Genomic DNA, 57671 nt, shown 5'->3' with positions numbered 1-57671 from the left:
ACAAGGCGGCCGATAACGGCCGCCTGACCAGCATCAGTCCAGGTGTTCAACCCGAATACGGGTCACATCGCCAACCGTGCTGTCCAGTGCCTGAATAGCGGCAATGGCACCGTTCATGGTTTTTTCCACGATACGATGCGTCAGCAAAATGATCTGCGCCAGCTCTTCACCTTCTTTTGGCTCTTTCTGGATGATGGCTTCAATATTGATGCCGCGCTCACTCAGAATCGTCGCGACTGACGCCAGCACACCGGTTTTATCCTGTACCTGGATCCGCAGGTAGTAGGAAGTTTCAACTTCCTCAATCGGCAAAACCTGCTCGTTTTCAATCTCGTTATAAGCCAGGTGATTGACACGGGCAGCCGCATCCGCTTCCAACGTGCGGGCCAGATCAATAATATCCGCTACGACGGCAGACGCGGTTGGGCCAGCACCGGCACCGGCACCAACGTACAGGGTATCGCCAACGGCATTGCCGTTGACCATCACGGCGTTTAATACGCCATCAACCTTGGCAATTGGCCGGGCTTCCGGAATCAGGGTCGGATGCACACGTAAATCGATGCCTTTTTCTGTCTGGCGGCTGACGCCCAGATGTTTGATGCGATACCCCAGTTCTTCGGCATACTCGACGTCATCCTGAGTAATTTTGCTGATGCCTTCGGTATAGCAGCGCGCAAATTGCAGCGGAATACCGTAGGCAATCGACGCCAGAATCGTCAGTTTGTGGGCAGCATCGATACCCTCAACATCAAACGTCGGATCGGCTTCAGCGTAACCCAGCTGCTGGGCTTCTTGCAGTACGTCGTTAAAATCTCGGCCCTTGTCGCGCATCTCGGTCAGGATAAAGTTACCCGTACCGTTGATAATACCGGCCAGCCAGTTGATACGGTTGGCAGCCAGTCCTTCCCGCAGCGCCTTGATGATAGGAATACCACCGGCCACACCGGCTTCGTACATGACCGATACGCCTTTCGCTTCCGCCAGGGCAAAAATCTCTTCACCGTGTTCCGCAATCAGCGCCTTGTTAGCCGTCACTACGTGCTTGCCGTGCTCAATCGCTGTCATCACCAGCTCACGTGCCACCTCGTAGCCACCAATCAGTTCCACCACCACATCGATATCAGGGTTTTTAGCCACTTCAAAAATATCGCTGGTCATAGGGATATTGCGGGTGTCGCAATCCGAATTGGGACGACGCGTTCCGATTTGCGCCACAATAATCTCGCGACCTGCCCGGCGTGCAATATTTTTCGCATTGGTGGTCAGTACATTAAACGTACCACCACCGACTGTACCTAAACCGCAGATACCTACTTTTACCGGCTTCAAGGTCTTCTCCTCTCTTCTGGATTAAATCGAACGTTGCAGCGCTGTGCGTCGTTCTTACGTTGTTTGATGCTGACTGCAATAACGGCTTCACACTAACGGCTTTTACCGTCATGCCGCCACAGTCGCCGTCATGCGTACTTGCACGCCTGAGTATGCAGTGCTGCCCAGTGCGCTGTTCCGTTGCCCGGCTCAGTCACCCCGATAGTGACCATCCTTGCGCAGCATATTCTTGATGCCACGTAATGCCTGACGCGTGCGTTGATCGTTTTCAATCAGCGCCAGTCGTACATGATCATCGCCGTACTCACCAAAACCGATGCCGGGAGATACCGCGACCCTGGCTTCCAGCAATAACTTTTTACTGAACTCCAGCGACCCCATAGAGCGATACGGTTCAGGAATACGTGCCCAGACAAACATCGTGGCCTTCGGGATCTCGACCTGCCAGCCCATGTCATTCAGACCCTTGCACAACACATCGCGACGATGCTTGTACATCTCGCAGATCTCCCCGACCACCGACTGATCGCCTTCCAGTGCCGCAATCGCCGCCACCTGAATGGGGGTGAATGTACCATAATCGAGGTAGGACTTGATCCTGCCAAGCGCATGAATCAGGTCTTTATTACCGCAGCAAAAACCCACTCGCCAGCCCGGCATGTTGTAGCTTTTTGACAACGAGAAAAACTCCACCGCCACTTCTCTGGCGCCTTCTACCTGCAGAATGGACGGCGGCTGATAACCATCAAACGCAATGTCGGCATAAGCCAGATCCTGCACTACCCAGATTTCATGCTCACGAGCCATATCTACCACTCGTTCGAAGAAATCCAGTTCGACACACTGACCGGTTGGATTACCGGGAAAATTAAGCACCAGCATTTTTGGCTTCGGCCAACTGGTTTTGATCGCTTTTTCCAGCTCGGCAAAAAAATCCACATCCGGCGTCAGTGGCACATGGCGAATATCGGCACCGGCCAACACAAAACCGTAAGGATGAATCGGATACGCCGGATTCGGCACCAGTACCGCATCGCCAGGGCCCAGCGTCGCCAGCGCCAAATGCGCCAAACCTTCCTTCGACCCAATGGTGGTAATCACTTCCGTATCCGGATTCAGATCAACGTCGTAACGCTTTTTATACCAGTTCGCCATCGCCCTGCGCAGGCGTGGGATCCCTTTTGATTGGCTGTAACGATGCGTGCCTTCTTTCTGCACTGTCTCGATCAGCTTGTCGACAATGTGTTGCGGTGTGTCTTGATCGGGATTCCCCATCGACAGATCCACAACATCTTCACCACGGGCTCGCGCCGCCATTTTCAACTCACCGATCACGTTGAAAACATAGGGGGGCAAACGCTCAATGCGCGGAAAATGCTTGTTCATGGAGGACTCTTTCGTCAATGGCTGAAAAGCCCAACAGGCTACTGGATGGCGGCAGTTTGATCAATGGAATCACTGGCTCCTGCATGATAGCCAAACCAGCATGGTTAACTGCCGACCTGTCAAAAAAACAAATCACGAATCAGCTTAGTACGCCAGCAATTGACGCTAAACCCGACGACACGTTGTCCATGTCGAAACCCGTTAGGGTGAGATATGCCGACAATGCCAAGCCCGCCAAAATTCAATAGCAACTCGTTTCTGAACCAGAAAATCACCTGACGTGACATCAAATTAGCTGCTGCGCAATTGGACAATTGAAACGGAGAATCTGGACACGCTAATTGCAAGTGGGCCAAAGTTTCAATTGAGAAGACCCTTCTGAGCGATTACACTTCGCCCCAAGGACATACTATTCAAGGAATTGATATGAGACACTCTGCGTTGTTCGCCCCTGCCTGCTTCGGCATTCTGTTATTTGGCTCTGCCGTTTCCTCTCTCGCAGCAAACTACCAAGGGCACGCAGTACACGACTCCAGGGTGATTATTGTTTGGGAAGACACCACAAAACAAAGACAGCTCAACGTCAATCAGTACGGTGCATTCTCTAGTATAAAGAAGCATGGTTATCTGAAAAATATTGAATTGGTAGATACCCATTACTCAACGTCGATAGCGCAGAACCTGAAAATACTCTCTGCCATTCCTGGCGTAAAAGCGGTGTATCCCGATTACGAAATACATGCGCTGACGCAATCAGACACTCCTACTGACACCCCATCACTGTCTACCGCGCCAAACGATCCAGACTACTCCCTACTGTGGGGATTAAATGATCCTGATGATTTCGATATTAATGCTGAAGAAGCGTGGGCTTATTCAACTGGCAGCAGCCAAGTATATGTTGGTGTAATTGACTCCGGCGTTGACTATACACATGAAGACTTGGCCGCCAATGTCTGGACCAATCCAGATGAAATAGCAGGTAACGGTATTGATGATGATGCCAATGGCTGGGTAGACGACGTTCACGGCATTGATACTTCCGCTAACGATAGCGACCCCATGGATGAAGGTGGCCATGGAACTCACGTAGCCGGAACTATTGCTGGCGTGGGTAATAATGGCATTGGCATCACTGGCGTCAATTGGACCAGCCAAATCATTCCGTGCCGCTTTCTTGATGCAAATGGTGAAGGCTACGCCTCAGGGGCGATTGAATGCCTCGATTATATGGCCAGTTTGAAAATCGATAAGGGCCTGAATTTGGTCGCTACCAACAACAGTTGGGGTGGTGGCGGTTACTCCGCGTTAATGGAAGAGGTTATTTCCGTTCATAACTCTCTTGGTATTTTATTCGTGGCGGCATCCGGTAATGAAGGCACTAATATCGACTCGCAGCCTAGTTATCCAGCATCGTATGATATCGCCAATATTATTTCCGTGGCTGCAATAGACCACAATGGTAATTTTGCTTATTTCTCAAATTATGGCAATAGCGTTGATATCGCGGCTCCAGGGGTCGAAATTTACAGCTCGGTGCCGGGTAACAACTATGAGTCTTACTCTGGTACGTCAATGGCTGCACCGCATGTAACAGGTGCTTTAGCATTGCTCAAAGCTGCGCACCCAGATGTATCTTCAAACGGATTAAAATCACTACTCCTAACAAACGCCTCTGACAAAGATTTATACGACGGTGAAACACGCTATGGTCGACTTCAGTTATTTAACCCGGAAGGTGACGGTGCAATCAACTGTGGAGATACTACAACGATTACCCGAGTCGCCCCCTCTTCCAGCTCAGTATCGATCATTTACCAAGATACACTGGCCGTTCACTTCGCCAGCTTAAATTGCGGCGAACCCTCAGATACGGTCACATTAAACTACCAGGATACTTCCATCGAACTGATGGACAACGGGATCGGTAGCGATAACATTGCAAATGACGGCATATTTTCTGGTGAAATTGAAGCCAGCTGGATTGGCACGATTAATATTGACGTTGTCGGAGCCTCAGACCAGTCCTTCTCGATCACGAGCACCCGATTCCCAAGCATTACCGAAGTAAACTATCAGTTTGAATCTATCGACAACCCAACCGAACTGAATTTAGGCGACGATGACCTTGAAACTATCGAGCTGGACTTCTCAATTACAACACCATTTGGCACAACCAATACCATAACCGTGAGTAGCAACGGTCTTCTCTTTGGTGATTCGGGAGCCAGCTCCGTCTACACCAACACATTATTGCCTTCGCTCGGTGTAAACCATGTCTTCGCCCCTTTCTGGGATGACCTTTACAACTCATCCGGTAGCTATACATGGGAAGTCAAGGGAACAACGCCAAATCGCAAACTGGTGATCAACTATACCAACATTCATTTTTATTACGGTAACGAGCCAGTGTCTTTTCAGGTGGTATTTAATGAATCCACCCCAATTGTTTATTATAACTATGCCAACATAATTACTTCCGATAGTCATTCTGGCGGCTCAACGGCGACCGTTGGTGTTGAAGACAGTGGCTATGGCGTCACCTATAGCTATAATACCTACGCCCTCCATGACAACATGAGTTTGCTCATCGGTGACCTAGAACAAATAGACCTCCCCGTCATTGATTCTCTTACCTACTCCGGTATTCCTCGTGTCGGCTACCCTGTATCTCTGGTCGCAACGCTTTCAGACAACTCTTCAGAAGAGACACGCATGCGAATTAATGTTGGAGATGGCAACGGCTTCCAACCCTACCGCTCTGGTTCAGTAACGACAGTAGTCTATTCCACGGCAGGCGTTTACACCGTCATTGCAGAAGCATCGACAGAGACGGCTTCCCAATCATCCAGTTTGAATATTTCAATCCTCTCAATTTCAGACACTGAGCAAGCCTTAATAGATAGAGCGCAAAGCGATTTATTGACAACCATTCAGAACTCACCGGGAAACTTTGACTTAGTCAGCACTGCAACCGCACAAAGCATGGCCAACAACGCAGCATCTGCACGAGAGGAAGCCATTATTGCCAACCCTTCTGCTGTCGGACTTGTCTCACAACAGGCAGCGGATGCTGCATCACAACAAGCCGCAGCATTGGCAGAGCAAGCAACTTTAGCCGCACTGGCAGACAACCCCAATGAGTTTGGCATGATGACGCTAGAAAATGCCGCCAACCAAACACAGCTAGCACAACAGGCCATCCTTGATGCCCCACAAGATTGGGGACTATCCGTTATTGCTACCACACCGGATGACATATCAACGCTTTCAACCGGCACATTCTTAGTCGGCGCATCTACCGATATTGAAGACCTGACGGCGTTTTTCAGTGACGTGCGCTTCGTTTGGGTGTTCGAAGACGGGCTCTTCAAGGGTTGGTCGCCAGACAACACGCTGCGCAGTCAGCTAGAAAACTCTGGATACACACTCATTAGCCGTATTCGCTCCGGTCAAGGATTCTGGGTGACAAAAGGATGAAAACACCAACACAGATATTACTCGTCCTTGCGGTTGCCCTCAGTGGATGCAGTAAGTCAGACGACAACAAATCAACGACTCTGAAGGGTGTGGTCAGCAAAGGGCTGGTTGCACACGCACAGGTTGATATCTATCAAATAGAAAATAAAACCCTACAAAATACGCCGTTTATCAGTACGCAAACAGATGAGACAGCGACCTTCCATATCACATTGAAAGATGTACCTCAGGTCGTCTACATCACTGTCACGGGCATGAAAGACGCCAGTACTTTGGCGCAGTGCGATTTACTTGAGTGTGGCACAGCTACCCGCTCGGAGTTGGATAGCAACAATAATGGCGTCACCGACTTCGGTGAATGGCAATCCGTGCCGGAGGAATTTCAGCTAACCGCGTGGATAGGTAATTGGAATGGCAATGATCCCATCAGTGTTAACCCCTTTACCCATGCGTTAGCACGCACTTTCAGCACTCCACCGTCTGCGGAAGAGCTAGAAGCCGCCTACGTCTCGCTGCAAGAACGATTTTCACTATCACAACGTGCCGACCTCATTACCGTTGTTGATGTAACAGGCACAGAGCTGGATACCCAGCAACTACAAGACCAACTGATGTCCGCCAGCCTTCTAGCGGTATACAGCAATTCCAGCTCAATGACAGAGGCTTTAGCAGCCATAACGGCAAGCGATCAATCAATATTGGAACAAAGCGAAACGGAGCTAACCCAACTGGCACTGACGCTTGCTTCGTCTATTGACAGAGACCCATACACCGACATCACCAATGAACTTCAAGCACTGAACGCACAAGCAGCAGTAGACGAAAACCGCTTGTCTTACAAAGACATCCCGGTATTGCCGCCCCTGCTATAGAACATAATGATTGACGCTCAATCCCCAAGGTCTGTTGCCGTTTCACATGGATAATCAAAGAACAGCACAGGCCAGAGCAACCACACAGTCATAATTCCTCCGCAGCTTATCGCACCGAATGGCTACAGCCAGGGACTGCTTCAAGCGAGCAAAAACATTTCCGGCCAAATGTCGATTCCAGTACAGTGCGCGATAAAAGTTCGCATTGCCTTTGATTGAGTTGCCGGGATGCAGTCATTAACTTCTTGGCTGCCGATTATCTCAAAATCCACTGACTCAGGCTTGGATTGACACACAGGGGTGTATTGCCAACACGTCGAAACCAGCCTGACAGACACAAAAAAGCCGCTCGTAAGCGACTGATTTGTATAGGAATTCTTGGTAGGACTACCCAGATTCGAACTGGGGACCTCTACCATGTCAAGGTAGCGCTCTAACCAACTGAGCTATAGTCCTAAAGAGGCGCGTATATTACTTCTGGTTTTCCCACTACGCAACCCCTCATCGTGCTTTTTCGTAGAAGGTTGATGATTCTGATAAAACCACTGACCCTCTATCACCTGCTAGTTAGCCAGTAAATGGGCGTCAGCTGTTGGCTATCATCTGCGCTTTCATTTCGTGGAGCTGGTCGCGAAGTTTGGCGGCGGTTTCAAAATTCAGGTCACGAGCGGCTTTGAACATGCTGTCTTCCACTTCTGCGACTTTTTTCACCAGTTGAGTGGCAGAGAGTCGGCTCCAGTCGTCTTGTCCGTAGCCTGCCTTGTCTTCTGCGACCTTGCGATTGCGGCTGTTGTGACGGCTTTTTTTGCCCGGTGCCGGCGTCGCTTCGAGGATGTCTTCAACCGATTTGAATACACCTTTGGGGGTGATGCCGTGTTCTTCGTTGTATGCGACTTGTTTTTCCCGGCGGCGGTCGGTTTCTTCCATGGCTTTGCGCATGGAGTCGGTCACCCGGTCGGCGTAGAGTATCGCCCGGCCGTTGAGGTTACGTGCGGCCCGACCGATGGTCTGGATCAACGAGCGTTCGGAACGCAGGAAGCCTTCCTTGTCGGCGTCAAAGATGGCCACCAGCGATACTTCCGGTATATCCAGCCCTTCCCGCAGCAGGTTGATACCTACCAGCACGTCAAATTCGCCCAGCCGCAGGTCGCGGATGATTTCTACCCGTTCGACGGTGTCGATGTCGGAGTGCAGATAGCGGACGCGGACACCTTGTTCAAACAGGAAGTCAGTCAGGTCTTCGGCCATGCGTTTGGTGAGTACGGTTATCAGTATCCGTTCGCCCTTGTCCACTCGCAGGCGCAGTTCATGCAATACATCGTCCACCTGACCGGTGGCTGGCCGTATTTCTATGATCGGGTCAACCAGTCCGGTGGGCCGTACCACCTGTTCGACAACGGCGTCCTGGTGTTCTTTTTCGTAGTTGCCTGGCGTGGCGGAGACAAAGATGCATTGCGGCACAATGGCTTCCCATTCTTCGAATTGCATCGGCCGGTTGTCGAGTGCCGATGGCAGCCGGAAACCAAACTGCACCAGGGTTTCCTTACGCGAGCGGTCACCCCGATACATACCGCCGATTTGAGGAATGGTGACGTGGCTTTCATCAACAAATATCAGCGCATCTTTGGGGATGTAGTCAAACAGCGTTGGCGGCGGAGCACCTTGTTCCCGACCCGAGAGGTAACGGGAGTAGTTTTCGATGCCGGAGCAATAGCCCAGTTCCTGCATCATTTCGATATCGTAGCGGGTACGCTGCTCCAGTCGCTGGGCTTCTACCAACAGGTTTTCGTTGCGGTAGTATTCGAGCCGTTCATCCAGTTCAACCTTGATTCCGTCGATGGCATCAATGATGCGCTGCCGTGGCGTGACATAGTGGGTTTTGGGGTAGATGGTGACACGCGCCAGACGGTTATGCACCACACCGGTCAGAGGGTCGAAGGTGCTGAGCTGTTCTACTTCGTCATCAAACAGCTCGATACGCACGGCTTCATCGTCACTTTCCGCCGGGAAGACGTCTATCACTTCACCGCGCACTCGGTAGGTGCCGCGATGGAAGTCCATGTCGTTGCGGGTGTATTGCAGTTCGGCCAAACGGCGCAGAATGGTACGCTGGTCAATATGATCACCACGCACCAGGTGTAGCATCATTTTGAGGTAGGAATCCGGGTCGCCAAGGCCGTAAATTGCGGACACTGTGGCAACAATAATCGCATCGCGGCGTTCCATCAGTGCCTTGGTGGCCGACAGCCGCATCTGCTCAATGTGTTCGTTAACCGAGGCGTCCTTGTCAATAAAAGTATCCGATGAGGGCACATAGGCTTCTGGCTGATAGTAGTCATAGTATGAGACGAAATACTCCACCGCGTTGTCGGGGAAAAAGTCTTTGAATTCGCCATACAGTTGCGCCGCCAGGGTCTTGTTGTGGGCCATAATAATGGTGGGGCGCTGACATTGGGCAATCACATTGGCCATGGTGTAGGTCTTGCCGGAACCCGTCACGCCGAGCAACGTTTGCTTGAGCAATCCGGCGTCGACACCGGCAACCAGTTGCCGAATCGCTTCGGGTTGATCCCCGGCAGGTGAATATTTGGATTTGAGCTCAAACGTCTTGCTCATAGGGATTCCAGTATGTCGGTAGATTTAGTAACATTTCGCGGTTTGACGTTAATTCCGGGCAATTCATTATTTTGCAACACTGTTCCGGTTATCACTTTTATATAACGCCTGTTTTGAGGATACACATTTTGGATCTGCAACTGTCTGATCGCGTTCAACAGATCAAGCCCTCTCCTACGCTGGCAGTCACCAATCGTGCTGCGGTTTTGCGTGCGGAAGGTAAGGACATTATCGGCCTTGGTGCCGGCGAACCGGATTTCGACACTCCTGAGCACATCAAGAAAGCGGCCATCAATGCCATCAACGCTGGCTTCACCAAATACACCGCCGTGGATGGAACGCCCAGTCTCAAGCAGGCCATTATCAGCAAGTTTAAAAATGACAACAACCTGGAGTATGAGGCAAACCAGATTCTGGTGTCTTGTGGCGGCAAGCAGAGCTTTTTCAATCTGAGCCTGGCATTGCTGAATCCGGGTGACGAAGTGGTTATTCCGGCACCTTACTGGGTGTCTTACCCCGATATGGTCAAGATCGCGGAAGGCACTCCGGTGATCGTTGAAACAACCATGGACAACCAGTTCAAAATGACGGCGGAACAACTGGATGCTGCCATTACACCCAAAACACGCCTGGTGGTCTTGAACAGCCCATCCAACCCTTCCGGCAAGGCATACAGCCTGGATGAGCTGAAAGTGCTTGGTGCTGTATTAAACAAGTACCCTGACGTGCTGATCGCTACCGACGACATGTACGAGCTGATCCTGTGGGCCGATTTTGGCTTCCACAATATTGTTAACGCCTGCCCTGAACTGTATGAGCGCACCATCGTATTAAATGGTGTCTCCAAGGCCTTCAGTATGACCGGCTGGCGTATCGGTTATGCCGCAGGCCCGGCCAAGCTGATTGGTGCGATGAAAAAGATCCAGTCACAAAGCACATCCAACCCGACATCCATTTCCCAGGTCGCCGCCGAAGCCGCCTTGAATGGCGGCAATGAATGTGTCAAACCCATGGTTGCCGCCTTCAGGGAGCGCCATGATTATCTGGTTGCTGCACTTAACGCACTGCCAGGGGTTGAATGCATCGAAGGGGACGGCGCATTTTACGCTTTCCCGAGCTTCCTGGAAGCGATGGCGACCATGGGTATCAGCGATGACATCGAGTTCGCAGAAAAAATGCTGATTGAGGCGGGTGTTGCCATGGTGCCTGGTTCAGCGTTTGGCTCTCCGGGTTTTATGCGTCTGTCGTTCGCAACCAGCCTGGAAACCTTGAAAGATGCTATTGCACGTCTGGACAAGGCGCTGAGCAGCTGATCCAGCCCCGCATCCTTCTTTCCAGATTTTCTCGTTCCCACGCATGGCGTGGGAACTGGATAAATCCAGGGTAATTCTGCATTACTGATACAGGATTACCAGTCCATCTCTTCTTTGACAAAAGGGATGGTCAGCTTGCGCTGATGGGTCAGTGAGGCGTGATCAAGGTGATCCAGTATCTCCGCCAACCCTGCCATTGGCTCAGGTCCCCGCGAGACGATAAAACGCGCAACATCTTCTGCCAGTAGAATACCCCGCTGACGTGCCCGCAGCACCAGCGCCAAAGCACGTTCTTCCGGCTGCAGCGATTCCAGGTGATACACCACCCCCCAGCACAAACGCGAGCCAAGATCCGGCAATGCCACTGCCAGCTGCTGTGGCGGGCAACGGGCAGAAATCAGTAAATGACCGTCATTTTCCCGCACCCGATTAAACAGATGAAACAGCGCCAGCTCCCAGTCGTCATTACCGAGCACCGCATCGATATCGTCCAGCACCACCAGCGGCAGCTGTTCCAGCGATTCCAACACGTCCGGACTGTAGTTAACCAGTTCTTTTAAGGGCAGGTATACGCTGTGGTGACCGAGGCCGTCGGCGTAATGGCAAGCCGCCTGCAACAAGTGGCTGAGGCCGCAACCGGCATCACCCCAGATGAACAGAAACGGATCGCCTGACAATGTCCACTGACGCTGTACCGCCTGAATCACTTCTTCATTCGGACCAGCGTAGAAATTGGCAATGCGTGCATCATCCCGCACATAGACAGACAAGGTCAGCTGAGGATGCGGAGTGACCATTAACGCCCCTTCCAACGCAGCGTATCTGGTAGATCGCTGTCACCGATTCGTCCGTCAAAACGGATATTGGTCAGTACTTGCGGCCAACTGGCATTCAGCGTCAGCCCCAGATCCAGACTGTCACCACGCACCGCCAGTACATCGACATGTTCAACCCCGGAAACCGAGGCTAACAGACGCAGCACTGACTGGTAGTCGTCATAGCGAGTGACATGCTGAATCGTCAGTGCTTGCTGTTCCGATGACATACTCGTGGTCGAGGTGACCACGCCATAGCGGCCAGAAAAATATCCACCAACCGCTTCTGCCAGTGCCGTCACAACAGCCTGCTCGGAGGTTCCCTGAACATCCAGAGGCAGACTGTCATGGCGGTACTCAAGATAGCCATCGGCACGCCAGCCGTCAGCAAATGGCATAATCCGGGCAGCTACCACGGTATCCGTGTCGTAGCGCACAGAGGCCGCACGAATATCATCCCGAAACAGACCGAACAGGCGTTCGGCTGGTAATGCCAGTCGATCCTCAAGATCCAGCATCGGCCAGACCGACGGAATGCCATGCTGCACAAACGTTTGGCGCAACGCTTCATACTGATCAACACCGTCGTCATCCGCACCAATCACTGCACGACGGCCACTGCGGGAAACACCTAACCAGAAGGTGACATCCGGGCGATTACTGCCCCAGACCGGCAAGCCATGACGGGCCAGTAAATCATTCACCTGCCCGGCAGCAAACATGGCCTGCAGAATCAATACACCGTCATTTGGCCGTGATATATAACGAAAACTTGCCAGATACTGGCTTGCCGACTTGCCCGCCAGACCACTCAGCTCTGCTGTTGGCCGCCCTGAAACCTTGGTGAGCACTTGCAGCAATGCTGCTGGCACCGCCGCCTGTCGCGTCGCTGGCGTTCGATCAGACACCTCTATTGAAGCCTGATACAAGTCAGTTACCACACCCGCCGAAACAACGGGAGTCGTAAACAACAGACAATACATCAATCGCAGAAAGACTGAGCGCACGCGTGAAAATTCCTTTGTCATTCTGGTTTACGGCGTACAACCACCACCGCGAACATAAGTTCTGACCCCATCCATCAACGACTAAAACCGTTGACCGACACGGCCACCGGGCCAATACGTCAGGCGGCGGCTATTGTGCCACGCACAGCGCAAGCACCCAAGAGAACTCAGTATCAGGAATGGTGATCTTGGCGCTGCCATCACTACAAACCTGGCTTTCCCTGTGATTCAACCTAAATTAACCGGCCATACGGCGCTATTTCTTTGTCGCGGCAGGTGAAGTGAAGGCCACAAATCGCTAGAATACCCCGCTTCTTTGCAGCCACCCTGTGAATCCGAATGACCGAATCAAAATCCCTAAGCTATAAAGACGCTGGTGTTGACATCAATGCCGGAAACGCACTGGTAGAACGCATCAAGGACGTTGCCAAACGCACTCGCCGCCCGGAAGTAATGGCCGGCCTCGGTGGTTTTGGTGCCCTGTTCGAACTGCCACAAGGTTACCATCAACCCGTGCTGGTATCGGGTACCGATGGCGTGGGCACCAAGCTGCGTCTGGCTATGGATCTGGGCAAGCACGACACTATTGGTATCGATCTGGTCGCCATGTGTGTTAACGACCTGGTGGTCTCTGGTGCTGAGCCTTTGTTTTTCCTCGACTATTACGCCACAGGTCATCTGAATGTTGATGTTGCCGCAGCCGTTGTCAGCGGTATTGGCGCAGGCTGTGAACAGGCTGGTGCTGCGCTGGTTGGCGGTGAAACCGCTGAAATGCCAGGCATGTATGAAGGCGAAGACTACGATCTAGCCGGTTTTTGTGTTGGTATCGTTGAAAAAGCCGACATCATTGACGGCTCCAGAGTCCAGGCCGGTGATTCCCTCATTGCACTGGCATCCAGCGGCCCTCATTCCAATGGCTATTCTCTGGTTCGCAAGATCCTGGAAGTAGCCAACGCCGACCTGCAGCAAGACCTCGACGGTGTACCGCTGGCAGAGGCGCTGATGGCCCCCACCCGTATTTACGTCAAATCCGCATTACAGCTGATTAATGCCACCGAAGTGCATGCCCTGTCGCACATCACCGGCGGTGGTTTTCAGGAGAATATTCCGCGCGTTCTGCCCGATAATTGCAAGGCCGTTATCAACACCAACAGCTGGCGCTGGCCAGCTGTGTTCGAATGGCTGCAACAGGCTGGCAACGTCGCAACGGCAGAAATGTTCCGCACCTTCAATTGTGGTGTGGGCATGATCATCGCTCTGCCGGAACACAAGGCTGATCAGGCGATTGCCCTGCTGAACGCCGAAGGCGAACAGGCCTGGATCATTGGTGAAATCGTTGAAAAAACCAGCGACGAAGCCGCCGTCGAATTCATCGGTAACCGCACCGTATGATGACAGACTCGGCACTTGACCAACCCCGTATTGTGATACTGATTTCAGGTACGGGTAGCAACATGATGGCCATTGCTGATGCGGTACAAAGCGGCGACATTGATGCCATGGTCGCAGGTGTCGTATCTAATCGTCCAGATGCAGCGGGCATGCAACACGCCCGCGACCGGGAGATCCCAGCCATATTGGTTGATCACCAGCAATTCAGCAGTCGCGAAGAGTTTGATGCCAATCTGATGCGGGCGATTGATGACCTTGCCCCCGATCTGATTGTACTGGCTGGCTTTATGCGTATCCTGACATCGGACTTTGTACGGCATTATCGCGGCCGCATGATCAATATCCACCCCTCCCTGTTGCCTTTGTATCAGGGATTAAACACCCATCAACGCGCCATCGATGCCGGTGATAGCGAGCATGGAGTATCGGTACATTTTGTCACCGAAGAGCTGGATGGTGGCCCGGTGATTGCCCAGGCAGTCGTGACCATAGACACTGGCGAAACCGCTGCCAGCTTGCAACACAAGGTGCAGATACAGGAGCACATCCTGTATCCCATCATCGTCAAGTGGTGCACCCAGGGACGACTGGCCATGACCGACCAAGGCGTAACACTCGATAGTAAACTTCTTCCGCCATCCGGACTCAGACTGACAGCTCAGCCATAAATCACCATCACAGCGAGGATGATCTGTGAGACGTATAAGATATCTGGCCTGCACCCTGATACTGTCACCCTTATTGGCTTTTGCCAGTAACGGTGACACTCAAACCTTTGCCCTGAGTGATACCAAGTCACAGCTGGCGAACGACGACCCGCTGGAGAGACAGGGAGAGGCAACACAAAATACTCTGCAGCCTTTCAAGGCCAAGTACACAAGCCGCTATGACTGGGGATTTTTCAGCTTCAACATTGCGGCAGAACGCACTCTGGAGCAACGCGAAGACGGATCCTGGCAAATGACGTTTGATGCTGAAGCATCAGCAGCGTCCATCCAGGAGCAATCGGTTTTTGCATTGCACAACGGTATCATCCAGCCACAAAGCTACCATTACAAAGGCTCGGGCCTGATACAGGAAGACGATCAGGACTATCGCTTCGATGCGACCCAGCAACAGATCAGCGCCCCCTTGCAAGCGCGCGAATTTAACGATTTATGGCAAGATAACCTGCAAGACAAGCTGACTTATATGCTGCAAATCAGCCTCGACCTCGCCAATGGCCAAAACGAGCTGAACTACCAGGTATTCGAGAAAAACCGAGTACGCAGCTATGAATTTGTTATCGTTGCCGAAGAACCGTTAAAAACCCGTATCGGCGTACTGGATACGATCAAAATCAAGCAGTTACGCGACGACCGCAGGGAAATTTATGCCTGGCTGGCGAAAGACAAGGATTACCTGCTGGTAAAACTGGTGGATCGCAAAAAAGGCAAAATCCAATATCAGATTGACCTGGTCAGTACCAACCTGTAACTGACCCCAACCAGAGAACTGCCATGCGATTAAGTGATGCCGACATTGAACAGCGCCTGAGCGAGGGCAGCATTACTATCGAGCCAGCCCCCGGCCTGGATGCCATTGCTGGCATCAGTGTCGACCTTCGCCTCGACCACCGCTTCCGGGTATTCAGCAACAACTCCGCCACCCATCTGGATCTTTCCGGCGAACGGGCGCAACTGGAGCGCGATATCGATCGTATCATGAGCAAAGAAATCGAGATTGCTCATGATCAGTCGCTCTATATCCACCCTGGCGAACTGGTACTCGGCGCCACCATGGAATCCGTCACCATTCCGGATGATCTGGTTGGCTGGCTGGATGGCCGCAGCTCACTGGCTCGCCTCGGTCTGGTGGTACACCTGACCGCCGGACGGATTGACCCCGGCTGGGATGGCCAGATCGTGCTGGAATTTTATAACAACGGCAAACTGCCACTGGCGCTAAGACCCGCCATGATTATTTGCGCACTGTCGTTTGAAACTCTCAGCAGCCCGGCCAAACGTCCGTACAACAAGCGAGAGAACGCCAAATACAAGGGCCAGAAAGGTGCGGTATTCAGCCGTATTGCCAAGGATTAACTGATTCTTGCAGAGGGTCGTCCATTCTTGCTGGCGACCTCGCTGCCCAAGCTAAGACATTGAATTAACTCTTATTTTATTTAAATTGAAGCTATTGACACAAAAAACCAGCTCCGTATAATGCGCCCCACTTGCTGATGTTCCCCGATAGCTCAGTTGGTAGAGCAGTAGACTGTTAATCTATTGGTCGCTGGTTCAAGTCCAGCTCGGGGAGCCAACAAGTAATCTCTCTTCCGCATTCACCAAATCCGATATACACCTACTATTTCTACAGCAGCAAAACCCTCCATCCAGGCGCAAATAAACCAGCCATTGGCGCTGATTTAGCCACTCTGTATTTCCAGAATTACTCCAACGTCAGAATCGATCCAACGTCAGAATGATTCCTGCAACAGCGACTTCATGGCATTAGGGGACATCCATATGGCGCAGGCAACTGATTTCATCAGGCAAGACTATCGAGAATCCGCTGGCAACTAGCGGCCGGATCTTCTGACTGGGTAATCGGGCGGCCAACCACCATGTAGTCAACTCCCGCAGCAACAGCCTGTTCTGGCGTCATCACCCGCTTCTGATCCTGATTATCACTCCAGGAAGGACGAATGCCAGGTGTCACCGTCTTGAAGTCGTCACCGCAATGTTGACGAATAACGGCCAGCTCATTCGCCGAACACACCACCCCATCCAGACCAGACGACTGTGCCAACGTCGCCAGCCGTACGACGTGCTCTTCCGGCGTCACACTCAGACCCAGTTCAACCAAGTCGACACTGTCCATTGAGGTCAGTACCGTTACTCCGATCAGAAAGGGTCGACTGGCACGCTTGTCCAGTTCGTTACGGGCCGCTTCCATCATACGACGCCCGCCACTGGCATGGACGTTGACCATCCAGACACCCAGATCCGCAGCAGCCGCGACAGACTTGGCACAGGTATTGGGAATATCGTGAAATTTCAGATCCAGAAAAACCTCAAATCCCAGCTGCTGCAGCTGTTCAATCACCAGCGGCCCCGCCGAGGTAAACAGCTCCTTGCCGACTTTGACCCGACAGCGTGCAGGATCCAACAGCTTGGCCATCGCCAACGCCGCGTCGACAGAGGAATAATCCAGCGCAACAACAATAGGCGATACAACACTAGATGAAACAACAGCAGATAAAACAGGAGTAGAGGTAACAGTGGTCATAGGTCTTCAATAGCAACAGAGGGGTGACTAAAAGGGGTGATCGCTTTGAGGCTGGCCCAGTTTTTACAACTTGGGCAGCGCCAGTGAAACTCCCGCGCCTTGAAACCGCATTGGCTGCACACAAAGCTCGGATCGTCAGTATCAATACGACGCAGAATAGCATACACCCCATGGGCCTGCGACTCACTCAAACGGCGCTTGTGGCGCAGCAGCAGTCCCAGCATGGCAACATAGCCGGTATACGAGGGGTATTTTTCAAGATCCTGAATAAACCCGGCAATTGCGGTTTCAGCACCTTCAATATCAGCCAGGGTTTCGGCTCGCGCCACCAATGCAGGTACGTAATTCAGCCCTTCACCATGACGCTGCAGATGAGCCAGCAAACCATGAGGATCCCCCAGTTGGTGGAATGACCGAACCATTGGATCAAGAATCGCAATAATAGAGCCCGGATCATGATCCAGCGCCTTGAGGTAACAACGCACAGCTTCACTGGGTTCGTCCTGCTCAAACGCCATATTCCCCAACACCACAAACGCACGAGCACAGCGGCCATCAGACTTGAGTGCGGTACGACAGAGCTGGCGGGTTTCAATATAATTGCCGCTAGCTGCCGCACGCTCAGCCAATTCACAGGCAGCATGCGCCACACGACGCTGTAACAGGGCAGAGTTGGGTAGTTTGCGCGCTCGGTTCAAATCCAGCACCTGCTGCCATGCGCCTTCTTCTTCCAGTAATTCCAGCAATACCTTGGCGGACTTTTCCTGAATGCGACCACGGGCATCAAGCAATTCCAGCAAGAGCCGTTCGGCCCGATCATGCAGACCTGCCATGGCAAAGTCCATTGCCAGCTCCAACTCCAGTTCTTGCAGCAAGACTCCTTTTAAGTCCGTTCTGGCAAACAAGGTCTGGTGTAAATGAATGGCGCGTTCCACTTCACCTTTTTCACGCAAACTACAGCCTAACCGGAGAAATAGCTCAATCGAGTCATCATCCAAAGTTTGGGCATTCACAAGGCGTTTGAGAGTAATATCGGTGTTTTGCGCAAGGATAAAATCGATACTGGGAATCCAGTCAGCGGGAGTATTTTTTGGGCGCACCTTGCCTGAACGGTAACCCAGTACCCAGCCAAGGCCTGTACCCACCAGTACCAGTACAAAAACAATTGCGGATTCCATCATGATGCAGGCCTATGGCAATCTGCCTGATCGTTCCTGTGCCTCATCGAGCGCTTTTTGCAACCGACGGATATGACGTTTCTTTGATAATACCGACATCACGCCCGCCAGCAGACCAATAATACAACCGAGCGTCAGAATCAGACCAAACCACAGAGCAACCGGCAGGTTGACAGGATCACCCACCAGAAAAAACACATCCAGTGGCTCGCTATTACGAGTCGCAAATGTCAGACAATAGAGAAATATAAGCAGGAAAGAGATCAGGCTTATGCCGATCCTGATTTTTTGCAGCATGATATTACCTGGCCGCGACGGCCTTAGTGTTCGCTGTCGATACTGTCGTTAACCTGATCACGCAAGTCTTTGCCCGGTTTAAAATGCGGCACAAACTTGCCCTGTAGCTCTACCGTTTCACCAGTTTTGGGATTACGCCCAACCCTTGGTGCACGATAATGCAACGAAAAACTGCCAAATCCGCGAATTTCAATCCGCTCCCCCGACGACAAGGTCAAAGACATGTAATCAAGCATCGTTTTCACCGCCAGCTCGACATCTTTGGCAGATAATTGCGGCTGACGACTGACGATACGCTCTATCAGTTCAGACTTCGTCACAGCGTTTTCCTCCATGAGGTGACTGCATGACAATAACTCTTGTCAAATCATGCAGTTAGCTGACGACAAATGCAACCGTTCGATGTTTGTTTATGTACTCAAAAACAGCAAAGCCATTTCCTGTCTGATGTTACCTGAAATATTCAATCAATCTCTATAAAAAACACAGGGACTCCCTCCCTGGCTGTCCAGGAGGGAATCGCGGAATCCGGCGCATTTGACGCGGTGGACAACACGAACAATGCCAGTTCGTACGACGCCGGTGTATTTGACGCAACGAACACGGACAATCCCTCCCCCTGCGACGACGAATTTGGTACGAAGGGACGCCCTCCGTGGCTGTCCGAAATAATGGCGATTATCGAAACAGAGGATAACAAGACATAAAAAAACCCGCCGAAGCGGGTTTTTTTAAATCAGACCAGCTTAGTCTTTCTGATTAAGCTGTTCTTTGATCAGATCACCAATGGTGGTCGGTCCAGCTGACACTTCAGCATCAGACTTGGTACGTTGCTCTTTCAGAGCCTGACGATCTTCTGCACTGTCCTTGGCTTTGATAGACATGCTCAAAGCACGGTTCTTACGATCAACCATGGTGATAACACCCTGTACTTCATCGCCTTCTTTCAGTACAGCGCGGGCATCATCTACCTTGTCACGGCTGATTTCAGACGCTTTCAGAGCCGCTTCAACACCAGCGGCCAGCTCAACCACTGCCGACTTGGCATCGACTGAAATAACCTTACCAGTTACGATAGCGCCTTTGTCATTAACCGCAACAAACTCGGAGAACGGGTCGCTTTCCAGCTGCTTCACACCCAGAGAGATACGTTCGCGCTCTGGATCGATAGACAGGATCACGGTTTCCAGTTCATCGCCTTTCTTGTAGTTACGCACGGCTTCTTCGCCAGTGTCATTCCAAGAAATATCAGACAGGTGAACCAGACCGTCAATACCACCGTCCAGACCGATGAAGATACCGAAGTCAGTGATTGACTTGATCTTACCGGAGATCTTGTCGCCCTTGTTACACTTGGTACCGAACTCTTCCCATGGGTTCATGGTGCACTGCTTGATACCCAGAGAGATACGACGACGTTCTTCGTCGATATCCAGCACCATCACGTCGATCTCGTCGCCAACTTGAACCACCTTGGACGGGTGAATATTCTTGTTGGTCCAATCCATTTCGGATACGTGTACCAGACCTTCAACACCTTCTTCCAGCTCAGCAAAACAGCCGTAGTCAGTCAGGTTGGTGACGCGCGCTTTAACGCGAGCGCTTTCTGGGTAACGATCGTTGATGTTGACCCATGGATCATCACCCAGTTGCTTCAGACCCAGAGAAACGCGGTTGCGCTCACGGTCGAATTTCAGCACTTTAACGTCGATCTCGTCACCAACAGCAACGATTTCACTTGGATGCTTGATACGCTTCCAGGCCATATCGGTGATGTGCAGCAGGCCGTCAACACCGCCCAGATCTACGAACGCGCCGTAGTCGGTCAGGTTCTTGACGATACCCTTAACAGATTGACCTTCTTGCAGGTTGGCCAGCAGTTCTTCACGTTCCTGGCTGTTAGCAGCTTCCAGAACGGCACGACGGGAAACCACGACGTTGTTACGCTTGGCGTCCAGCTTGATAACCTTGAATTCCAGCTCTTTACCTTCCAGGTGGGCAGTGTCACGTACAGGACGGACATCAACCAGGGAGCCTGGCAGGAAGGCACGGATGTTCTTCAGGTCAACAGTGAAACCACCTTTAACCTTACCGTTGATGATACCGGTAACCATTTCTTCAGCTTCAAAGGCTTTTTCAAGCTCTTTCCAGCTTTCAGCACGCTTGGCTTTTTCACGAGACAGTTTGGTTTCACCAAAGCCGTCTTCAACCGCTTCCAGGGAAACCTGGGTCTCGTCGCCAATGGCAACTTCCAGCTCACCTTTTTCGTTCAGGAACTGGCTGCGTGGAATTACGGCTTCGGATTTCAGACCAGAGTTCACTGTTACCCAGTCGCTGTCGATGTCGACGACGGTACCAGTGACGATAGAACCGGGCTGCATGTCCAGTTCTTTCAAGGATTCTTCAAATAACTCAGCAAAACTTTCGGTCATGAATTAACACCTATCTATAAAAGCGTATATTCCGATGAAATGGTTGACGGAATAGCGACGCGTTCCAAATGGCCAGACACTTGGGTCAAATCAAACAAAAACCCTGGTACGCTTCTGATTCCTTAGAGCAGGGGGCTGGCAAACGTACCGGATTTCATCTCAGACCAGTCCTGCTTTGCGAACAAGATCTGCCACGTGTTCGCACACCTGGTCGATCGTCAGCTCAGTACTGTCAATGGTTATAGCGTCATCGGCAGGCTTCAGTGGCGCAACAGCCCGGTTGCTGTCGCGGTCATCGCGAGCTCGGATGTCTTCGATAAGGGCGGGTAAACTAGCATTAAATCCCTTGTCAAGCAACTGTTCATATCGCCGCCGACCCCGTTCCTCAGCACTGGCGGTCAGGAACACTTTGACCTCGGCATTGGGGAACACCACTGTGCCCATATCACGACCGTCAGCGATCAGACCGGGGGTCAACCGGAAATCACGCTGACGTTGCAGCAGTGCAGCACGTACAGCCGGTAAAGCAGCCACTTGCGAGGCCAAACTGCCCACTTTCTCGGTACGAATAGTATCGGTGACATTCTCACCTTCCAGCATCACCTGTACGCCGGTGGCAAGTGGTTCAAAGTGTACATCCAGCGCGGCGGCCACAGCCGCAACCGCTGCGTCGTCATCCAGCGCAATCTGCTTGCGACTGGCCGCCAACCCGGTGATACGATAAAGCGCACCGCTATCCAGCAAATGCCAGCCCAACTGCTCGGCCAGGCGAGCACACACAGTGCCCTTGCCAGCGCCGGATGGGCCATCAATAGTGATCACCACCGCCATCGTATCAGTCACCCCGCGCCTCTCCCTGTTCTTCCAGTTGCAGACCGGCGTTATTGGCCAGTTCAACATAGCCGGGGAAAGACGTCGCCACATTGGCACAGTCGTGAATGATAATCGCGGCTTCGGCACGCAACGATGCCATCGAGAAGCTCATCGCAATACGGTGGTCGCCGTGGCTTTCGATAACACCGCCACCAAAGCAGCCGTTTGCGCCAAAACCGGGGATAATGGCACCGTCCTGCGTACCTTTGGCAGCCACACCCAATACGTTCAGGCCATCTACCATGGATTGAATACGGTCACTTTCTTTCACTCGCAGTTCTTCTGCTCCGGTCAACACCGTTTCACCTTCAGCGCAGGCAGCGGCAATAAAGATCGCCGGGAATTCATCAATCGCCAGTGGCACCTGATCTTCAGGAATATGAATCCCCTTGAGCTGCGCGGAGCGCACGCGAATATCCGCCACCGGTTCGCCACCGACTTCACGTTCATTCATAACCTCGATATTGCCACCCATGGCGCGCAGGATATTGATCACGCCGATGCGAGTCGGGTTAATACCAACATGCTGCAAGGTAATATCGGAACCTGACGCAATGCTGGCTCCCACCATGTAGAAAGCGGTAGACGAAATATCAGCAGGCACATCGATACTGGTCGCGGTTAATTCACCACCGGACTGAATCGTCACGGTACTGCCATTCACCTGCACGTCATAACCAAAACCTTTCAGCATTCGTTCGGTATGATCACGAGTGGGTGCCGGTTCAGTCACCGAGGTTTGACCTTCAGCATACAGCCCGGCCAGCAGCACACAGCTTTTTACCTGGGCACTGGCCATCGGCAAATGGTAGTGAATGCCTTTCAGCGCATGGCCACCCTTGATTTTTAACGGTGGTCGACCACCGTCTTCGGTATCAACGATGGCTCCCATCAACCGCAGTGGATCGGCAACGCGCCCCATTGGGCGTTTGCTCAGGGATTCATCGCCACTCATTTCAACATCAAACTGTTGACCCGCCAATAAGCCAGACAACAGTCGAATAGAGGTTCCCGAATTGCCCACATACAAGGCATTGGCGGGTGCTTTCAACCCCTGCAGACCCACACCATGAATGGTCACACGACCACGGTGCGGCCCTTCGATCACCACGCCCATATCCCGGAAAGCCTGCAATGTTGCCAGGCTGTCTTCACCTTCCAGAAAGCCGGTGACTTCCGTCACACCATTAGCCAGCGAGCCCAGCATGATGGAGCGATGCGAAATAGATTTGTCGCCAGGCACGCGGAATGTGCCGGACAGGCTTTGGGCGGGTTGTACCAGGTAAGAAAGTGAGCTGGTTTTCATAGGTTCCACAAAGGCCCTGCGGGCAAGTATGTTTGAAAAATGATCACGGGCGGCCTTGGCACGGGTCAGTACCCCCATCAGGGTCGTGGTATCGTTTTCAACGATGGCCTCGCGCAGCTGCTGAAGATCCTTGTTAAACAGATCCAGGGTTGCCAACAGGTGATCGCGATTGGCGGTAAAAATGTCGCGCCACATCTCCGGGCTGCTGGCGGCAATCCGGGTGAAGTCGCGAAAGCCCCCCGCAGCATAGTTAAAAATTTCCTTGTTTTCATGGCTGTTGGCCAGCGTATCCACCAGTGAATAAGCCAACAAATGAGGCAGATGACTGGTCGCCGCCAACACCTCATCGTGGTGATTCACCGTCATCGACTCCACCTCAGCGCCTACCGCCAGCCAGGCTTGCGTTACCAGCTGCAGCGCCTGCGGATCCGTATAAGTCTCGGGGGTGATAATAACCTTGTGACGGCAATAAAGATGTTCATCTGTCGCCGCTACACCGCTACGCTCAGAACCGGCAATCGGGTGACCCAGCACAAAACGGCCAAAGGTTTCACCAAATACCGCTTTGACATCAGCAGACACCGAACCTTTGACCGAACCGACATCGGTAATCACTGCGTGGACAGACAGCGCTGGCGCGAGAGCCTCCAGTACCGGTCGTATCGACAAAATCGGTACCGAAACAATCACCAGATCGGCATTTTCAACAGCAGCGGCAGGAGAGGCCGCGTAGCGGTCAATAATGCCGGACTGACACGCCAGCTCCATCGAATCGAGGTTGCGGTCAAATCCAATCACCTCGCCAACACCACCACGAACACGCAGTCCTTTGACCCAGGAGCAACCGATCAGCCCCAGGCCAATCACCGCAACCCGATTTACAAAGAATCCGTTCTCTGTGGTCAAGCCAACACCTTCGCCAAGGCATCAATAAAGGTCTGGTTTTCCGCAGCCGTCCCTACCGATACGCGGATATACCCCGGCATATCGTAGTTGGCGACCGGCCGAATAATCACCCCCAGCTGTAACAACTGCTGGTTCACCTCCCTATCATCACTGCCATCTGGCAGTTTGAACGTGACAAAGTTGGCAACCGACGGGATATAGCTCAACCCCAGTTGTTCAAAGGCAGCCACCAGTTGCACCATACCCTGACGATTAGCGGCAATACTTTTGGCCAGATACGCGTCGTCACGCAAGGCCGCTGTCGCCGCTGCCAACGCAAATGAATCGACGTTGAACGGAGGTCTCACACGATTCATCAGATCCGCCACAACCGGGCTGGAAACGCCATAGCCAACCCGTAATGATGCCAAGCCATAGGCCTTGGAAAAGGTACGCGCCACCAGCAGGTTCGGATACTGGCTCAGGTAATCCAGGCCGCAAGGGTAGTCCTCGACTTCGGCATATTCAAAATACGCCTCGTCCAGCAACACCAGCACCTGCTCCGGCACTGCCGCCAGAAAAGCTTCCAGTTCCCCACGAGTACTATAAGTCCCGGTCGGATTGTTCGGGTTGGTCACAAAGACAATGCGGGTGCGGTCGTTGATCGCGGCTGCCATGGCATCCAGATCATGGCCAAAATTTCGCGCTGGCACTTCAATCACTTCACCACCAACGGCGCGAGTGACCAGACCATAAATGGAGAATGCGTGCTGGGATACCACCACGTTATCGCCCTGATTAACGAAGACCCGCACGGCAAAATCAAGAATGTCGCTGGAGCCATTACCCAGCGTCAGTTGACTGGCGCTAACGCCCAGCCGCTCACACAGTGCAGCCTTGAGTTCAAAACCGGCACCATCCGGGTAACGGGTCAGCTCCACCAGCTGCTGCTGGATGGCATCAATAATGGCAGGACTTGGACCCAGCGGGTTCTCGTTACTGGCCAGTTTGACAATATCCGCCTCATTCAGACCCAGCTCACGCGCCAGTTCATCAATCGGCTTGCCAGGCTGATAAGGTTTCAAACCGCGCACTCCGGCAACGGCCAACTGCTGAAAATCTACACTCATGATTTGATCTCATTCCATAGGCCAAGCAAGGGAACCGCCCGACCTGACGCCTAATAGGCTGCTAACACGTTGTTTATCCAACCCAACGAATCGGTTGATCCACTGGCCATTGTTGCAAAACCGCTCTACAGAACCGCTTTCGGATAGGAACCCAGCCATTTGTAATCCGCTGCGACCAGCTGCAACTGCGCCAACACAGGGCGGATACTCTCGTCGTCACAGTGGCCTTCAAAATCAATAAAAAAGGCATAATTCCAGGTGCCGGTGCGCGCTGGCCGGGTTTCGATACGGGTCAGACTGATACCGGCCTGATGGAATGGCTCCAGTACCTGGTACAAGGCACCCGGCTGGTTACGACTGGAGACCATGATCGAGGTCTTGTCTTCACCACTGGAAAGCGTCGCTTGACGCCCGACAATCAGGAAGCGCGTGGTATTGTCGGGACGATCTTCGATATTGGCGTTACAGACAACCAACTGGTAAAGATCCGCCGCCACTTCTCCTGCAATAGCCGCACTGCCCGGCTCAAGACTGGCCCGGCGTGCGGCCTCCGCATTGGAACTGAGGGCAATCCGCTCAATCCCCGGATAATGCTGATCGAGCCAACGGCGACATTGTCCCAGCGACTGGGCATGGGAATATATCCGCTCAATCGGCTGCTCGGGATCCTTGCGCATCAAATGATGATGGATGCGTAAGGTCACTTCACCGCAGACCTGCAAGCTGGAATCAAAAAAACTGTCGAGGGTATGAGTCACTACGCCCTCTGTGGAATTTTCTACCGGTACAACGCCAAAATTAGCGGCTCCACTTTCCACTTCGCGGAACACATCGGCAATCGATACCTGACTGTGACAGCACACGGCATGGCCAAAATGCTTGACTGCTGCCTGCTGGGTAAAGGTGCCTTCCGGGCCGAGAAAAGCAACATTGAGCGGCTCTTCCAGTGCCAGGCACTGGGACATGATTTCACGAAACAGCCGCGCCATGCTTTCGTTGGGCAAAGGGCCGGTATTCCGCGCCATCACATTACGCAGTACCTGTGCTTCCCGCTCCGGGCGATAAAACACCACAGTTTCACCCAGTGCCGCGTATTTTTCTTTTACTTCTGCAACTTGCCTGGCACAACAGGCACGCTGATTGATCAACTCCTGAATTTGCCGGTCGATAGAGTCGATCGCCTGACGCAGTTGTTCGAGTTCCTGGGCTTCACTCATGAGTTGCCTTGCTTTCGTTAGTCTGGAATGGAATCACTGGCCCGACAGGCGGGCCAATGACGGGCTTAACCGTGGCGACGGGCAAAGTCGGTCATAAAATCAGTCAGGGCCACAACCGCAACTTCGGAGACCGCATTATAAATACTGGCGCGCATGCCGCCCACACTGCGGTGTCCGGCCAGATTCAGCAATCCGGCAGCTTCGCTCTGCTGCAAAAAGAGCTTGTCCAGACGACTGTCAGCCAGGGTAAACGGCACGTTCATGATTGAACGATTATTGATGGCAACCGGATTGGCATAAAAATCATGGCCATCAATAAACTGATACAGATGAGATGCCTTGCGATGATTGGCTGCCGCGATCGCCGCAACCCCACCCTGTTCTTTCAGCCACTCGAACACCAGGCCAGCCAGATACCAGCTGTAGGTCGGTGGCGTGTTATACATGGAGCCGTGATCCGCACACACCTTGTAATCAAACATGGTAGGAGTTGCCGCCTGAGCCTTGCCCAACAGGTCGTCACGAATAATCACCACACACAGGCCCGCCGGGCCAATATTTTTCTGTGCACCCGCGTAAATCATGCCGAAGCGACTGACATCCAGCGTATCAGACAGAATCGCTGATGACAGGTCAGCCACCAGCGGCACATCCCCGGTAGCGGGAATATAATCAAACGCCACACCACCAATCGTTTCATTAGGGCAATAGTGGACGTAATCGGCATCGGCGTTTAATGCCAGCTCCGACTGTGTTGGGGCCGAGGTAAAATGATTGTCTTCGGTATTAGCAATGACCCGCACATCGGCAAAGCGCCGGCCCTCTGCCAGGGCTTTTTTCGACCACTGACCCGTCACAATCTGATCGACCTTGCCACTGCCATTCGCCAGATTCAGCGGGATCATGGCGAACTGACTGCTGGCCCCCCCCTGCATAAACAACACTTTATAGTTGTCAGGAATGGCCATCAGGTCGCGCAGATCCTGTTCGGCTTTTTCTGCCACCGCCACAAAATCAGCGCTGCGGTGACTCATTTCCATAATAGACAGGCCCTTGCCGTGCCAGTCTGCCAATTCCAGGCCCGCTCGTTCCAGCACCGCAGTGGGCAGCGCTGCCGGGCCGGCACAAAAGTTAAACACTCGGTTCATCAGATTGATTGCTCTGTATTACAGGCGCCGGAGCGCCCCATCCAGACGAACGCAGCTTTTATTCCACGTCGTCGCCATTGTCTTCGGTGTCGTTTGCTTCTGTGCCATCCGTGTCAGTACTGACGCCGTCATCATCAAGGTCATCACTATCAAGGTCATCACTGCTGCCCGCTTCCGCTGCAGAGGCATCCGCACTAGCGCCACTGACGACAGTATCATCGCCTTCGGCCAGCGCAGCCAGTACGGCTTCGTCGTCTTCAGGATCACAGATACGTTCCAGACCAACCAGTTTTTCCTTGTCGCTGACGCGAATCAGGGTAACGCCCTGAGTGTTACGGCCCAGCAGTGATACTTCGTTAACATGTGTCCGCACCAGGGTGCCCTGATCACTGATCAGCATCACTTCCTCGCCATCAAACACCTGTACGGCACCCACCATGCGACCATTACGGTCATTGGTGACCATGGCAATAACTCCTTGTGTACCGCGTCCCTTGGTCGGGAACTCGGTCACTTCGGTGCGCTTGCCAAAGCCGCGTTCCGAGGCGGTCAGAATGGCGCCGTTTTCCTGTGGAATAATCAGCGCGATCACCATCTGACCCTGACCCAGGGTAATACCCCGCACGCCACGAGCAGTGCGGCCCATCGGCCGAACGCCGCCCTTGCCTTCACTGTCCTGGCCTTCATAGAAACGAACCGCCTTGCCCGCATCAGAAAGCAGCATAATATCGCGTGAGCCATCGGTAATGGCAACACCCACCAGATGATCACCTTCGTCCAGCTCACACGCGATCAGACCGCTGGAGCGCGGACGGGAAAACTGGTCAAGCGAGGTTTTCTTCACCGTCCCCCGCGCCGTCGCCATAAAGACGTAATTGTCTTCGCGGTACTCAACCACCGGCAGAATCGCGGTAATGCGTTCGCCTTCGTCCAGCGCCAGGACGTTCACAATCGGGCGGCCCTTGGCGTTACGGCTGGCCTGCGGAATATCGTACACCGTCAGCCAATAGACCTTGCCCGCATCGGTAAAACACAGCACCGTATCATGGCTGTTCACCACTAACAGATGTTCGATAAAGTCTTCATCTTTGACCGATGTCGCCGAGCGACCCTTGCCGCCACGCTTCTGAGCCTGATAGGCATCAATCGGCTGAGTCTTGGCATAGCCGCTGTGCGACAACGTCAGCACCAGATCTTCTTCAGGAATCAGATCCGCCATGCTCAGATCACGTTTCACCACCATGATTTCGGTTTTGCGGCCATCGCCGTACTCTGCGCGAATGGCTTCCAGCTCCTCACGAATCACGGTCATCAAACGCTCTGCACTGCCGAGAATTTCCAGATACTCGGCGATTTCTTCGAGTTTTTGCTGGTATTCTTCGATCAGTTTTTCATGCTCAAGGCCGGTCAGTTTCTGCAAGCGCAGATCAAGAATGGCCTGCGCCTGCGCCGGTGACAGATGATACTTGCCAGCCCGGAAACCAAATTCTTCAGGCAGATCGTCCGGACGACAGGCGTCTTCACCGGCACGCTCCAGCATATCCAGCACATCACCTGGATCCCAAGCGGTAGCGATCAGTTTTTCTTTGGCTTCGGCCGCATTGGTTGATTCCTTGATCAGCTGGATCACCGGATCAATATTTGCCAGTGCCAGTGCCAGGCCTTCGAGCAAATGGCCACGTTCACGCGCCTTGCGCAAATCAAAAATGGTGCGACGGGTGACCACTTCGCGGCGGTGCTTGACGAAGGCTTCCAGCAACTGCTTCAGGTTCAGCGTGCGGGGCTGGCCATCAACCAGTGCCACCACGTTAATGCCAAACACACCTTGCAACTGGGTCTGGGCGAACAAGTTGTTCAGCACCACTTCCGGCATTTCGCCACGGCGCAGCTCAATCACAATGCGCATACCGTCCTTGTCGGACTCATCACGCAGCTCGGTGATACCTTCAAGTTTCTTTTCTTTGACCAGCTCGGCGATTTTTTCAATCAGACGGGCCTTGTTCACCTGATAGGGAATCTCGGTGAAGATGATGCTGACCTTGCCGTTTTTTTCGTCGGTTTCGAAGTGATGACGGGCGCGCAGGTAAATACGGCCACGACCGGTACGATAGGCTTCGACAATACCATCACGGCCGTTAATAAAGGCACCGGTGGGGAAATCCGGGCCCGGAATAAATTCCATCAGCGCATCAATATCGAGATCCGGATTGTCAATCAACGCCAGACAACCGGTCAGAACTTCGGTCAGGTTGTGCGGCGGAATATTGGTCGCCATACCGACGGCAATACCGGACGAGCCATTTACCAGCAAGTTTGGTACACGGGTCGGCAATACCTCTGGAATCTGCTCGGTGCCATCGTAGTTGGGCACCCAGTCGACGGTGTCTTTCTCAATATCAGCCAGCATGTCATGGCTGATCTTGTCCATGCGAATTTCGGTATAACGCATGGCCGCTGCCGAGTCACCGTCAACGGAGCCGAAGTTGCCCTGACCATCCACCAGCGTATAGCGCATGGAGAAATCCTGGGCCATACGCACAATGGTGTCGTAAACAGCAGAGTCACCGTGGGGGTGGTATTTACCAATCACGTCACCGACCACACGGGCAGATTTCTTGTATGGCTTGTTCCAGTCGTTGTTCAGTACATTCATCGCATGCAGTACGCGACGATGAACCGGTTTGAGACCATCCCGAACATCCGGCAACGCCCGTCCGACAATCACGCTCATGGCGTAGTCGAGGTACGATTGTTGCAATTCATCTTCGATGTTAATCGGGAGAACTTCTTTGGCTAACTCACCCATAGACTATTAAGATCCGTGCTGTATCGCTTGGCCACATACCGTGGCGATGGCATTCACTTGACTGTATTGACTGCAGTGACGGTACAATTGAACGGACACCCGCAACAACGACTGCCAGAGCATAATTCAGTACCCTTGCCGCACTGTGCTGACCGCTGCAAAGCCGAGCCCATCCAGTACCGCAAAACAAAGCGCGCAGCATACCATAAAAGCACTGATAACCTAGTACACTCCCTGCCAGAAGCGTCTCAGAACAACCACAAGCCCACGCTGGACAAAATGTCCGGCAGCGGACGTCTTTTCAGACAAAAGCGCTCCATTGCCCTTGACGGCCGCCCAAACCGCATTTTTGAATCCCAATCTTGCGTACTCGTCAAGTCTGCAGTCGCGAACACCCCCGAACGATGGATATAATCGCCCCTGCACCCGCCACTTGCTGGCGGCAACTCCCACTCTCAATCAAATGAGGACTGTTCATGGCTGCAGATCTGCGCCTCAACGCCCGTTGGCTGGTGCCAATGGACGGCAACAAACCGATCATCGACCATGCGTCGGTTTTTGTGACCCATGGCCGCATCGAAGCCATCGAGCCGTCATCGTCCGAACGCAGCGCCCGGCACACCATCGAACTGCCTCATCACGCGCTGTTACCCGGCTACATCAACGCCCACGGCCACGCCGCCATGTCCCTGTTCCGTGGCTTGGCCGATGACCTGCCACTGATGAACTGGCTGCAACACCACATCTGGCCAGCAGAAGCACAATGGGTCAGCAGCGAGTTCGTGCGTCAGGGCACAGAACTGGCGATTGCTGAAATGATCCGCTCCGGCACCACCACCTTTGCTGACATGTACTTTTATCCGCAGGACGCCATTGACGCCTCACTGGCCGCTGGCATACGTCACGTCAGCTTTACGCCGATTCTGGACTTCCCCACCAATTACGCCAGCAACGCCGACGAATACATCCAGAAAGCCCTGGCAGTGCGCGACCAATACCAGCACCACGATCTGGTCACGCTGGGGCTAGGCCCTCATGCTCCCTATACGGTTTCTGATGCGCCGTTACGGCAGATTCGGATCATCGCCGACGAACTGCAGCTGCCAGTGCAAATTCATTTGCACGAAACCGCCTTTGAAGTTCAGGACAGCCTCGAGCAACTGGGCAAGCGCCCTATCGAACGCCTGTTCGATCTGGGTTTCCTGAGCAAGGATGTCAGTTGTGTGCACATGACCCAGATTAACGACAGCGATCTCGACCTGATCAAACAAAGTCGTGCCAGCGTTATCCACTGCCCGGAATCCAATCTCAAGCTGGCCAGTGGTTTTTGCCCAACCGCACGACTATTGGCAGCCGGAATCCCGCTGGGCCTCGGCACTGACGGCGCCGCCAGCAACAACGATCTCAATCTGCAGGCAGAAATGAAAACCGCCGCCATGCTGGCCAAGGCCGTAGCAGCAGATGCCGCAGTGGTTCCTGCCTTGCAGGCGCTGCATATGGCCACGCTGGGCAGCGCGCAAGCCCTGGGGATTGACCAGTACACCGGCTCAGTCGAAATCGGCAAATGGGCAGACTTACAGGCCGTCGATCTGTCGCAATTACCCCAACAACCCCTTTACGATCCCATCTCGCAACTGGTCTATACCGACAGCAGCCGTTACACCAGCCACGTCTGGGTGGCAGGCAAGGCACTGCTGAGCGAAGCAGAATTGACCCACATTGACGTCGACAGACTGACCGCCACTGCCAGGCAATGGTGTCAGCGTATTCGCCCGAATTAACCCGAGATCCCGACGGGACAACAGGAAATCACTATGACCGAACACAGCACGCCGAACGTCGACCCTGCCGAAATCGCCAAGTTTGAAGCTCTGGCCAGCCGCTGGTGGGATCCAGAGAGCGAATTCAAGCCCTTGCATGACATCAATCCGTTACGCTGCAATTACATCGATCAAGCCGCCGAACTGGCAGGCAAAAACGTGCTGGATGTTGGTTGCGGCGGTGGCCTGCTGTGCGAAGCCATGGCCCAGCGAGGTGCCAGTGTTACCGGTATCGACCTGGGCGACGCTCCGCTGAATGTCGCCCGTCTGCACGCCCTCGAATCCGGCGTCAGCATCAACTACCAGCGTATTGCCGTCGAAACGCTGGCAGCGCAGCAAGCCGCCAGTTTCGACGTCGTCACCTGTCTCGAAATGCTCGAACACGTACCCGACCCGGCATCCATCATCCGTGCTTGCGCAACACTGGTAAAACCTGGGGGCAAGGTGTTTTTTTCGACCCTCAACCGCAACCCCAAAGCCTATGGCATGGCCATTCTTGGTGCTGAATACCTGCTGAAAATGCTGCCCGCAGGAACTCATGATTACAGCAAGTTCATCAAACCGAGTGAACTGACCCGCTGGTGTCGCCAGGCAGGCCTGCAGGCCGACCACATCACCGGCATGACCTACAACCCGCTGTTCAAGAGTTACAAATTGAACGACCAGGACGTCAGCGTAAACTATCTGATTGCCACTACCCGCCCATCACAGGACGACGCATGAGCCAACCCTACCCGCATGCCATCCTGTTTGATCTGGATGGCACATTACTCGATAGCGCGCCCGACTTTTTTGGCGTCGTCAACTCATTGCGTCAGGAACTGGGCAAAGCACCACTGGCAACCGCCACCATCCGCCAGCAAGTCAGCAATGGTGGTGCAGCCTTGACCGAAATAACCTGGGAGGTCAGCCGCGATCATCCTGAATTTGGTGACTACCGCGAGCAGCTGCTGAGCCGCTACGGTGACTACCTCGCCAGTGCCAGCGCCCTGTTCCCCGGCTTCAGCGCCGTCCTGGACGAATTACAATTACTGGGCGTGCAGTGGGGTATCGTCACCAACAAACCGCGCCGTTTTGCCGAACCCTTACTGGAAAAGCTGGCGCTTGAAACGCCAGTATTGGTGTGCCCCGAAGACGTCAGCCTGGCCAAGCCTGATCCGGCAAGTCTGCTATTAGCCGCCACCCGACTGGGCCTAAAACCAGAGGCCTGCTGGTACGTCGGCGATCACCTCCGTGACATACAAGCAGGCAAGGCGGCTGGCATGCCAACCATCGCCGCCCTGTTTGGTTATATAGAGGATCATGATGATCCGCAGCGCTGGCAAGCCGACGCCTGCATCAATACCCCGGATGAACTGATCACTCTGCTTGGCCAGCAACCATTATCACGCTAACGGGCGTCAGAATCCGACCACCAGTGCCTGGATCAGCTCTATCGGCTAATCAACGTACGCACTGATCCGACTCATCAGACCAAGGATTTTCGAATGACCGCAACACAACCCCTGCAAGGTCGCACCATTATGGTAACCGGCGCGGGCTACGGCATCGGCCGTGAAGCCGCACTGACCTACGCCCGTGCCGGTGCCACCGTGCTGTTACTGGGACGCACCCAGGAAGCACTCAACGACACCTACGACCTGATTGAAGCAGAGCAGCTGCCGCAAGCGGCAGTACTGCCCTTCGACCTTGAAAGCAGCGAAGAAACGCCCTATCAACAGCTGGCCCAATTAATCAAAGAGCATTTTGGTCATCTGGATGGTCTGTTGCTGAATGCCGGGGTGCTCGGCCAGCGCACCCCGATTGATAACTACCACGCTGACACCTGGCTGAAGGTGATGCAGATTAACGTCAACGGCCAATTTCTACTGATCAAACACCTGCTGCCGCTGTTACACAAGGCCCCGGCAGATGCCTCAATCCTGTTTACCAGCAGCAGTGTTGGTCGCACCGGTCGCGCCTACTGGGGTGCCTATTCGGTTTCCAAATTTGCCACCGAAGGGCTGATGCAGGTATTGGCGCAGGAACTGGAAAACACCAGTAATATCCGCGTTAATGCCATCAATCCCGGAGCCACCCGCACCACCATGCGAGCCGCAGCTTACCCGGTAGAAAACCCAGCCGATGTCACAGCGCCCAGCGCCATCATGCCGCTGTACTTGCATCTGATGAGTCCGGCAGCTATCGGTATTCATGGTCAAAGCCTGGATGCCCAGGGAGATAATGCTTTTTTGATCGACTAACGATCGTTTGATTCTTGCTGCGATAGCTTACTGAGTAGCTGCCACTGCATTCCTACGCAGCGCGTGGGAATGCGACAATCATTGGCTCCTATGCGCTGGTGTGGAGCCGAACCTGCAACGGCATTTCCGCAGCACTGTGGGAACGAGAACATCTGACTCCTGACAAAATATTGACAAAACCTTCAAGGCAAACGCCAGAAAACATGTTTCCTCTCTCGGCAATCCTTGCCGCTCTGCCGCAGCTGTTGCCGCCTGATACCAGAAAATAAATATAATGCATTGAATTTAATGGAGTTTTATAAAAAACCAACAATGGCATGAAATTCGCTAAATACCTCACATCTTAATAATAAACCGGCAAGAGGTAGCGACTGGTGACCCCATTACAAAGCAGTGGCCAGGTCGGAAAGGCAATCGCCCCATTCGGCGAACTGGCATTCAAGCCCGATATTCGGCCCGACGTACTATTCCGGCTCACTGGCAAACTCCAGAGCACGCTCGAGCTGCCCCTGCTGATTGAAATTTTTTTCAAGAATATACAAAGCAGCGTGTCTGTCGATGGCATCAGTTATCGGGTACGTGAGCGCCAGATTGTTGTTAGCCAAGGGCGAACCAGTGCCCACAGCGTCAACTATGAGCTCAGTACCCACGGTGACAAGGTTGGCGAGCTGATTTTCTTCCGCTCCAGCCGCTTTCCCGAGTATGAACTGGCCAATATTGAAGGCTTGCTCAGCACGCTACTGCATCCCTTGCGTAACGCCTTGCTCTATCAGGAAGCACTGGACGCGTCCTTCAGGGACTCACTGACCGGAGCAGGCAACCGGGTAGCACTGGATCGGACACTGGATCGGGAGATAGAACTGAGTCGTCGCCATGAACAGCAGCTGTCGTTGCTGATGCTTGACCTGGACAATTTCAAGAGCATCAACGATCAACACGGCCACAGCAGCGGCGATGCCGTATTAAAGGAAACCGTACGAGCCATCACGGACTGTATGCGCCAGACCGACCTTTGTTTCCGTTATGGCGGAGAAGAATTTCTGATATTGCTGAGTAACGCCAGCCAGGCAGACGCCTTGATTGTCGCCGATCGCATTCGTGAAACCATCAGCAAACTGCTGATCCCCGCAACCCAAACAACCACCATGACCGCAACTGCCAGTATTGGCTGTGCCAGCCTGACTGTGTCCGACTCCCGTCAAAGCCTGATTCACAGGGCAGACCTGGCACTTTACACTGCCAAGAACCGGGGTCGAAACTGCGTGGTAGGCGAGGCAACCCTGTCGCAGGGCCTGATGAAAGAAAAGCGCCAGTAGCGCTCTCCTTCAATGCCACCTTCAGGCGTCAGGGCTGTGACGCTTGGGGCGAGCACTGGCTTGCTGGCGGATTTTCTGGCGTTTCTGATGACGCTGGAACTGCTCCTTTTCCTTCCCGATCAGACGGCGTATACGCTTGCGTTCCAGACCCACCGAATCCGACAAGTCATTCAATTCGCGCTGCCCCAACTCGACCCAGGTTCCGACCGGAATATTGGATGGCAGAAAAATACAGCCGTAACGTACGCGTTTAAGACGACTGACTTCAATACCCTGGCTTTCCCACAGGCGTCGAACCTCGCGGTTACGCCCTTCCATCAGCACAACGTGAAACCACTTGTTCTGACCTTCGCCATCGAAGTACTTCACATCGGCGAACTTGGCCATGCCATCATCCAGCAGTACGCCTTCTTTCAAACGGGTAATCATGGCTTCGTCAACGTCACCACGTACCCGTACCGCATATTCGCGGTCAACACCGGTCGATGGGTGCATCAGTCGGTTGGCCAACTCACCATCCGTGGTAAACAGCAATAAACCACTGGTGTTAATGTCCAGGCGGCCCACGTTGACCCAGCGCTCACCTTTGGTCTTGGGCAAATGCTCAAAGACGGTCGGACGCTTGTCTGGATCCGTGCGGCTACATACTTCACCGACCGGCTTGTTGTACGCCAGCACACGACGGTCACGACCAATATCATCCAGTTTGATTGGACGACCATCGAGGCGCACGTCATCGTGTTTGTCGGCACGATCACCCAATACGGCGGTTTTACCATTCAGGCCGACACGGCCTTCGGCAATCCAGCGTTCGGCTTCACGACGCGAGCTGGCAACGGCACTGACGGCGAGGATTTTCTGTATACGTTCTTTCATGACTGGTTATCTTGTTTCCGGGCATCCTCTGCATCGTGTTCCGATGCCGCTGAGGTTGCAGATGTCTGGGAAGCGTCCCGGTGTTCTGATTGCTGCAGCCGGTCGATCAAATCGCCGAGCTGCTTCCGGGCCGGGCCGCCCTCTGTATTGCTACCTTGTTTTACCTTGCTACCGCCGTGCAGGTCTTCTTCATTACGGGCAAACAGATTCTGTTCGACCTTGGCCACCAGCACGTCGGCCTGCGCCAGATCATCGGCAGTGGCATCCAGCACATCTGCTCCACGCCTGGCGACGTCTTCATTTCGGGTAAATGTATAATCGTCATCAGGACGACGTTTGGCTTCGGCATCATCGCCCAATGCCAGCTTGCGATTGGCCTCATCCAGTTCCCGTATTGCCATCAATGACGGTAGCTGGTCGAGACTGCTGAGGCCAAAATAATCGAGAAATTCTGCTGTGGTGGCGAACAGGGCTGGTCGGCCAGGTACATCACGATGGCCAACCACTTTGATCCATTCACGTTCCAGTAATGTTTTGATAATACTGGAACTGACCACAACCCCCCGCACATCTTCAATATCACCACGGCTAACGGGCTGACGATAGGCGATCAGCACCAGGGTTTCCAGCAATGCGCGGGTGTAACGCGGTGGCCGTTCTTCCCACAACCGGCTCACCCAGGGCATGGTGTGCTGACGCACTTGCAAACGATAACCGCTGGCGACCCTGACCAGTTCTATCCCCCGACCCTGCAGCTGGCTGTCCAGCAGTTCAAGTGCTGCCCGCAGTTCGGAGTTGAGCGGTTGACGCTGTTCATCAAACAAACTGGCCATCCGCTCCAGTGACATTGGCGCGGCATGCACCAGCATCGCGGCTTCCAGCACTGACGCCAGCTGCGCTGGCGTCAGTGCATGACCAGCACCCGCTAGCCGGTATGTATCGCTGCCAGCTTCACTCATCGTCGGCATATGCTCCGTTGGATGGTTTTATACGGACATGGATCGGGCCAAATTGCTGCTGTTGCACCAATTCAACCAGTTTTTCCTTGACCAGTTCAAGCACGGCCAAAAACGTTACCACGACCCCCAAACGACCTTCTGCCGGATCGAACAGCTGAATAAAAACGATAAAATCATTGCCACTCAATCGCTCCAGCACCTGGCTCATACGCTCCCGCGTCGACAGTTGCTCACGCTGAACCTCATGATGCTCGGTACGATCAGCCCGCCGCAAGACATCCGCATACGCCAGCATCAATTCGCGCAGATCCACCTCTGGATGCAAACGTTTCAGCGTCGGCGGGTCAACCATCAGACTGGCCTGCTGCCAATCGCGCTCCATACGCGGCAGCGCATCGAGGTCTTCGGCCGCTGTTTTGAAGCGTTCGTACTGCTGCAAGCGCCGGATCAGCTCGGCACGGGGGTCTTCTTCCTCGTCGCTGTCGCTGTCGCGGAGACGCGGCAACAACATCCGGCTTTTGATCTCTGCCAACATGGCAGCCATGACCAGGTATTCGCCAGCCAATTCCAGCTGCATGGTTTGCATCATATCGATGTAACGTAAATACTGGTCGACGATATCCGCCACGTTGACGTCAAGAATATCGAGATTCTGCTTGCGAATCAGATACAGCAACAGATCCAGTGGCCCTTCAAACTGCTCAAGGAAAACCTCCAGTGCATCTGGCGGTATGTATAAATCCAGCGGCAACTGGGTGAACGGCTGCCCCTGCACCAAGGCAAAGGGCATGTCACGCTGACCTGGAGTGGTTGGTGCGACGGCATTGGCAGACGCTGGCAATACGTTGTCCTGCAAAGGTTTCACAGCCGCTCCTGACAGGTTATTGCAACACGTTTCAAAGCCGTGAGTACAAGGCCCAAATAACCCCAAAAGCGCAGTTTATACGTGATACATGAGTCGCCTGAAGCATTTTCAACATCGTTAGTTCAACACAGCTATCGCAATCCAGTCAGAGCAACAGCGCCAGATTGTCGACCGCCGCTTAGCGGTAGCTCAGACCCATCGCTTCACGTAACTCATCCAGCGTTGCACGCGCGGCATCGCGCGCCTTGTCAGTGCCATCGGCAATCAGGCTGCGCAGTAAATCCGGCTCTTGTTGGTACTGGAAGGCACGGGCACGGATCGGCTCCTGTTCCGCCACTATCGCATCAATCACTGGCTGCTTGCACTCCAGACAACCCCATTGCCCACCCCGGCAAGCATTCTGGACACGCTGCTGTATGGCATCATCCGAATAAACCCGGTGAAACTGCCATACCGGGCAGACATCCGGATTACCAGGATCGCTCAGTCTCACTCGCGCAGGATCGGTGCGCATTGTACGTATTTGCTGACTGACCTCATCAGGCTCGGCTCGCAGCGGAATAGTATTGGCGCTGGAATTGGACATTTTTTCACCATCCAGACCCGGCATTTTGGCCGTCGGTGCCAGCATGACTTGCGGTTCAGGCAAGATCGAGCGGCCAATGCCTTCCAGATAACCGATCAACCGCTCCTGGTCTGCCAGGGTCAGACTGGTCTGCTCACGCACCAGCGCCTGGGCCGTCAGCAAGGCATCACCATTACCGTGGGATAAAAAATCCTTGCGTAATTCCTTGTACAATTTACCGAGTTTTTTACCAAGTTTTTTTAACGCCAGCCGGGCATTATCCTCGAAGCCAGCTTCGCGGCCATACAAGTAATTAAAGCGTCGGGCCAGCTCGCGTGCCATTTCAATATGGGCAACCTGATCGGCGCCCACCGGCACCAGGCCAGCACGATAGGTGAGAATATCCGCCGCTTGCAGCAGGGGGTATCCGAGCAGACCGTAAGTCAATCCTTCTGATTCCCGCAGTAACGACTGCTTGTCTTTATAGCTGGGCACTCGCTCCAGCCAGCTCTGGGGCGTCAACATCGACAGCAGCAGGTGCAATTCTGCCTGTTCCGGCACCTTGCTCTGAATAAACAGGGTAGCCGAACCCGGATTAATCCCGACGGCCAGCCAATCGATCAGCATGTCCCAGACATTGGCCGACAGCGACTGAGGGTGTTCGTATTCCGTCGTCATGGCATGCCAGTCGGCGACAAAGAAAAAGCACTCGTACTCGTGCTGCAGGCGCACCCAGTTTTTTAACACGCCATGATAATGACCGAGATGCAACCGACCTGTCGGACGCATGCCAGACACCACCCGCCGCTGGGAATCCACGGAGCTCAAATAACGTCCCTCTTGTATTGATCCAGTCGTTCGGGGTATTCCGGCGTCAGACGCCGGAGACAATCCGTACCGATGACCCGTCTCGCTGGATGGACGTTCACAACAACCGGGCGATACCCACCGCCTGTCGCACCTCAGCCATCAATGGTTCACTGATGGCACGGGCCTTGGCAGCACCAGCCTGAAGTTGTTCTTCGATATCCTGCGGACGTTCCATCAGGTCATTATAACGTTCACGCGCTTCGGCCAATTCCGCATTAATCAGTTCAAACAGCTGTTTCTTGGCTTCGCCCCAGGCGATACCTTCAGCAAACGCCTGACGCATGGCGGCGGTTTGGTCGGCGGTGGCAAAAGCCTGCCAGATCTGGAAAACCGTGGAGCTGTCCGGGTCTTTGGCTTCACCCGGTTCCAGCAGGTTGGTCTTGATCTTGTTGATGTGTTTTTTCAGCTGTTTTTCAGGCAAAAAGAGTGGAATGGTATTGCCATAGCTTTTGCTCATCTTGCGGCCGTCGAGACCTTGCAGCACGGCCACATGCTCATCCACCACATAGTCTGGCAGGGTCAGGATCGATGAATGGTTGCCGTAGATATGATTAAACCGCTGTGCCATATCGCGGGCCATTTCGACGTGCTGAATCTGATCCTTGCCCACGGGTACATGAGAGGCGCCAAACATCAGGATATCCGCCGCCATCAATACTGGGTAACTGAACAGCCCCATGGTGATGGCCTTGTCGGCATCTTCACCTTCCGCCATATTGGCATCTACAGATGCCTTATAGGCGTGCGCCCGATTCATCAGCCCCTTGGCGCAAATACAGCTAAGAATCCAGCACAACTCGGTGATCTGGGGGATATTCGATTGGCGATAAAAAACAGCTTTGTTGGTATCCAGCCCCAACGCCAACCAGGTAGCGGCAATTTCTTTGGTGGACTGCTGCACCGCAGCCGGATCCTGGCACTTGATCAGGGCATGGTAATCCGCCAGAAAATAGAAGGATTCGTTGGCGTCTTCCCTGCTGGCCTCAATAGCCGGACGAATGGCACCGACGTAGTTCCCCAGGTGAGGGGTTCCGGTGGTGGTGATACCGGTCAGCACCCGCTTGGGGCCGCTGGTTTGCGCGGTGACATTCGAGGTGTCTTGAATCATACAAATCATCCAGGCTGGCGAAACAACAAAACGCGCATCATACCGGTTTTATGCCCGACTGCCAGCCCAGTACCAGACGCCTAGCCGAGGATATCCGACGCATCACCAACGCCCTGCCGAACCAGCTCTGGCACCTCTTCGGTCATATCAATCACAGTCGTGGCTTCAAAACCGCAGTAACCGCCATCAATAATCAGATCGAGCTGGTTTTCCAGCGCTTGACGAATGTCGTAGGGGTCGGATAACGGCATGTCATCGCCAGGCATAATCAGCGAGCTGGTCATCAGCGGCTCGTTCATGGCATCCAGTAACGCCATGGCGATGGCGTTGTCAGGAACCCGAATGCCAATGGTGCGTTTTTTCGGGTGCATCAACAAGCGCGGCACTTCGCGAGTGGCCGGCAAAATAAATGTGAAAGCACCCGGCGTATGGGCCTTGAGCAGTCGATACTGGCTGTTATCAACCTTGGCAAACGTTGCCAGCTCGGAAAAATCCCGACACAGCAGGGTAAAATTGTGCTTTGGTCCCAGTTGGCGCAGACGCTGAATCACTTCGGTGGCTTTTTTATCACCAATACGACAGGCCAGCGCGTAGGAGCAGTCCGTAGGTATAACCCCGACTCCTCCCTTGCGCAGTATTTCGACCGCCTGATTAATCAGCCGGGCCTGGGGGTTTTCCGGATGTATCTGTAAAAACTGGCTCACATGAGCTCCTGTAACATTCAAACTGTTGCCATTGTCAACACAACGACTGCCTTGCTAGGGGGCGTTCTCAATTAGTTAACGCGTCCTGTTATGGAGAAAAAATCCATCAGGCAAGGCGTTGAACGCAGAGAATGGTGGGCCCTTTTCAAGTTCAACAACACCGCATGATGGATTTTTAACCATAACCCTTCGGGCTGAGGCCAGTTGACTCCAGAACGGTGTTATTCGTCACTTATTTAGCACGCCCTGTTTATTAAACACAGGAGGCACTCCTCATGGCTTGTTCTGAAGCCAACGGGCTCTCAGCAGGTTCGATTGACCAATTGAGAACGCCCCCTAGCCAATAATATGGCTAACGAATACGTGACTGTCAGGCATATGACGACGAATTACGCCGGGATAGACACCTGCCACTGTTGCCATACCGGCGTAATCAGTGATGGAAACGTCGGCATAACGCCCAGTTCCAGGCCAAAACGATTCGGGCCATGGTAATCACTGCCGCAAGATCCGAGCATATTAAACTCCCGCGCCAACGCCGCCATCTGGCCTGACTGGTTGCTGTCCATCTTGCCGTAACTCACTTCCAGCGCCTTGCCACCTGCAGCAGCAAAATCACGGATGCAGCTGCGCAGCTTGGTGCGGGTCATATTATAAAGGTGGGCATGGGCCAGCACCGGCGTACCTCCGGCAGCCACAATCCACTCAACCGCCGTGGTCATTTCTGGCCAGCCGCTTTTGACATCGCCTATTTTGCCAGCGCCCAGCAATTTGCTGAACGCATGCTGGATGCTGGGCACCAGGCCCTTTTCAACCAGGTATTTGGCGAAATGGGGACGCCCCAACTGGTCTGCGCTGGTGTTACCGAAAGCGATCACATCTGCCAGCGGTATGTCACAACGCAGTTTTTTTGCTAGCCGTGCTGCAATAATTTCCGCTCGCGCCGCCCGCACTGAGCTCTGATGCTGCTCGGCCTGTTGCATCACTGCGGCGTCCGGGTCAAAACCGAGCCCGACAATATGAACCGATACACCGCTCCAGACCGTAGACAATTCAATCCCAGGAATCAGCCGAATACCCAGCTCTGCCGCCGTATTCCGGCCGCGGCGGAACCCGTCTACCGTATCATGGTCTGTGATCGCCAGGGTTTTGATACCACGCCCGGCAGCAAGGCGTACCAGTTCATCCGGCGGAAAGTGGCCGTCGGATGCATTACTGTGGCAGTGCAAATCGATCTCTGAGTTCACGTGGACGCTCTTGGTAGGTTCAGCCATAATCGCCCCATTGTAATAGGACATAGAATGCGAAGCGAATGAAGTTACTCCTGGATTTTTTACCGATTGTTGTTTTTTTTCTGACCTACAAGTTCGCACCGGAACTGATTGAATGGGTATCGCCCTGGTTGAATGCCAACCAGCAGGCCTCGCTACACGCAATGGAACCGATTGTGCTGGCCACCGCCGTACTGATCCCGGCAACCATTTTGCAGATTATCTATACCCGCCTGAGCACCGGCAAGGTCGAGAACATGCACCTGGTCACGCTGGCGCTGGTCGTCGTGATGGGCAGTGCCACGGTCATTTTGCAAGATAAAACCTTTATCCAATGGAAACCCACCGTCGTTAACTGGTTATTTGCCGCTGCCTTTCTCGGCACCTACTGGGTCACCGGCACCACACTGTTGCAGCGGATGATGGGGCAGAACCTGACCCTGCCCGTGTCAGTTTGGATACAGTTGAATTATGCCTGGGTTGCCTTTTTCCTGCTGAGCGGGATTGCCAACCTGGTTGTTGCCTACAACTTTTCTGAAGATATTTGGGTAAACTTCAAGTTATTTGGCCTACTGGGGCTGACTATTGTTTTTATCATGGCCCAGTCAATCTTTTTATACCGATACATGAACCATGAGGAGCCCTGAACCATGTGGTACGCCATTATCAGCCAGGACGTCGCCAACAGTCTCGATCAACGTCTGTCGGCCCGCCCTGCACATTTAAAACGCCTGCAAACCCTGTCAGCCGAGGGTCGTCTGCTAGTCGCTGGCCCCCACCCTGCCATTGATAGCGAAGATCCCGGCAGCGAAGGATTTACCGGCAGCCTGGTGATTGCCGAATTCAACTCACTGCCAGATGCCCAGCGCTGGGCCGATACCGACCCCTATATCGACGCCGGTGTGTATCAGCAGGTCATCGTAAAACCGTTCAAGAAAGTGTTGCCATAAGGCAGCCTGCAAGGAGTAAGACGTGAAGCTGTTAACGCAACTGGGTTTATGCCTGATCATCGCCACAGGCACTACCAGCGCCCTGGCCGAACAAACGGCCGAAGGTGATCGCTATGTTGCCGTATCCTCCGGTGAAAAGCGTTATGTCACCGACACCCTGTGGCTGCAATTGCGCTCCGGCCCCACCGCCCAGCACCGGATTATTCAGGCGCTGAAAAGTGGCGAACATCTGGTATTGCTGGGCGAAAATGCCGACGCCGGTTATTCACTCGTTCGTACCGACAAGGGTAATGAAGGCTGGGTTCTGACCCGCTACCTCGACAACGAGCCGACCGCCCGTGAGCATTTGGTGTTGGCCAACCGTGAGCTGGAAAAAGCCCGTGCTGAACTTTCAACCGCCACCGAGCGCTTGCAAACACTGGAAAGCGAAGTCAAAAGCTTGCGTTCAGAACGCAGCACTCTGGAACAAAAAACAGAAAAAGCCACCCAGGAACTGAGCAGCATCCGCGAAGTATCATCCGGCGCACTGGCCCTGGATGAAAAAGCCCGCAAGCTGTCTACCCGCAATCAGGAGCTGGAAATCCAGCTCGAAGCCATGAGTGCAGAAAACGCGCAATTACGCGATGACCGCGACCTCAATCGCCTGATCTACGGCGGTGGTCTGGTCTTTCTCGGCATTCTGGCCGGGCTGATACTGCCCGCCCTGCGAGGTGGCCGCAAACACACCAGCGGTTGGTCCTGATAGCCGCCAAACACACCCGTTGCTCCGACTACACACCTTGGCCGGAGCGACACGACAGGCCTTAGCCCATTCCCTGTGGAGATATTCCGATGTACCGCCGTTTTTTACTGAAACAGCTGCTGGCCCTGAGCGCCGCACTGATGTTGTCATCCGCCTGGGCAGATCCCACTACCGAAGACTTGGTTCCGATTCGCCTGACCACCAACATGGGGCTCATTGAGCTGGTACTGGATCGCAGCAAGGCGCCGTTGTCGGTGGACAACTTTCTTACTTATGTGGCCAGCGGTCATTACAACCAGACCCTGTTTCACCGGGTCATTGGTGATTTTATGATTCAGGGTGGTGGTTACACTACCGATATGCGCCAGCGGGCAACCTTACCGCCCATCGCCAATGAAGCCAAAAACGGTCTTAAAAACGTTCGGGGAAGCATTGCCATGGCCCGCCGTGGCGATCCCGATAGCGCCACCAGCCAGTTTTTTATCAACCTGAAAGACAACGGCTTTCTGGATCACGGCAGCCGTGACTTTGGTTACGCCGTGTTCGGGCGTGTCACCGCTGGCATGGACGTGGTTGATGCCATCAGCAAGGTTGAAACGCTGCCGGGCGACAAACCCAAAGAGCCCGTCATCCTGATCAGTGTGGAACAAATTCAGTAACTTTCGCTGATCCTCTCATCACCATCCGGTACTGCCAGCCAGTACCGGTTTTTGCTACCATCAGCGCCCCGCTCCCAGTACCCGGAAAACCCGTGGCCGAAACAACCTCCCGCAGCAACGGCTCAAACAATACGTCGCACCGCACCCACTCACGGCCCGGCCCGTTACCTCCGTTGACCCCCCCGGAGATCACCTGGCAAAACGACGTACTGCCGGTATCCAGTCAGTTTGACGATCCTTATTTTTCCTTGCACGACGGTCTGGCAGAGAGTCGCTACGTCTTTCTGCAGCACAACCAGCTGCCGCACCGCTGGGCCAGCTGGCGTGGGCCATTTTGTATTGTTGAAACCGGGTTTGGTACCGGACTGAATTTTCTCACCACCTGGCAAGCTTTCCGGCAACAGCCAAACAATGACTGCTGGTTACATATCACCAGCATTGAAAAATACCCGCTATCCCGCCAACAGCTCTCCAGAGCACTGGCACTGTGGCCGGAGCTGGCAGAGTTGACCACACAATTACTGACGCAATATCCCGACGCCATCACCGGTTTTCACAGTCTTTGCTGGCCGGAGCAGCGAGTGCAGTTGACGCTGATACTGGATGATGTTGTCGATGCTTTGGCCGAGCTTTCCGGGCCGGTACATGCCTGGTATCTGGATGGATTTGCCCCGGCTAACAACCCGGAGATGTGGCAGCCTGATCTGTTCAAGCAGATTCGACGCCTAAGCCGACGCCATCCGCAACTGACAGGCTCAACCACACTGGCGACCTTTACCGCCGCCAGTGTGGTGCGCCGAGGGCTGCAAGGGGCAGGCTTTAACGTCTACAAACCCAAAGGCTATAACGGCAAACGGGAAATGTTGGCAGCCACCTATAAAGCCAGTATTGGCCCGGAGCAGCCACCAGAAGCCAATTCACAGCCTTGGATGACGCCCTCATTACCAACCCCGATGTCCCTCTCTGATAGCAGCGCGGCAGCGGTTATCATCGTAGGTGCCGGGCTGGCAGGTGCAACCACCGCCAGAGCACTGGCCGAGCGCGGTATCAAGGTGCAAGTTATCGATCAATCAGGTATCGCCACCGGCGCTTCCGGCAACCCTCAGGGAGGGCTGTATGTCAAACTGGCAGCCAACGACCAGGCGACCCATACCGAATTCTATCTGCACGCTTATCTCACCAGTTTGCGCTGGATGAATCGTCTGTTTGAGCCGTCCGCAGATGGGGTTTGGAATGCTTGCGGCGTCTTGCAACTGGCCTGGTCTGCGGCTGAACAACAGCGCCAGCAGAAATTTCTCGACCGCCTCCATTACCCAGCATCCTTGATTCAGCCGGTATCCGCTGCACAAGCCAGTGTGCTGGCTGGTAGTCCACAGCAACAAGGGGGGCTGTTCTTCCCTGCGGCTGGCTGGGTCAGCCCGGCTGATGTGTGCCAGCGGCTGTTGGATCACTCACTGATCGACGTCCAGATCGCTAATGTCAGTGCCATAACGCAACTCACCAACAAGCATTGGCAATTACAGCTCGATACAACAACAGATACAGCAGGAACAACGTCCAGCAGCCAGACCACCCAACAGCTGGTGATCGCCACCGCCGCTACCACCCAACAGTTGCTACCTGATACCTACCTGCCAATCAAATCCATTCGCGGCCAACTGACTTACCTCGATGCGGCACAAAGCCCGCCACTGACAACCGTACTGTGTGGTCGCAGCTATATGGCACCACCAAGGGAAGGACAACTGGTATTGGGCGCAACCTATCACCAGAATGATCCAGACAAGACACTGCGCGAGCAAGATCATCAAACCAACCTGGGCCACTTGCAGGACTTTGGCGATTTATGGGGTACGCTGGCCAGTAAAGTCAGTACACACAAACTGGTGGTCGGCGGCCGTACCAGTTTTCGCTGTACCACCCCCGACTACCTGCCAATGGCTGGCCCAGTCGTGGACACTGATCGTTTTATCCACTGTTACGCCCCCATGATCAAAAATGCCCGACAGATACCGGCTCGCAAGGCACCGCTACTGGAAGGACTCTGGATCAATCTGGGGCATGGTTCTCGCGGGCTGGCATCAGCGCCTTTATGCGCAGAGCTGCTGGCTTGCCAAATAACAGGCTCTGCGCTTCCGGTCAGCAACCGTGTGGCAGAAGCCTTGTGGCCAGGGCGATTTTTGTTAAGAGACATGATTCGGCGCAAATTACCGATCAAGCGGTGACGCACACCGCCAAACGCGGCATTAACAACAGAGAACAACAGAGGGAAAGGAAAAAATTAGCGACCGCTGGCTTAAACCACTCGTTTGAGCACCTTGCGTCGCTCTGCGGTTTCCCTGGCCCTTTCTGAATCTTCCCGAATCTTGCGCATCGAAGCCGACAACTCGGCACAGCAGGCACGAATGTCAGCCAACTGCGCTTTCATGGCGTCGATATCCTCAACGGCATCTGCAACTCGACGGCGCAGACGTTGTACCCGAATGTCAGTCATGGCTTCAGCCTCCTGAGGTGTATTGGCATACGGTCAGATCAACGTCCAGGCAGATCAGGATTTGATCAGATCATTTTCTGACCAGAGCAATGTGGCAGCTATTTTCGATCGGGTCAAATAACAACCGCACCTTGCCGGATTCAAGCTGCCCCATGACATGTTGCTTCTTGTCGGCCAGGCTGAATTCCACATCGCCATAATCCGTACCTTCGCGCAGCACAAATTCAGCCAGAATGTCATCCAGCGCCTCAGCGCTCAAACGATTCCAGGGTATTTCGAGCACACCGTGTTCCGGAGCGTCTTCTTGCGGATAATCAGAAGGCAAAACCAGCCTCCCTTTCCCATTCGCAGCTCATACGCAGCTCAGCATCAGAAGGGATATGGCCGCGATCCGCCTGCCAGCTAAACGTGTGCTTGCCCGACAATTCGGTTTCCAGATGTACGGTTGCCGATACCCAGAACATCGATTTTAACAGGGACTCAAACTGCCGTAGCCAGGTCTCCCATTCGTACTCAACCGCCCGATAAGAGGCTGCAAAATGGATAATCTGGGTTTGATAGGTGCCATTCAGCAGGTGTTGCCCCGGCATGGCAAACATCTCCCGACACAATAAAGACCAATCATCATCCACTCCCAGAGGCAAACTCTGCAACGCCGCCCAGTTAGTGCGCCGCTCATTCTGGGCAATCACCTCCCGAGTACTGGGGCTATGACGAATAACGCCATACACAATGGATTCCTGATCGAAATGGTTCACGGGTCTGTCCTGAAGGCTCGATACCGCAATCATAAACAAAACCGCAACAGCGGCAAGCGTCTGACACGTATTGCGCGTACTGATAGTCATAAGGGGACATATTTAATCCTGCACGGCTCTGCGCGAGTGTTGCCGTTGTTCAGGGCAAGGCGGCCATGCGATTGCCGTCACAAAATCCGCAACAAGTACCAACCAAGCCACGTGTTTTAGCTGCCGTGTTTTAACTGCTGTGTTTTAACTGTAAGGGTGCCAACGGCATTCACTCAAGCGGAAATCATCATTTGACCCAGGGATCCTCCCTTGCCAAGGGATCACTCATCACACCAAACAGGCTGCGTAGCAGGCTCGCAGGATGACAATAGCCGAAGGCGTATTGCATCAAAATGTCTTTTTAATCACCTCGACGATTTATTGGCTTGGCAACAATCAATCCAGCCGCTTCTTAAACCTCACCGAGGCAAACAGCAACCCGACCACGGTAAATGCCAGCAACCACAGCATATCAAAGGTCTGTCCAGTCAGGCTGGCACCTCTCAGCACAATGCCACGAATCAGGCGCATAAAATGCGTGGCCGGCAGGGCTTCGGCAATCCATTGTGCCGGTTCCGGCATCGCATCGTAGGGGAACATAAAGCCGGATAATAAGATTGACGGCATTAAAATAAATACCGTCATCTGCATCGCCTGTAACTGCGTTTTGGTTATCGTGGAAATGACTAGGCCAATGGTCAGGCTGGCGCTGATAAACAGCAGCGCAGCCATCATCAGTGTCAGTAGCCCACCACGTATTGGAACAGAAAACACCAGGTGTCCGATACCAAGAATAATACCGACCTGAATAAACCCCACCAGAATATAAGGAACCACTTTACCGACCATTAATTCCAGAGTGTGTACCGGCGTGGTGATCAGAAATTCCATGTTGCCGTGCTCCCGTTCACGCACGATGGCGGCAGAGGTAAACATAATCATGGTCATGGTCAGAATAATGGCCAGCATTCCCGGTACGATATTCACCGCGCTGCGCTGCTCCGGATTAAAATATTGCACCAGTTCAAAGTGTGGTACCGGCAGCGTATATGCCTGATTGCTCAGTTCATTAAACGGCATATTACGTAAAGCCCGCAGGCTGGCGCTGATCATGGTATCTGAACCATCAACCAGCCATTGACCCACGGCTTGCAGCGGATTATCCGGCCCGTAGTGGATGCGTGTGTTGCCGGGAAAGTCCGGTTGGCTGAGCAGACGTCTGCTCATATCGGCTGGCAGGTAAAGTACGGCTTTGACTTCCCCCTGGGTGATGGCCTGTTCCGCCTCGGCCAGCGAATGATACACACGGCGGAAATTAACCGCCTGTGATGCTTCCAGTGCCTGCACCAGATAGCGGCTGTAACTGGACTGGCTGAGATCCAGTAAACCGGCCTGAACATGGCGCACATCGGTATTGATGGCATAGCCGAATAACATCAGTTGCATCAGTGGAATCATCACAATCATGCCGAAGGTCATGCGGTCGCGTGACAGTTGCCGCAATTCTTTGCTGACGATAGCCCAGGTTCGCAACAGGCTGAGGCGTACTGAATCAGCCCACATGGCGGCCTCCGGTAGCCACAACAAATACATCTTCCAGACTGGGGCGTACCTGTTCCAGTGGCCGTTGTCCGGTCCATTGCGCCAGCCACTGCAACGGAGCATCAACATCATTATCGACCAGTACCCGTAAACGGGTGCCGAGCTGGGCGGCGGAAACGATGTGTTTGTGTTGCAGCAGCTGTTGTTTTAATTCACGTAAATCCTCGCCGCCGACTTCAATGACCTGGGCACCCATGGTCTGCATCAATTGTTGCGGCGACCCGTCAGCACGTTTAACGCCGTGCTCCAGAATCGCCAGCGCATGGCAGCGTTCGGCTTCGTCCATATAGTGAGTTGAGACCAGGATCGTGGTGCCGTTATGACTGAGGTCGAACAAGTGTTCCCAGAATTCGCGCCGGTTTTCCGGATCAACCGCGGAAGTAGGTTCGTCAAGAAACAGCATATCCGGGTAATGCAGGGTGGCCGCTGCCAGGGCCAGACGTTGTCTCTGGCCACCACTGAGAGACCCGGCCATTTGTTTTTTATGCGCATTCAGTTCGTACAGCGCGATCAGTTCACTGACCCGAGCGCGACGGCGTCGACTGCCAAAGCCGTATATCTCGCCGACAAAATTGAGGTTCTCAAGTACGCTTAAATTGTCGTACAGCGAGAATTTCTGCGTCATATAACCAATGTGCGGGCGCAGGGATTCAGCCTGTTGCGGCAGCTGTCGTCCAAGTACCTGAATATCGCCTTCGGTCGGACTGAGTAAGCCGGTCAGCATACGGATGGAAGTCGATTTGCCACAGCCGTTGGGGCCCAGAAAACCGTAAATACTGCCCGTTGGAATACTCAGGTCAAGGTGATCTACCGCAACCGCGTCGCCAAAAGTGCGTGTCATCTGATGGGTTTCGATCGCCAGATCAGCAGCCGGTGCGGTTGCATAAGTTGCGGCAGAACGGGTTGTGGTCATGGCAACATCACTTCCAGTGTGCGACCGCTTGGCAGTGTTACGATTTGCTGCAAAGCTTCGCCCTCAAACACGATATCGGTGAGGTACATCAATGCTGCACGGTCACGTTCGTTGAGTGCGTAATAGGGCGTAAACGCCGGTTGCGAACGGATACTGCGGATAACACCGTCAAGCGGCTGTGCCAGACCATCTATCTGAACACTGACATGACTGCCGGGTGTTAAACCAGTCAGCCGGTTTTGCGGTAGATAGACCCGGGCGTAGGGATCGCTGTTGCTCAGCAGGGTAACAAGAATACTGCCGGCGCTGATGCGATCGCCGCGATGCCAGGGCAGAATATCCACCACACTATCGGCAGGAGCCTGCAGCGTTAATTCCTGTAATGAACGCCGGGCGTTATCTAACTGCGCCTGAGCGGTAGCGACAGCTGCACGGGCTTGAGCCAGCTGCTCCGGGCGGGTGCCATTGGTCAGCTCGCGTTGCTGCTGCAGCGCCTGATCCAGTGCTGCGCTGGCGCTGTCCCGGCGGGCAGTAGCGCTATCAACGTCGGCTTGTCCGGTCAGATTCTGCTGCCGCAATGCTGTTGCCCGCTGCCATTGTTGTTGTGCCTCCAGCAGGCTGGCGTTGGCACCTTCCACGCGGGCCTGGGCACTGGCAAGTTCTTCCTGCCGAGCACCATTCGTCCGTTCACTCAGATAGGCGTTTGCCTGATCCAGCTGTGCCTGTTGCACGCGAACACTGGCTTCCGCATGGGTGCTGTCCAGACTTAACAACACCTCACCGGCACGAACCACTTGCCCTTCGTGAACGCGAATATCCGTAATGATTTCGCTAGCGGGTGCGGTAAGGGTAAGGCGCTCCCGCTCCAGAGTACCCATCGCCCGGCCACTGTCGTCGGAACGGCAGCCGTTGAGGAGCAAGCCCCCCAGACAGGCCAACATAAGTGCGAGATGGCGCATCATAAGCGAGGGGCCTTTATTGTAGTGGCTGTCGTTGCTGTAGTGGCTGTCGTTGCTGATGCACTCGGGGTATCAGCTCCCGCCGTCTTGAGCAAACCATGGTGCAGCAGCTGGCTGTTATGCACCGCCAGCTTTTGCAGTCTTTCCGGTGTTGGGCTAAAACCGAATTGCTCCATCACGATCGGTGGTGCGATCAGAGGGAATATGGTCAAACTAAAAAATGACAGCCGCGCCAGTTCCGGATCAACCCCCTGTTGCAATCGTCCGCTCTCCGCCAGAGCAGATTGTACCCAGTGCCTGGAAAGCGCAATCACATCACCCAGAATCGATTGCATAATACGGAACGGTTCACTGTCATCAGGATCACTCAGTAAACGCATCACCAATCGCGGCAGTGCCGGGTTCGGAGCAATCACAGAGTGGTAATAAAGTCCGATCAGGGTATCAATATCATCGTCATTGCGGGTTTGTGCGGCTGCGCGAAAGCCTTGTAAAGCAGGCTCTACCGTTTCCCGCAACATGGCTTCCAATAACCCCGCCTTGCTACTGAAATAATAGCGGATCAGTCCGGCATCAACCCCCGCACAACAGGCAATCTGGCGTACCGATACCTGACGGTATGGCTGACTGACAAAGCAGTCGCGCGCGGCATTCAGTAAGTGTTGACGATTACTGGTGGTATCCTCGCCAGTGTTTGCGCCTTTTCCTTTCGGACGGCCTGGCCGGGAGGGTGATGCGGGTGTCGGACTGGACATAGCGACTGGCTCTGAGTTCCACAACTGAGGAATATACTAAGCGCAGAGCCAGTAGATAGGCAGAAGAATAATTCCGCAATGTCTGGCGAATGAAGAAATACCGGTTCTGGATCAGGTTTTCACAGCAATCAGGCAGACCTCACCACAAACGATCGAGAGAGAAACAAAGCGCCAGCAGCCAAAAAGTTCGTGGCGCTCTGCGGTCGAGTCAGATCAGCGGGGGCCTCGTGGTGTACGTGGGCGATCTTCACGCGGCTTGGCTTCGTTAACACGTAACGCCCGGCCATGGAGATCGGTATTATTCAACGCTTCGATGGCGGCCGTTGCGGCTGCATCATCCGCCATTTCGACAAAACCAAACCCTTTCGAGCGGTTGGTTTCACGATCCATAACCACCGTCGCTCGCCCTACTGCTCCGAACCCGGAAAATAACTCAGACAAATCTTCTTTGGTTGCGGAGTAAGGCAAATTGCCCACATAAATATTCATACTCAGATTCCAGCCAACGAGGTTGTGATTTGTTCGTCCTACACCCGCAAACAATTCAAATCACAACATCATTTGGAGGCGATAAACCAGCTTCCCCGCCGGGTCTACAATCACGCAGATTATTGAGCAGCCATAACAAAGTCAAAGAAGTTTTTATGACAATTTACCGGCTGTTACAAAGGCCCACAATGGCGATAAAAAGCCCTATAACAGTCCTGACAACACAGAATCTGCACGCCAACCGTCCTTCAACCGGGCTGAGTTTTGCTTGCAAAACATCAGTTATCATTCGGTTTTAAGCCACCCTGCTGTGTTGGCCATAACCAGTTCCACCATCATGCGGATATGATCCTCACGGTCATTGAGGCAAGGAATGTAGTGGTACTCGCGACCACCCGCTTCGAGATACAAGTGGCGATTTTCAACATCCAGTTCTTCCAGGGTTTCCAGACAATCAACGGCAAACGCCGGACTGATAATATCCACCCGCCCGGCCTTTGCCTGACCCCAATCCCTGAGTGTGAAATCGGTATAGGGCTTGACCCATTCTTCGCGCCCAAAGCGCGACTGGAAGGAACAGATCCACTGCTCTGGTTGCAAACGCAGTTCAGCAGCCAACAAGTGCGCAGTCTCCCGACACTGTGCCGGATAAGGATCACCGTTATCCTCATACCGTTGCGGAATCCCATGAAACGACATCATCAAACGATCACCACGACCATGGGCCTGCCAATAATCCCGCACCGACTGAGCCAGCGCCTGGATATACAAAGGATGGTTATAGTAACTGTTGATCCAGCGCATACCGGGCAGATGTGGGCAGGCTTTTAACCCTTTAGCCAGCCGATCAAACACAGCCGCCGTTGTAGAAGCGGAATACTGAGGATACAAAGGCAGCACCAGCATATTGTTCACCCCGGCCTGGCGCAGGACTTTCCCGGCCTGCTCCATACTGGGTTCGCCATACGTCATGGCCAAGGCAACCGGAATATCCTGACCAAACTGCTGGCTCAGTGCCTCTTTTAAGGCCCGTTGTTGTTGCAAGGAAAAATGCATCAACGGTGAACCATCGTCACGCCAAACCGACGCATAGGCCTTGGCTACCCGAGCAGGACGAATACGTAAAATCACGCCATGTAAAATCAACCACCACAATGGCCGCGCAACATCCACCACCCGGGGGTCCCACAGAAATTCCGCCAGATACTTGCGCACCGCCCCAGCGGTTGGGGCCTCTGGTGTCCCAAGATTGACCAACAGCACCCCGAACGGTGGTTGATTGGATGACATGAATGCTCCTTAGCAGCCGCTTGTATAAGTTTTGCGTAAGTTTACCCAGCTCCCTTTTAAAGGTCATTAAAAGTCTGACAATCGCTCACTTTCGATACAGAGCTGTTAGCCAAACATGAAGCGGTTTATAAACGAACAAAGAGTCTGAACCCCAAGTACTGATCTGGCGATATTCGAAACTGGGAAGTCGTCGGAACCGTCTCGCTCAATCCTGGAAAACTGCAGGAGATCCAGCGCTACCCGGAACTGTCTCCGGAAGTGCTCAAGACCGTGGCCAGTCGGGAGGACATCAGTGCCCGCCGCTTTGGCCAGCATCTGGAAGCCGAACAGCAAGCGCAGACACGGGAACGACAACCGGATGCCGCTGAACCGTCTTGCCCCTCCGGCGAACCACTGGATCTGAGCCGGTACGCCGCCGTTGGCCACTCTGGTGGACAGGAGGCACGCCATGAGCCAGCTTGAACAGACCCTGAAACGCTATCGAACCCTGCGTCTGAATGCCCTGAGCCGGGATCTGGTCAGCCTGATCAGCGAAGCCGAAGCGAGCGAATGGTCGTATCTGAACTTTGCCGAACGCCTCGCCAGCCATGAACTGGAACAGCGCCATGGCAGCCGGGTGCAGCGCAACCTGAAACAAGCCGGGTTCCCCTCAGAAAAACACCTGGAAGGCTTTGACTACCGCCATCAAACCACCATCAGCAAACGTCAGGTGAACGCCCTGCTGGACTTCCGCTTCCTCGACGAGCGCCACAATCTGATCCTGATTGGGCCACCCGGCGTCGGCAAGACCCACCTGGCCATTGGCATTGGCCACAAAGCGGTGGAAGCCGGTTACCGGGTGCTGTTTCGCAACGCCCTGACCCTGGTCGAAGAACTGGAACTGGCGGAAAAGAAAGGTGAGCTGAAAAAGCGACTGAAACAGCTGGGCCAATACGACCTGCTGATCATCGACGAACTGGGCTACCTGCCGATGACCCGCCAGGCACGGTACAACCTGTTCCAGCTGATCAACAGCCTGCACGAGTATCGCTCGATCATATTGACGACCAACAAGGACTTCACCAGTTGGGGGGAGTTCTTCCATGAGGACGACGTCGCAGTACCGATCATCGACCGGATTATCCACCACTCGCAGGTGTTTATGATGGGCGGAGAAAGCTACCGGCTGAAGCAGAAACTGGGCAGTTAATGCTCATAAAGTGGGTCAATTTTATTGGCCAAAGGTGGATCAAAATAGATGGCCATTGACAATCACGTATTGAGAGGCTTTGCCAGAACAGGTAATGCTAAGCGTCATGTAATCCTGCTTTCGCTTGACCAATCAGCTCTTCATGGCTTAGCTGGCTTTCTCGACTTTCTTTACCCTCTTTCAGAGCGTGACGCAATGCTTCAAGCTTGGTCTGATATTTCGCTTCTTGTTCTTCTAATAAGCGCAAACCCGCTCTGACCGCTTCACTGGCGTTGCGATAGCGACCGCTGGATTTAAGCGCACCATGCAGCAACGCATCGAACGGCTAGAGAATTTTGATCAAACACAGGGGCAATCCCTGAATAGGGATATTGAACAGTATCAACAGATACAGCAAGGAGTGCAGGAGAAATCCGAGCCTAAGCTAACGCCTTGATTAGCTACATTTCCGTTAGATCGTCCACGTTCAGTTGGCGATCAACATCCATGTTTTCATGCAGGATACGGATCACTTCCAGCGTCGTCTCGGTGTGAACATACACAATAAGATGGTGAGCATGACGGTAAATACGAAGTGTAGGCGTGTATTCCGTGCGCTCTCGGCAAATCAGCGGATTATCAGCCAGAACTGCGAAGCTCTCATCAAATTCATCAATATAACGGTTAGCCTGCGCTGTACCCCACGTTGACTGGGTATAACGCCAAATACTTTCAAGATCAGCTTCCGCTTGCGGGTATAGCAGGGCTTCACGCATTCTTAACGCTTTCTTCCATACGCGTCTTAAATGCCTGTTTATTGAACGGTTTGGGCGTACCGCTCTGCAAACCTTCATCAATGGCTTGTTGCATCGCTTGAATTTTGTGGTTGCGCTGTTGATCTTTACGGATCAAATCACGCACATAATCACTGTTGTTAGAGTAAAGACCACTGTCGATCTGCAACTCAACCCAATCGCGCATCTGGTCAGGTAAAGAAATATTCATTGTCGCCATGGAAACCGCCTTTCTTTTAGTAACAATCAACTACCACACTTTTAAGATGACATTATTTGGCAATCATTGTCAATATTATAATTCCAACGCCAAATACAGATTCCTAATCTCATCGGGCAATACACCTGGCAGGTTGACATACAGGGCAGCAGTCGGTGCATCGTGCCGATGGAGCACAGGTAGGTGCCTTGTTGCAGCAGGCTGTAATACACCTGCGCCGGTGGTTGATCCTGATACTCAGTGCTGCTCAACACCGCTTTTGCCTGAGTACGCTCTTCGACACTCAGGGCTCGTGGCTGTTGGGTATCCTTGCGCTTTCGTCGGTGTGGGCTCACCGGCCCGCAAAAATGATAACGGGCGCGTATGGCACGAAAGGTGTTACGACCAATATCCAGCACGTGACAAGCAAGGCGTTCAGAAATACCGGAGGGTAATGGTGCCTGCAGCAACTGATTCATGACGCGTCCTCGTCGAGCATGTCCAGTAGATCCAAGGCTTT

General features: G+C 53.6%; 55 protein-coding genes, 2 tRNA genes and 1 pseudogene. 21 read left to right on the top strand and 37 right to left on the bottom strand.

What is annotated here, in order from left to right; translation table 11 throughout:
• Window positions 1–33: 33 nt before the first annotated feature.
• Window positions 34–1332 carry a homoserine dehydrogenase gene (locus tag WG929_RS15930; protein ID WP_416206868.1) on the bottom strand — a complete coding sequence of 433 codons (1299 nt, stop codon included), beginning with the start codon at window positions 1330–1332 and terminating at the stop codon, window positions 34–36.
• A gap of 189 nt (window positions 1333–1521) precedes the next feature.
• Complete coding sequence (gene alaC, locus WG929_RS15925) at window positions 1522–2718, bottom strand: alanine transaminase (protein ID WP_416206867.1); 1197 nt, start codon at window positions 2716–2718, stop codon at window positions 1522–1524.
• A gap of 17 nt (window positions 2719–2735) precedes the next feature.
• Here alaC and WG929_RS15920 point away from each other — a divergent pair, with 17 nt between their 5' ends.
• The 3 genes from WG929_RS15920 to WG929_RS15910 all read left to right on the top strand — a co-directional run bounded on the left by WG929_RS15920 (window position 2736) and on the right by WG929_RS15910 (window position 7070).
• The gene (locus WG929_RS15920) at window positions 2736–2966 is read left to right on the top strand and encodes a hypothetical protein (protein WP_416206866.1); all 231 of its coding nucleotides are present in this window, start codon (window positions 2736–2738) and stop codon (window positions 2964–2966) included.
• A gap of 178 nt (window positions 2967–3144) precedes the next feature.
• Window positions 3145–6198: a S8 family peptidase gene (locus WG929_RS15915; RefSeq protein WP_416206865.1), complete on the top strand. Its 3054-nt coding sequence runs from the start codon at window positions 3145–3147 to the stop codon at window positions 6196–6198.
• Complete coding sequence (locus tag WG929_RS15910) at window positions 6195–7070, top strand: hypothetical protein (RefSeq protein ID WP_416206864.1); 876 nt, start codon at window positions 6195–6197, stop codon at window positions 7068–7070. Before WG929_RS15915 ends, WG929_RS15910 begins: the two co-directional genes overlap by 4 nt.
• 379 nt (window positions 7071–7449) lie before the next feature.
• Here WG929_RS15910 and WG929_RS15905 read toward each other — a convergent pair.
• A tRNA-Val gene (locus WG929_RS15905) sits at window positions 7450–7526 on the bottom strand.
• 129 nt (window positions 7527–7655) lie between these two features.
• Window positions 7656–9686, bottom strand: a complete 2031-nt coding sequence (gene uvrB / locus WG929_RS15900; RefSeq protein WP_416206863.1) for an excinuclease ABC subunit UvrB — start codon at window positions 9684–9686, stop codon at window positions 7656–7658.
• A gap of 125 nt (window positions 9687–9811) precedes the next feature.
• On the opposite strand from uvrB, the gene WG929_RS15895 reads away from it, so the two are divergent.
• The gene (locus WG929_RS15895) at window positions 9812–10999 is read left to right on the top strand and encodes a pyridoxal phosphate-dependent aminotransferase (protein ID WP_416206896.1); all 1188 of its coding nucleotides are present in this window, start codon (window positions 9812–9814) and stop codon (window positions 10997–10999) included.
• A 95-nt stretch (window positions 11000–11094) separates the two neighbouring features.
• Here the strand turns inward: WG929_RS15895 and hda are convergent, their stop codons facing one another.
• Entirely contained in the window at window positions 11095–11796 is a 702-nt protein-coding gene (hda, locus tag WG929_RS15890; RefSeq protein WP_416206862.1) for a DnaA regulatory inactivator Hda, read from the bottom strand.
• Window positions 11796–12821, bottom strand: a complete 1026-nt coding sequence (locus WG929_RS15885; protein ID WP_416206861.1) for a DUF8605 domain-containing protein — start codon at window positions 12819–12821, stop codon at window positions 11796–11798. The genes hda and WG929_RS15885 overlap by 1 nt, the downstream gene beginning before the upstream one ends.
• A 339-nt stretch (window positions 12822–13160) precedes the next feature.
• On the opposite strand from WG929_RS15885, the gene purM reads away from it, so the two are divergent.
• From purM to WG929_RS15860, 5 genes are all read left to right on the top strand, one after another.
• The gene (purM, locus tag WG929_RS15880) at window positions 13161–14213 is read left to right on the top strand and encodes a phosphoribosylformylglycinamidine cyclo-ligase (protein ID WP_369854928.1); all 1053 of its coding nucleotides are present in this window, start codon (window positions 13161–13163) and stop codon (window positions 14211–14213) included.
• Window positions 14210–14881 (top strand): phosphoribosylglycinamide formyltransferase, encoded by a 672-nt coding sequence (purN, locus tag WG929_RS15875; RefSeq protein WP_416206860.1) that lies wholly within the window; start codon window positions 14210–14212, stop codon window positions 14879–14881. The genes purM and purN overlap by 4 nt, the downstream gene beginning before the upstream one ends.
• A 25-nt stretch (window positions 14882–14906) precedes the next feature.
• Window positions 14907–15689: a DUF3108 domain-containing protein gene (locus WG929_RS15870; protein WP_416206859.1), complete on the top strand. Its 783-nt coding sequence runs from the start codon at window positions 14907–14909 to the stop codon at window positions 15687–15689.
• Between the two features lie 23 nt (window positions 15690–15712).
• Window positions 15713–16294 carry a dCTP deaminase gene (gene dcd / locus WG929_RS15865; RefSeq protein ID WP_369854931.1) on the top strand — a complete coding sequence of 194 codons (582 nt, stop codon included), beginning with the start codon at window positions 15713–15715 and terminating at the stop codon, window positions 16292–16294.
• A 141-nt stretch (window positions 16295–16435) separates the two neighbouring features.
• Window positions 16436–16511, top strand: a tRNA-Asn gene (locus WG929_RS15860).
• A gap of 228 nt (window positions 16512–16739) precedes the next feature.
• Here WG929_RS15860 and pyrF read toward each other — a convergent pair.
• From pyrF to gyrA, 11 genes are all read right to left on the bottom strand, one after another.
• Window positions 16740–17480 carry an orotidine-5'-phosphate decarboxylase gene (gene pyrF, locus WG929_RS15855; RefSeq protein WP_416206858.1) on the bottom strand — a complete coding sequence of 247 codons (741 nt, stop codon included), beginning with the start codon at window positions 17478–17480 and terminating at the stop codon, window positions 16740–16742.
• Entirely contained in the window at window positions 17477–18661 is a 1185-nt protein-coding gene (locus tag WG929_RS15850) for a hypothetical protein (RefSeq protein ID WP_416206857.1), read from the bottom strand. The genes pyrF and WG929_RS15850 overlap by 4 nt, the downstream gene beginning before the upstream one ends.
• Before the next feature lie 9 nt (window positions 18662–18670).
• A complete protein-coding gene (locus WG929_RS15845) occupies window positions 18671–18955 on the bottom strand; it encodes a lipopolysaccharide assembly protein LapA domain-containing protein (protein WP_416206856.1) in 285 nt (94 codons plus the stop codon).
• A gap of 23 nt (window positions 18956–18978) precedes the next feature.
• Window positions 18979–19290: an integration host factor subunit beta gene (gene ihfB / locus WG929_RS15840; protein WP_416206855.1), complete on the bottom strand. Its 312-nt coding sequence runs from the start codon at window positions 19288–19290 to the stop codon at window positions 18979–18981.
• 411 nt (window positions 19291–19701) lie between these two features.
• The gene (gene rpsA / locus WG929_RS15835) at window positions 19702–21387 is read right to left on the bottom strand and encodes a 30S ribosomal protein S1 (protein ID WP_369854936.1); all 1686 of its coding nucleotides are present in this window, start codon (window positions 21385–21387) and stop codon (window positions 19702–19704) included.
• Between the two features lie 159 nt (window positions 21388–21546).
• Window positions 21547–22218 carry a (d)CMP kinase gene (gene cmk, locus WG929_RS15830; protein WP_416206895.1) on the bottom strand — a complete coding sequence of 224 codons (672 nt, stop codon included), beginning with the start codon at window positions 22216–22218 and terminating at the stop codon, window positions 21547–21549.
• 4 nt (window positions 22219–22222) lie between these two features.
• Window positions 22223–24472, bottom strand: coding sequence for a bifunctional prephenate dehydrogenase/3-phosphoshikimate 1-carboxyvinyltransferase (locus tag WG929_RS15825; RefSeq protein ID WP_416206854.1), 2250 nt, complete (start codon window positions 24470–24472; stop codon window positions 22223–22225).
• Window positions 24469–25581, bottom strand: coding sequence for a histidinol-phosphate transaminase (gene hisC, locus WG929_RS15820; protein WP_416206853.1), 1113 nt, complete (start codon window positions 25579–25581; stop codon window positions 24469–24471). Before hisC ends, WG929_RS15825 begins: the two co-directional genes overlap by 4 nt.
• A 125-nt stretch (window positions 25582–25706) precedes the next feature.
• Window positions 25707–26798, bottom strand: a complete 1092-nt coding sequence (gene pheA, locus WG929_RS15815; protein ID WP_416206852.1) for a prephenate dehydratase — start codon at window positions 26796–26798, stop codon at window positions 25707–25709.
• A 65-nt stretch (window positions 26799–26863) separates the two neighbouring features.
• Window positions 26864–27946, bottom strand: coding sequence for a 3-phosphoserine/phosphohydroxythreonine transaminase (serC, locus tag WG929_RS15810; RefSeq protein ID WP_416206851.1), 1083 nt, complete (start codon window positions 27944–27946; stop codon window positions 26864–26866).
• 58 nt (window positions 27947–28004) lie between these two features.
• The gene (gene gyrA, locus WG929_RS15805; protein WP_416206850.1) at window positions 28005–30752 is read right to left on the bottom strand and encodes a DNA gyrase subunit A; all 2748 of its coding nucleotides are present in this window, start codon (window positions 30750–30752) and stop codon (window positions 28005–28007) included.
• A gap of 476 nt (window positions 30753–31228) precedes the next feature.
• Here gyrA and WG929_RS15800 point away from each other — a divergent pair, with 476 nt between their 5' ends.
• The 5 genes from WG929_RS15800 to WG929_RS15780 all read left to right on the top strand — a co-directional run bounded on the left by WG929_RS15800 (window position 31229) and on the right by WG929_RS15780 (window position 36131).
• Window positions 31229–32533 (top strand): TRZ/ATZ family hydrolase, encoded by a 1305-nt coding sequence (locus WG929_RS15800; protein WP_416206849.1) that lies wholly within the window; start codon window positions 31229–31231, stop codon window positions 32531–32533.
• Between the two features lie 33 nt (window positions 32534–32566).
• On the top strand, window positions 32567–33295 hold the full coding sequence (ubiG, locus tag WG929_RS15795) for a bifunctional 2-polyprenyl-6-hydroxyphenol methylase/3-demethylubiquinol 3-O-methyltransferase UbiG (protein ID WP_416206848.1): 729 nt from the start codon (window positions 32567–32569) through the stop codon (window positions 33293–33295).
• The gene (locus WG929_RS15790; protein ID WP_369854944.1) at window positions 33292–33966 is read left to right on the top strand and encodes an HAD family hydrolase; all 675 of its coding nucleotides are present in this window, start codon (window positions 33292–33294) and stop codon (window positions 33964–33966) included. The genes ubiG and WG929_RS15790 overlap by 4 nt, the downstream gene beginning before the upstream one ends.
• 93 nt (window positions 33967–34059) lie before the next feature.
• Window positions 34060–34815, top strand: a complete 756-nt coding sequence (locus WG929_RS15785; protein ID WP_416206847.1) for a YciK family oxidoreductase — start codon at window positions 34060–34062, stop codon at window positions 34813–34815.
• 374 nt (window positions 34816–35189) lie between these two features.
• Entirely contained in the window at window positions 35190–36131 is a 942-nt protein-coding gene (locus WG929_RS15780) for a GGDEF domain-containing protein (protein ID WP_416206846.1), read from the top strand.
• A gap of 21 nt (window positions 36132–36152) precedes the next feature.
• On the opposite strand, the gene rluB is transcribed toward WG929_RS15780, so the two are convergent.
• The 7 genes from rluB to WG929_RS15745 all read right to left on the bottom strand — a co-directional run bounded on the left by rluB (window position 36153) and on the right by WG929_RS15745 (window position 43325).
• Window positions 36153–37007, bottom strand: a complete 855-nt coding sequence (gene rluB, locus WG929_RS15775; protein ID WP_416206845.1) for a 23S rRNA pseudouridine(2605) synthase RluB — start codon at window positions 37005–37007, stop codon at window positions 36153–36155.
• On the bottom strand, window positions 37004–37975 hold the full coding sequence (scpB, locus tag WG929_RS15770; protein ID WP_416206844.1) for an SMC-Scp complex subunit ScpB: 972 nt from the start codon (window positions 37973–37975) through the stop codon (window positions 37004–37006). Before scpB ends, rluB begins: the two co-directional genes overlap by 4 nt.
• A complete protein-coding gene (locus WG929_RS15765; protein ID WP_416206843.1) occupies window positions 37959–38831 on the bottom strand; it encodes a segregation and condensation protein A in 873 nt (290 codons plus the stop codon). The genes scpB and WG929_RS15765 overlap by 17 nt, the downstream gene beginning before the upstream one ends.
• A gap of 178 nt (window positions 38832–39009) precedes the next feature.
• Entirely contained in the window at window positions 39010–40224 is a 1215-nt protein-coding gene (locus tag WG929_RS15760) for a tryptophan--tRNA ligase (protein WP_416206842.1), read from the bottom strand.
• Between the two features lie 97 nt (window positions 40225–40321).
• The gene (locus WG929_RS15755) at window positions 40322–41374 is read right to left on the bottom strand and encodes a tryptophan--tRNA ligase (protein ID WP_416206841.1); all 1053 of its coding nucleotides are present in this window, start codon (window positions 41372–41374) and stop codon (window positions 40322–40324) included.
• Window positions 41375–41454: 80 nt separating this feature from the next.
• Window positions 41455–42078: an L-threonylcarbamoyladenylate synthase gene (locus WG929_RS15750; protein WP_416206840.1), complete on the bottom strand. Its 624-nt coding sequence runs from the start codon at window positions 42076–42078 to the stop codon at window positions 41455–41457.
• Between the two features lie 389 nt (window positions 42079–42467).
• Complete coding sequence (locus WG929_RS15745; protein ID WP_416206839.1) at window positions 42468–43325, bottom strand: PHP domain-containing protein; 858 nt, start codon at window positions 43323–43325, stop codon at window positions 42468–42470.
• Between the two features lie 65 nt (window positions 43326–43390).
• On the opposite strand from WG929_RS15745, the gene WG929_RS15740 reads away from it, so the two are divergent.
• The 5 genes from WG929_RS15740 (at window position 43391) to mnmC (ending at window position 47925) form a co-directional block, all read left to right on the top strand.
• Window positions 43391–43996, top strand: a complete 606-nt coding sequence (locus tag WG929_RS15740; RefSeq protein ID WP_416206838.1) for a septation protein A — start codon at window positions 43391–43393, stop codon at window positions 43994–43996.
• A gap of 3 nt (window positions 43997–43999) precedes the next feature.
• Window positions 44000–44299, top strand: coding sequence for a YciI family protein (locus WG929_RS15735; RefSeq protein WP_416206837.1), 300 nt, complete (start codon window positions 44000–44002; stop codon window positions 44297–44299).
• Between the two features lie 22 nt (window positions 44300–44321).
• A complete protein-coding gene (locus WG929_RS15730; protein ID WP_416206836.1) occupies window positions 44322–45041 on the top strand; it encodes a TIGR04211 family SH3 domain-containing protein in 720 nt (239 codons plus the stop codon).
• Window positions 45042–45130: 89 nt separating this feature from the next.
• Window positions 45131–45700: a peptidylprolyl isomerase gene (locus WG929_RS15725; protein ID WP_416206835.1), complete on the top strand. Its 570-nt coding sequence runs from the start codon at window positions 45131–45133 to the stop codon at window positions 45698–45700.
• Between the two features lie 92 nt (window positions 45701–45792).
• Window positions 45793–47925 carry a bifunctional tRNA (5-methylaminomethyl-2-thiouridine)(34)-methyltransferase MnmC2/FAD-dependent 5-carboxymethylaminomethyl-2-thiouridine(34) oxidoreductase MnmC1 gene (gene mnmC, locus WG929_RS15720; protein WP_416206834.1) on the top strand — a complete coding sequence of 711 codons (2133 nt, stop codon included), beginning with the start codon at window positions 45793–45795 and terminating at the stop codon, window positions 47923–47925.
• A gap of 71 nt (window positions 47926–47996) precedes the next feature.
• On the opposite strand, the gene WG929_RS15715 is transcribed toward mnmC, so the two are convergent.
• The 9 genes from WG929_RS15715 to hemH form a co-directional block, all read right to left on the bottom strand.
• On the bottom strand, window positions 47997–48194 hold the full coding sequence (locus WG929_RS15715; protein WP_416206833.1) for a hypothetical protein: 198 nt from the start codon (window positions 48192–48194) through the stop codon (window positions 47997–47999).
• Between the two features lie 70 nt (window positions 48195–48264).
• On the bottom strand, window positions 48265–48519 hold the full coding sequence (locus WG929_RS15710) for a YheU family protein (RefSeq protein WP_369854959.1): 255 nt from the start codon (window positions 48517–48519) through the stop codon (window positions 48265–48267).
• On the bottom strand, window positions 48509–48952 hold the full coding sequence (locus WG929_RS15705; protein ID WP_369854960.1) for a hypothetical protein: 444 nt from the start codon (window positions 48950–48952) through the stop codon (window positions 48509–48511). The genes WG929_RS15710 and WG929_RS15705 overlap by 11 nt, the downstream gene beginning before the upstream one ends.
• Before the next feature lie 426 nt (window positions 48953–49378).
• On the bottom strand, window positions 49379–50545 hold the full coding sequence (locus WG929_RS15700; protein WP_416206832.1) for an ABC transporter permease: 1167 nt from the start codon (window positions 50543–50545) through the stop codon (window positions 49379–49381).
• Window positions 50535–51497, bottom strand: coding sequence for an ABC transporter ATP-binding protein (locus WG929_RS15695; protein ID WP_416206831.1), 963 nt, complete (start codon window positions 51495–51497; stop codon window positions 50535–50537). The genes WG929_RS15700 and WG929_RS15695 overlap by 11 nt, the downstream gene beginning before the upstream one ends.
• A complete protein-coding gene (locus WG929_RS15690; RefSeq protein ID WP_416206830.1) occupies window positions 51494–52459 on the bottom strand; it encodes an HlyD family secretion protein in 966 nt (321 codons plus the stop codon). The genes WG929_RS15695 and WG929_RS15690 overlap by 4 nt, the downstream gene beginning before the upstream one ends.
• A complete protein-coding gene (locus WG929_RS15685; protein ID WP_416206829.1) occupies window positions 52456–53211 on the bottom strand; it encodes a TetR/AcrR family transcriptional regulator in 756 nt (251 codons plus the stop codon). The genes WG929_RS15690 and WG929_RS15685 overlap by 4 nt, the downstream gene beginning before the upstream one ends.
• A 213-nt stretch (window positions 53212–53424) precedes the next feature.
• Window positions 53425–53700, bottom strand: a complete 276-nt coding sequence (gene rbp / locus WG929_RS15680) for an RNA-binding regulator (RefSeq protein WP_369854966.1) — start codon at window positions 53698–53700, stop codon at window positions 53425–53427.
• A gap of 285 nt (window positions 53701–53985) precedes the next feature.
• Complete coding sequence (hemH, locus tag WG929_RS15675; protein WP_416206828.1) at window positions 53986–54990, bottom strand: ferrochelatase; 1005 nt, start codon at window positions 54988–54990, stop codon at window positions 53986–53988.
• 258 nt (window positions 54991–55248) lie between these two features.
• Here hemH and WG929_RS15670 point away from each other — a divergent pair, with 258 nt between their 5' ends.
• Both WG929_RS15670 and istB read left to right on the top strand, forming a co-directional pair.
• Window positions 55249–55452 (top strand): hypothetical protein, encoded by a 204-nt coding sequence (locus tag WG929_RS15670; protein ID WP_416206827.1) that lies wholly within the window; start codon window positions 55249–55251, stop codon window positions 55450–55452.
• The gene (gene istB / locus WG929_RS15665) at window positions 55439–56179 is read left to right on the top strand and encodes an IS21-like element helper ATPase IstB (protein WP_416206826.1); all 741 of its coding nucleotides are present in this window, start codon (window positions 55439–55441) and stop codon (window positions 56177–56179) included. The genes WG929_RS15670 and istB overlap by 14 nt, the downstream gene beginning before the upstream one ends.
• A gap of 97 nt (window positions 56180–56276) precedes the next feature.
• Here istB and WG929_RS15660 read toward each other — a convergent pair whose 3' ends face one another.
• The 4 genes and pseudogenes from WG929_RS15660 to WG929_RS15645 form a co-directional block, all read right to left on the bottom strand.
• Window positions 56277–56492: a type II toxin-antitoxin system ParD family antitoxin gene (locus WG929_RS15660; RefSeq protein ID WP_416206825.1), complete on the bottom strand. Its 216-nt coding sequence runs from the start codon at window positions 56490–56492 to the stop codon at window positions 56277–56279.
• A 127-nt stretch (window positions 56493–56619) separates the two neighbouring features.
• Window positions 56620–56934 carry a type II toxin-antitoxin system RelE/ParE family toxin gene (locus tag WG929_RS15655; protein WP_416206824.1) on the bottom strand — a complete coding sequence of 105 codons (315 nt, stop codon included), beginning with the start codon at window positions 56932–56934 and terminating at the stop codon, window positions 56620–56622.
• Window positions 56927–57172: a type II toxin-antitoxin system ParD family antitoxin gene (locus WG929_RS15650; RefSeq protein WP_369856954.1), complete on the bottom strand. Its 246-nt coding sequence runs from the start codon at window positions 57170–57172 to the stop codon at window positions 56927–56929. Before WG929_RS15650 ends, WG929_RS15655 begins: the two co-directional genes overlap by 8 nt.
• A 41-nt stretch (window positions 57173–57213) precedes the next feature.
• A pseudogene (locus tag WG929_RS15645) lies at window positions 57214–57671 on the bottom strand (hypothetical protein); the annotation flags it as partial.

Source organism: Oceanobacter antarcticus (assembly GCF_044962685.1).
In the GTDB taxonomy this organism is placed as follows: domain Bacteria; phylum Pseudomonadota; class Gammaproteobacteria; order Pseudomonadales; family Oceanobacteraceae; genus Oceanobacter; species Oceanobacter antarcticus.
Note: the sequence above shows the minus strand (reverse complement) of the source record. Positions and strands in the feature narration are given on the sequence as shown.

Excerpts from the sequence above, each read along its gene's own strand:
- alaC (WP_416206867.1), bottom strand. The coding sequence starts at position 2,718 with ATGAACAAGCATTTTCCGCGCATTGAGCGTTTGCCCCCCTATGTTTTC.
- WG929_RS15920 (WP_416206866.1), top strand. The coding sequence starts at position 2,736 with ATGGCTGAAAAGCCCAACAGGCTACTGGATGGCGGCAGTTTGATCAAT.
- WG929_RS15915 (WP_416206865.1), top strand. The coding sequence starts at position 3,145 with ATGAGACACTCTGCGTTGTTCGCCCCTGCCTGCTTCGGCATTCTGTTA.
- WG929_RS15910 (WP_416206864.1), top strand. The coding sequence starts at position 6,195 with ATGAAAACACCAACACAGATATTACTCGTCCTTGCGGTTGCCCTCAGT.
- uvrB (WP_416206863.1), bottom strand. The coding sequence starts at position 9,686 with ATGAGCAAGACGTTTGAGCTCAAATCCAAATATTCACCTGCCGGGGAT.
- hda (WP_416206862.1), bottom strand. The coding sequence starts at position 11,796 with ATGGTCACTCCGCATCCTCAGCTGACCTTGTCTGTCTATGTGCGGGAT.
- purM (WP_369854928.1), top strand. The coding sequence starts at position 13,161 with ATGACCGAATCAAAATCCCTAAGCTATAAAGACGCTGGTGTTGACATC.
- purN (WP_416206860.1), top strand. The coding sequence starts at position 14,210 with ATGATGACAGACTCGGCACTTGACCAACCCCGTATTGTGATACTGATT.
- dcd (WP_369854931.1), top strand. The coding sequence starts at position 15,713 with ATGCGATTAAGTGATGCCGACATTGAACAGCGCCTGAGCGAGGGCAGC.
- pyrF (WP_416206858.1), bottom strand. The coding sequence starts at position 17,480 with ATGACCACTGTTACCTCTACTCCTGTTTTATCTGCTGTTGTTTCATCT.
- WG929_RS15850 (WP_416206857.1), bottom strand. The coding sequence starts at position 18,661 with ATGATGGAATCCGCAATTGTTTTTGTACTGGTACTGGTGGGTACAGGC.
- WG929_RS15845 (WP_416206856.1), bottom strand. The coding sequence starts at position 18,955 with ATGCTGCAAAAAATCAGGATCGGCATAAGCCTGATCTCTTTCCTGCTT.
- ihfB (WP_416206855.1), bottom strand. The coding sequence starts at position 19,290 with ATGGAGGAAAACGCTGTGACGAAGTCTGAACTGATAGAGCGTATCGTC.
- rpsA (WP_369854936.1), bottom strand. The coding sequence starts at position 21,387 with ATGACCGAAAGTTTTGCTGAGTTATTTGAAGAATCCTTGAAAGAACTG.
- cmk (WP_416206895.1), bottom strand. The coding sequence starts at position 22,218 with ATGGCGGTGGTGATCACTATTGATGGCCCATCCGGCGCTGGCAAGGGC.
- hisC (WP_416206853.1), bottom strand. The coding sequence starts at position 25,581 with ATGAGTGTAGATTTTCAGCAGTTGGCCGTTGCCGGAGTGCGCGGTTTG.
- pheA (WP_416206852.1), bottom strand. The coding sequence starts at position 26,798 with ATGAGTGAAGCCCAGGAACTCGAACAACTGCGTCAGGCGATCGACTCT.
- serC (WP_416206851.1), bottom strand. The coding sequence starts at position 27,946 with ATGAACCGAGTGTTTAACTTTTGTGCCGGCCCGGCAGCGCTGCCCACT.
- gyrA (WP_416206850.1), bottom strand. The coding sequence starts at position 30,752 with ATGGGTGAGTTAGCCAAAGAAGTTCTCCCGATTAACATCGAAGATGAA.
- WG929_RS15800 (WP_416206849.1), top strand. The coding sequence starts at position 31,229 with ATGGCTGCAGATCTGCGCCTCAACGCCCGTTGGCTGGTGCCAATGGAC.
- ubiG (WP_416206848.1), top strand. The coding sequence starts at position 32,567 with ATGACCGAACACAGCACGCCGAACGTCGACCCTGCCGAAATCGCCAAG.
- WG929_RS15790 (WP_369854944.1), top strand. The coding sequence starts at position 33,292 with ATGAGCCAACCCTACCCGCATGCCATCCTGTTTGATCTGGATGGCACA.
- WG929_RS15785 (WP_416206847.1), top strand. The coding sequence starts at position 34,060 with ATGACCGCAACACAACCCCTGCAAGGTCGCACCATTATGGTAACCGGC.
- rluB (WP_416206845.1), bottom strand. The coding sequence starts at position 37,007 with ATGAAAGAACGTATACAGAAAATCCTCGCCGTCAGTGCCGTTGCCAGC.
- scpB (WP_416206844.1), bottom strand. The coding sequence starts at position 37,975 with ATGCCGACGATGAGTGAAGCTGGCAGCGATACATACCGGCTAGCGGGT.
- WG929_RS15755 (WP_416206841.1), bottom strand. The coding sequence starts at position 41,374 with ATGATTCAAGACACCTCGAATGTCACCGCGCAAACCAGCGGCCCCAAG.
- WG929_RS15740 (WP_416206838.1), top strand. The coding sequence starts at position 43,391 with ATGAAGTTACTCCTGGATTTTTTACCGATTGTTGTTTTTTTTCTGACC.
- WG929_RS15735 (WP_416206837.1), top strand. The coding sequence starts at position 44,000 with ATGTGGTACGCCATTATCAGCCAGGACGTCGCCAACAGTCTCGATCAA.
- WG929_RS15725 (WP_416206835.1), top strand. The coding sequence starts at position 45,131 with ATGTACCGCCGTTTTTTACTGAAACAGCTGCTGGCCCTGAGCGCCGCA.
- WG929_RS15715 (WP_416206833.1), bottom strand. The coding sequence starts at position 48,194 with ATGACTGACATTCGGGTACAACGTCTGCGCCGTCGAGTTGCAGATGCC.
- WG929_RS15700 (WP_416206832.1), bottom strand. The coding sequence starts at position 50,545 with ATGTGGGCTGATTCAGTACGCCTCAGCCTGTTGCGAACCTGGGCTATC.
- WG929_RS15695 (WP_416206831.1), bottom strand. The coding sequence starts at position 51,497 with ATGACCACAACCCGTTCTGCCGCAACTTATGCAACCGCACCGGCTGCT.
- WG929_RS15690 (WP_416206830.1), bottom strand. The coding sequence starts at position 52,459 with ATGATGCGCCATCTCGCACTTATGTTGGCCTGTCTGGGGGGCTTGCTC.
- WG929_RS15685 (WP_416206829.1), bottom strand. The coding sequence starts at position 53,211 with ATGTCCAGTCCGACACCCGCATCACCCTCCCGGCCAGGCCGTCCGAAA.
- rbp (WP_369854966.1), bottom strand. The coding sequence starts at position 53,700 with ATGAATATTTATGTGGGCAATTTGCCTTACTCCGCAACCAAAGAAGAT.
- hemH (WP_416206828.1), bottom strand. The coding sequence starts at position 54,990 with ATGTCATCCAATCAACCACCGTTCGGGGTGCTGTTGGTCAATCTTGGG.
- istB (WP_416206826.1), top strand. The coding sequence starts at position 55,439 with ATGAGCCAGCTTGAACAGACCCTGAAACGCTATCGAACCCTGCGTCTG.
- WG929_RS15655 (WP_416206824.1), bottom strand. The coding sequence starts at position 56,934 with ATGCGTGAAGCCCTGCTATACCCGCAAGCGGAAGCTGATCTTGAAAGT.
- WG929_RS15650 (WP_369856954.1), bottom strand. The coding sequence starts at position 57,172 with ATGGCGACAATGAATATTTCTTTACCTGACCAGATGCGCGATTGGGTT.